This is a genomic window from Frigoribacterium sp. PhB107 (genome assembly GCF_003751515.1).
Classification (GTDB): Bacteria; Actinomycetota; Actinomycetes; order Actinomycetales; family Microbacteriaceae; genus Frigoribacterium.
The window spans coordinates 791569-847972 of the sequence record NZ_RJKU01000002.1; the positions used below are offsets into that span (position 1 = coordinate 791569).

Below are 56404 nucleotides of genomic sequence, written 5' to 3' on the forward strand. Positions count from 1 at the left end.
ACGTCGCCGTGAGGTACATCGCCGACCGTCAGTCCGTCTTCACGTACGGGACGGACTGGGGTGACGAGTCCAGTCACCAGCGGGACGCGGTCGTGGCGGTGCTCCCGACGGCCGTCGACGTCGTGTCCGACGGTTGGCTCGCGAGCAACATGACGTCAGGCGGCGTCCTGTTCTCCGACCCCTCGTCGGTGCAGCGGCAGCTCGACGCCGCCGGACTCGACCAGCAGATCGGGTCCATCGACCGCGCGCGCGACGTCGCGATGGTCCGGATCGCCGAGCAGTCGCGCGAGCTCCGTGACGTTCTGGCCGTCGCCGCCCTGGCCCTCGTCGCTGCCCTTCTCTCCGCCACGATGACCGGCGCCGCACTCGCCGAGCTCGGCCGTCGTCGGGACGTGGTCCTGCTGACCGCCGGCGCAGGTCCGTTGCGGACGGCCCTCCTGCCGGCAGCGTCGATGGGCGCCGTCGGGGTCGTCGTCATCGCCGCGGCGCAGACCCTCGGCCTCGTCGAGGGCCCGGGCGCCGTCGCCGCAGCCGCGGTCGTCGTGGTCGCCGACGTCGTCGTCATCTCCGCCGTCCTCGGAGTCCACCGCTCGCGCATCCGTGCCGACACCCTCAATCGACCCTGACGGCGCCGGCACATCGGCCGGCGGCCCCGAGAGGAACCACATGCTCCCCGTTCTCGACACCTCCGTCACCGACGGTCCCGACACGAGCAGCCTCGTGGACGCGACCCCGCTCGTGAGGGCGCGAGGCCTCACCCGCCGACGTGGTCCCCGGACGCTCTGGGACGACCTGACCTTCGACGTGGCACCCGGCACCTCCGTCGCGGTCACGGGCCCGAGCGGATCCGGCAAGACGAGCCTCCTGTCGTGCCTCGGCCTGCTCGAGCGGGTCGAAGCCGGCACGCTCGAGCTCGCGGGCGTCGACGTCACGCGCATCTCGCACGCGACACGACGATCGCTCTTCCGCGGCACCGTCGGCCACCTGTTCCAGAACTACGCCCTCGTCGAGGGCTGGACCGTGGCTGCCAACGTCGACGTCGCCTTCATCGGCACCCGGACGACGCACGGTGCCCGCGTCGAGCGTCGTGAGGCGGCCCTGGAACGGGTCGGGCTGGGCGGCTACGACCGCCGTCGTGCCCACTCTCTCAGCGGCGGGGAGCAGCAGCGGGTCGCCCTGGCCCGCTTGATCGTCCGCTCTCCCCGAGTCGTGATCGCCGACGAGCCCTCCGCAGCACTCGATCCCGACAACGTGGGCGTGGTGCTCGGGGTGCTCGACGACCTCCGCCTGGCAGGATCGGCCCTCGTCGTCGCCACCCACGACGACCGCGTGGTCGCGTGGTGCAGCGACACACTCGACCTCCGCCCTGTGGGCGGCTGAGCCGACGACGACCGGGGCCCGCGCGCGACGAGGGCCCGGGCGCACGTCGCGCCCGGACCCCCGTGCTGCACGGCTCAGGCCTTCGCGACCTCGAGCTCGACGACGGCCCACGACAGGGCCGGCAGGGTCAGGCGGACGCTGCCGCCGTCGACCGTGACGCCGTCGAGGGGCACGAGGCCGACCGCGTCCTGCGCCTGCTCGGTGTTGGCGGTGAAGCGGTCGCCGCCCTCCGGCACCGCCAGCACCTCGGAGCGGACGACCCGGGCGTCCGCGAAGCCGCGGAGGACGAGCTCGACGTCCGCCGCCTCTTCGAGTCCGCGGTTGGCGAGGAAGAACGCGATGCGTCCCGTCTCCTCGTCCCACGTCGAGCTGACGTCGACGAGGTCGGCGTCGCCGTACTTCGGGGTGTCGATCTTGTCGCTGGTGACCTGCGTGCGGAGGATCTCGCCCTGGGCCAGCGCCGCCATGCGGGCGAACGGCCAGAAGATCGTCTGGCGCCAGGCCGGCCCGCCCTGCTCGCTGCGGATCGGGGCGATCACGTTGACGAGCTGGGCCTGGTTGGCGATCTTGACCCTGTCGCCGTGGCGCAGCAGCGAGTTGAGGAACGTGCCGACGACGACCGCGTCGGTGACGTTGTACTGGTCCTCGATGAGGCGCGGGTGCTCGACCCAGCCCTTCGAGACGTTGTGCGGCTGGTCGTCGGTGTCGAGGCCCGTCTGGTACCAGACGTTCCACTCGTCGAACGAGATGTGCACCTGCTTGTCGTGCTTGCCCGCGGCCTTGACGCCGTCGATCGTCGAGACGACCTCCTCGATGAAGGCGTCCATGTCGACCGCCGTCGCGAGGAAGCTCGTCGCGTCGCCGTCGTGCTCCTGGTAGTAGGCGTGCATCGAGACGTAGTCGACCTCGTCGTAGGCGTGGGTGAGCACCTCGTGCTCCCACGTGCCGAAGGTCGGCATGCCGCGGCCCGAGCTGCCGACCGCGACGAGCTCGATGCTCGGGTCGACGAACTTCATCGCCTTGGCGGCCTCCTGGGCGAGGCGGCCGTACTCGGTGGCCGTCTTGTGCCCGATCTGCCAGGGGCCGTCGAGCTCGTTGCCGAGGCACCAGAGCTTGATGTCGAACGGGTCGGCCGCGCCGTTGGCGATGCGGCGGTCGCTGAGGGCCGTGCCGCCGGGGTGGTTGGCGTACTCGACGAGCTCGCGGGCCGCGTCGACGCCGCGGGTGCCGAGGTTGACGGCCTCCATCACCTCGACCTCGGCGAGCTTCGACCACTCGACGAACTCGTGCAGGCCGAACGCGTTCGACTCGACGGTGTGCCACGCGCCGTCGAGGCGGCGGGGGCGCTGGTCGACCGGCCCGACGCCGTCCTCCCAGTTGTAGCCGGAGACGAAGTTGCCGCCGGGGTAGCGGACGACGGTCGCGCCGAGCTCCTTGGTGAGGGCGAGGACGTCGCGACGGAAGCCCTTCTCGTCGGCGGTCTCGTGGCCGGGCTCGTAGATGCCGGTGTACACGCACCGGCCCATGTGCTCGACGAACGAGCCGAACAGGCGGCGCGGCACGGTGCCGATCGTGAACTCGCGGTCGACGGTGATGCGGGCGGTGGTCATGGTTCTCCTAGGTAGAGGGGGAGCGGCGTGCTGGCGGGTGGTCGGTCGGTCAGGAGGTGCGGATCGAGGAGGCGCGGCGTGCGCCCCGAGGAGGCGCCGCGTGCGCCCCGAGGAGGCGCCGGCCGAGCAGAGGAGGCGCTGGTCGCTACTGCCCCCCGAAGCCGGTGGTCGAGATGCCCTTGATGATCTGCCGCTGGAAGAACAGGAACACCAGGATGAGCGGGAGCGCCGCCAAGATCGCCGCGGCCATGTTCTGCGCGTACTGGATGCCGTACGCGCTCTTGATGGTCTGCAGCCCGACGGGCAGCGTGAGCAGCGACGCGTCGTTCGTCACGATGAAGGGCCAGAGGAAGTTGTTCCAGGCTCCGATGAACACGAAGATCGACACCGCGCCGAGGATGGGCCGCGACAGGGGCAGCAGGATCGTGAAGAAGACCCGGATGCGCCCGGCGCCGTCGACGCGGGCCGCGTCCTCGAGCTCGATCGGCACCTGGTCGAAGAACTTCTTGAGCACGAACACCATGGCGGGCGCGATGGCCTGCGGAAGGATGATGCCCCAGTACGTGTCGACCATGTCGAAGGCGAGCATCTGGTAGAACAGCGGCACGATCAGAACCTGCGGCGGGACGATGATCGACGCGATCGTCGCCACGTAGAGCCACTTCTTGCCGCGGAAGTCGAGCCGCGAGAACGCGTAGGCCACGAGGGCCGACGTCGCCACGACGATCAGCGTGATGGCGATCGACGTGAGCAGGCTGTTGAAGAGCCAGGTGGGGATGTTCCCCTGCTCGAGGATCGCCCGGTAGGCCTGCAGCGTGAAGCCGCCCGCGGGCAGCCAGGTCTGGGGCGTCGCCGCGGCGTCGGCCTCGCTCTTGAACGACGTGGCCAGCGACCAGAGGAACGGCAGCAGCCACAGCACGGCCAGCACGACGAGGACGACGATGCTGAGGACGCCCATGACGCCGAAGCGCTGCTTGCCGGGTGCGTGGCCGTGGCTGCCGCCTCCTCGGCTCGCGCCTCGGCCGCGCTCGGCGGTGGGGGCTCGGAGGTCGCCGCCGGGCGCTGCGGCGGGGGCGACGGCAGGTGCGGTCATCGCTGGGCTCCCTTGCGGTTGCGGGCCGTGATCGAGAACTGGGCGACCGAGATGACCACGATCACGGCGAAGAAGATGTACGAGATGGCGCTGGAGTAGCCGAAGCGGTAGCCGGTGAAGCCCGACTCGAAGATGTACTGGACGGTGGAGCGCGTGGTGCCCGCCGGCCCGCCGTTGGTCATCTGGTAGATCTGGTCGAAGACCTTGAGCGACGCGAGCACCTGCAGGATGACGATCAGGCCGGTGGTCGGGCCGAGCTGCGGGATCGTGATCGACCAGAGCGAGCGCCAGCGGCCGGCGCCGTCGAGCGAGGCCGCCTCGTACTGCTGGTCGGGGATGTTCTGCAGGGCCGCGAGGTACAGCAGGAAGTTGAAGCCGACCGTCCACCAGACCGTCGTGGCGACGACGGCGATCATGGCCGTGTCCGGGTCCTGCAGCCAGGCGGGCTGCGGCAGCCCGAGGGTGGCCAGCACGTTGTTGATCGGGCCGAGCGTCGGGCTGTACAGCTGGATCCAGAACAGCGACACGACGGTCGACGCCAGCAGGTACGGCAGGAAGAAGCTGAGCCGCCAGAGCCACTGGCCCGGCAGGCCCGTGTTGACCAGCAGCGCGAGCACGAGCGCCACCGCGACGAGCGGGATCGTGCTGAGGATCGTGAACCAGAACGTGTTGAGCATCGAGCGCCACATGGCGCCGTCGGCGAAGGCCTCGGCGTAGTTGGCGACGCCGATCAGCTCGCCGCCCTGGCCCGTGAGGCTCTGCCCGGTGAAGCTCAGGTACAGGCCGTGCAGGAGGGGCCACACGAGGAAGAGGGCGAACAGGATCGTGAACGGGGCGGCGAAGCCCCAGCCGATGCGGTTCTCCTTGTGGGCGCCGGGGCGCAGGCGGGTGGTCGTCCCGCCGCCGGTGCCGCCGGCGCGGGCGCGCCTGCCGGCGGTGGCAGGGCTCCGGTCGGCGGGGGCCGCCGGGGTCGTGACCGTCGTGGTCGTCACAGATCGACTCCTTCGTCGTCGTGCAGGGCTGGGTCGTCAGGGAGGGGGAGGAGGAGCTGCTCGGCTCACACCGGGGCGGGGCGGCCGAGCTGCGTGTTCACCCGGTCGACGAACCGCTTCATGCCCGTCGCGGCGTCGTCCTTCGCGAGGATGACCGACTGGATGCTGTCGAGGAAGTACGTCTGGAAGTCCGACCCCGAGCCGGTGAACCAGGCCGGCGGGTCGTAGTTCAGGTACTCGGCCGCCTCGGCGTAGTGCGCCTGGGGGATCAGGTCGGCGTACTCGCTGCTGTCGACCACGGGCCCGTACGCGGGGATGTGCCCGGCCTCGGCCCACGAGATCGAGTCCTTGAGGATCGTCGAGACCATCTTGTAGACGTCCTCGCGCTTGGTCTCGTCCACGGTGCTCTGCCGGGGCAGCACGAACGCGTGCGAGTCGGCGTAGACGGCGGGGGTGCCGAACAGAGTGGGGATGATGCTCGCGTCGTAGGGGATGCCCGACGCGGCGGCGCTCGGCACCTCCCACACGCCGGTGAAGAGCATGCCGCTCTCGCCCGAGACGAACTCGGCGATGCCCGACTGGATGTCGCTCGCCTCGGCCATCACGGTGCCGTCCGTCATCTGCTGCATGAACTCGAGGGCGGTGACGGCCGCTTCCTCGTCGTACTCGACGGTCCCGCCCTCGCGGAGCTCCATGTCGGCGCCCTGCTGCTTGTAGAACGTGTAGAACATGCGCCAGAGCTGGGCGCCGTCGTTGAGGTACCCCCACGAGGCGCCGTGCTTGCCGGTGACGGCCTGCATCGCGGTCGCGACCTCGAGGAACTGCGCGGGGCTCGTGATCTCGGCGAGCTGCCCGTCGGGGCCGAGGACGCCGGCCTGGGCGGCGATGTCGGTGTTGTACAGCAGGATGAACGGGTGCGAGTCGAGCGCGACCGAGTACAGCTGGTCGCCGCTGAAGCCGGCCTTCCAGACCGCCGGTGCGAAGTCCTCTTCTCGGAGGCCGTACGAGGCGAGCTTCTCGACGTCCCACGCGTCGAGCAGACCGCCGGGCGCGTAGCCGGGCACGCGCGACGCGTGCATGATCGCGACGTCCGGGGCGCGGCCGCCGGCCGACGCCATGGCGAGCTTCGTGTAGTACGGCGTGCCCCAGGCGAGCACGGTCTGCGTCGCGTGGAACTCGGGGTTCTGCTCGTTGGCCTGGTCGACGAGGGCGGACATCTTCACGCCGTCGCCCCCGCTCAGCAGGTGCCAGAACTTGAGCTGCTCGACCGTCGCGCCGGAGGCGGTGGTCGCGCCGGTCGCGCAGCCCGAGAGGGCGGTGGCCGCGAACGCGGTGCCGAGCAGGGCCGCGCCGCCGACGAGGACGCCGCGGCGGCTCAGGCCTGAGCCGATGCCGGCAGTGCCGGCAGTGCCGGCGGTGTCGGCGGTGTCGGCGCGGGTGCGGCTGTCGCGGGCGCCGTGGCGGCGGGTGGCGGGCGGGCCGGCCTCGGCGCCTGGACGGCTGCGAGCGGGGTGGTCGGGCAGGGTCATCTTCACTCCTTCGTGACGTGTGACTGCTCGCACTATTCCATCGTTGTAATCCAGGCGCAAGAGGCAGCCGGCAGGTCGTCGCGCATCGGCCCGGCACGGCCAGCGACTGCCGGGTGGACCTTGCCCGGAGGAGGCGTCCGCCGGGACAGTGGTGCGGTGACCGTTCCCCGCGTGCCGACGACCGCCTCCTCGACCGACGTGCTGCGGCTGACTGCGTTCGCCGACGGGCCGGGCGGGGGCAACCCTGCCGGTGTGGTGCTCGACGCGTCCAGGCTCGACGACCTGCAGATGCAGGTGATCGCCGCCGAGGTCGGCTACGCCGAGACCGCGTTCGTCGTCGACGGAGCCGTCGGCGGCGACGACCGAGTCGTGCGCACCCGCTACTTCTCACCGATCGCCGAGGTGCCGTTCTGCGGGCACGCGACCATCGCGACCGCCGTGGCGCTCGCCGACGAGCGCGGCCCCGGCCTGTTCCGCTTCGAGACAGCCGTCGGGCCGGTCGTCATCGAGACCACGCAGGTGGCGGTGTCCGGGGGAGAGAGCGAGCTGCGCGCCTCCTTCACGAGCGTCGAGCCGCGCACGCGTCCCCTGGGCGACGCCGTCGGCGACGAGCTGCGCGGCCTGATCGCGCTCGACCGCGACGACCTCGACCCGGCGTGGCCGCTCGCCGAGGCGTTCGCCGGCAACTGGCACCCGGTCGTCGCGGTGCGGTCGCTCGCGGTGTTCGACTCGTTCGGGTTCGACCCCGGTGCGGTGCGCGAGCTGATGGACCAGCAGGGCTGGTCGGGCACCGTCACGGTCGTCTGCACGGAGGGTGTCGACCTCGACCTCGACCTCGCCGCTGCCGTCGCGACCCGCGGAGCCGACGCCGGGCTGCCCGCGATCGAGGCTCGCAACCTGTTCCCCGTCGGCGACATCACCGAGGACCCGGCCACGGGATCGGCGGCCGCCGCCCTCGGGGCGTACCTGCGGGCTGGCGGCCTGCTCGCGCCTCCTGCGCGGTTCGCGGTGCGGCAGGGCCGGCACGTCGGACGTCCGAGCCTGCTCGCGGTCGACGTCCCCGTGGTCGGCGGCATCACGGTCAGCGGCACTGCGGCCCTGATCGTCGAGTGACGCGCCTGCCGTCCGCGGACACTTCGGTCGCGTGACACACCCCGGATGGTGCACCGCACCCCCGAATTCGGGGGTGCGGTGCCTTGGAGGGGGTGTGACTAGGGCAGTCCGAGCGTCAGCTCGAGCGCGCGGCGGCCGTGCTCTCGCGCCGCACGATCTCGTGCGGGATGATCGCGAGCTCGGGCGGCCGGTCGCGATCGGCGATGCGCGCCGCCAGCAGCTCGAGCGTGCGCTCGGCGAAGAGCCGCTTGTCGAGGCGCACGGTCGTGAGCGGCGGCAGCGTGAACCGTCCGTCGGCGATGTCGTCGAAGCCCGCGACCGAGACGTCGTCCGGCACCCGCAGGCCCGCCGCCCAGAGGGCGTGCACGGCGCCGATGGCGAGCGAGTCGGTGAAGCAGAAGAGCGCGTCCGGCGGGCCGTCGGCGGCGAGGCGCTCGCGCACGGCAGCGGCGCCCGCCTCGGGCGACCACGATCGACACGACCACCGGAGCGCGGGGTCGACGGGCAGCCCGGCCGCCTCGTGCGCCTGCTGCCAGCCGAGCGTGCGCGCGCGGGCCGTCGCGGTGTCGAAGCCGTCGCCCGAGCTGCCGAGCACGGCGATGCGCCGGTGTCCGAGCTCGATCAGGTGCCGGGTCATGTCGCGGGCGGCCGCGACGCTGTCGACCCTGACCTGGTCGACGAGGCTCTGCTCGACCTCTCCGATGACGACGACCGGCGGCAGCGACTCCGCGCCGACGATGGCGCTCTCGTCGAGGCTCACCGGGTTGAGAACGAGACCGTCGACGAGGTGCTCCTTGCCCCTCAGCAGCAGCTCGCGCTCGCGCTCGGGGCGCATTCCGGTCTGCTCGAGCTGCACCGACCAGCCGCGTTCGTGCGCGACCTCGACGAACCAGTGCGACATCTCGGCGCTGTAGGGCGTCGTGAGGTCGGGGAAGGCGAGCGCGATGGAGCCCGTGCGGCCGGTGCGGAGCCCGCGGGCGCTCAGGTTGGGCACGTAGGCCAGGGCGGCCACCGCCTCCTCGACGCGCGCCCTCGTCTCGGCGCTGACCCGGACCGCCCCCGTCACGACGTTCGAGACCGTCTTCGGAGAGACGCCCGCCCGGGCGGCCACGTCCTTGACCGTCGCTCGCATCCGTCCAGGCTAGCGCCGCGCCGCACGTCGGACGCGACCGGTCGCGGCGGCCGGCGGCTACGCCGAGGCGAGCACCTTCGCGATGCGCTGCAGCGACACGCTCTCGCTGGGCCGCAGGTCCTGTGCGAACAGGCTGAGGCGGAACTCCTCGAGCATCCAGCGGGCACGCACGAGCGGGGGAGGCGCCCCCTCGGCCGGCGGGAACGCCCCGCCCGCCGCCTCGTACCGCTCCGTCGCCTGCTGCACCTCGGTCAGCCACGCCCGGTCGCGCGACGGCGCCTCGAGCAGCTTCGCCGTGCGGCGGGTGATGCCGACGAGGTAGACGGGCACGCGCTGCAGCTGCTGCAGGCCGGTGGCCGAGACGAAGCCCGGGTACACCAGCCGGTCGCGCTGCTGCCGCATGTCGGTGAGCGCCGTGAGCAGCGACATGTTCGTCGCCGCCTTCATCGCCTTGTCCGCATCGCGGGCGGCAGTCAACGTGCGGGCCACGAGCGACACCGTCTGGAACATCTGGTCCATCACGGCGCCCGACACCCGGTCGCGCACGGTGAGGAACTCCTTCTTCGTGTACAGCTGCCCGTCGGGCTTCACCCGGTGCAGCACGTCGTCGACGACCGCGACGAGGCAGTCCGCGAAGAGGGCGGACGTGTTCTGGTACGGGCTCGTCGCGAGGATCAGCTTCTCGGGCGCGGTGAGGTGCTGCTGCACGTAGGCGACCGGGCTCGGCACGGCGAGCATGAGGAGGCGGCGCACCCCCCGGGGCGTCTCGCGCGCCTGGTCGGCAGGCGTCGCCATGAGGCGGATCGCCACGGAGGCGCCCTCGTCGACCAGCGCCGGGTACGCCCGGATCACGGTGTCGCCGTGCCGCGTGTCGACGACGGTCGGCAGCTCGTCGAAGTCCCACGAGGTGAGGCCGCCGCGCTCGATGGCGTTCGCGGGGGCGGCGGTCGCGGCGTCGGGGCGACCGCCCTCGGGGCCGCCGCGTCCTCGTCGTCCGCGACCCGCGCCTCCTGCGCCCTGCCCCTGGGTGACCCGCGCGACGCTCTCGCGCATGTCGTCGCTGAGCCGGTGCTGCAGCTCGTCGAGCGACTTGCCCGCGCCGACCGTGCGGCCGCGCTCGTCGACGACCGCCCACGTCACGCGCAGGTGCGCGGGCACGCGCTCCAGGTCGAAGTCGGCGGCGTCGACGGGCGTGTACGTCAGCTTCTTGATCACGGAGGCGAGGGTCGCGGTGAACGACTCGGCGACGTCGTGCGGCGGCTCGGCCGGCAGCTCGGCGGTGATCTTCGACGCCCAGTCGGCGGCGGGCACGACGTTCTTGCGGATCTGCTTCGGCAGCGACTTGATCAGCGACGTCACGAGCTCGTCGCGGAGGCCCGGCACCTGCCAGTCGAACCCGGCCGGCCGGAGGCGCGCCAGCAGCGGCAGGGGCACGACCACCGTCACGCCGTCGTCGTCGGCTCCCGGCTCGAACTTGTAGCGCAGGGTGAGCGTCTGGTCGCCCTGCCGCCACGTGCTCGGGAACCCGGCCTCGTCGACGTCGGGCTCATCGTCGCCGAGCAGGTCGGCGGCGGTCATCGTCAGGAGGTCGGGGGTCTCCTGCTTCGCCTTGCGCCACCAGCCCTCGAAGTCGCGGGTGCTCGTGACCTCGGCCGGCACGCGGCGCTGGAAGAACTCGAACGCGGCGTCGCCGTCGACGAGGATGTCGCGGCGACGGGTGCGCTCCTCCACCTCGGTGAGCTCGCGGATCAGCTGCTGGTTGGCCTTCTCGAACGACTGCCGGCTCTCCCAGTCGCCCTCGACGAGGGCGTGCCGGATGAAGAGCTCGCGGGCGTAGCCGGGGTCGATCCGCGAGAACTGGATGCGCCTCCGCGGCACGATCGGGACGCCGTAGAGCGTCACGCGCTCGTAGGCGACCACGGAGCCCTGCTTCTTCTCCCAGTGCGGCTCGCCGTAGCTGCGCTTCACGAGGTCGGGGGCGAGCGGCTCGGCCCAGGCCGGGTCGATGGCGCCGTTGACGCGCGCGAAGAGGCGGCTCGTCTCGACGAGCTCGGCGCTCATGATCGCGGCGGGCTGCTTCTTGGCGAGCGAGCTGCCGGGGAACACGAGGAACCGCGTCTGGCGGGCGCCGACGTAGTCCTTCTTCTGCGGGTCGAGCAGCCCGATCTGGCTGAGCAGGCCGGCGAGCAGGCTGCGGTGCACCCCGTCGGGGTTCGTGCTGCGCTCGCCGACGTGCAGCCCGAGGGGCTTCGCCGCCCGCAGCAGCTGCCGGTAGACGTCCTGCCACTCGCGCACGCGCAGGTAGTTGAGGTACTCCTCACGGCAGAGGCGCTTGAACGCGTTGCCGGTGAGCTCCTCCTTCTTGTCCTCCAGGTGGTTCCAGAGGTTGAGGAGCGTCATGAAGTCGCCCTGCGGGTCCTTGAAGCGCGCGTGCGCCTCGTCGGCCTGGGCGCGCCGCTCGAGGGGGCGCTCGCGCGGATCTTGGATGCTGAGCGCCGCGACGATCGCGAGCACCTCGCGGGTGGTGCCGTGCACCTTCGACTCGACGGCCATACGGGCCAGGCGGGGGTCGATCGGCAGGCGCGTCAGCTGTTTGCCGACGCGGGTGATCTGGCCGCCCTGGGTGACGGCGCCGAGCTCGCGAAGCAGGTCGAGGCCGTCCTTGATGCCGCGGCCGTCGGGCGGCTGGAGGAACGGGAACGCCGCGATGTCGCCGAGGCCCAGCGAGATCATCTGCAGGATGACGGCGGCGAGGTTCGTGCGGAGGATCTCGGGCTCGGTGAACTCGTCGCGCTTCTCGAAGTCGGTCTCGCTGTAGAGCCGGATCGCGATGCCGTCGCTCGTGCGGCCCGAGCGGCCGGAGCGCTGGTTCGCGCTCGCCTGCGAGATCGCCTCGATGGGCAGGCGCTGCACCTTGGCGCGGGTCGAGTAGCGGCTGATCCGTGCCGTGCCGGCGTCGATCACGTACTTGATGCCGGGCACGGTCAGGCTCGTCTCGGCGACGTTCGTCGCGAGGACGATGCGGCGCCTGGTCCCTGCCGTGCTGCTGGGCTGGAAGACGCGGTGCTGGTCGGCCGCGCTCAGGCGGCCGTAGAGCGGCAGCACCTCGGTCTGCGGCAGGTTCCGGGCCCGGATCGCGTCCTCGGCGTCGCGGATCTCGTTCTCGCCGCTGAGGAACACGAGCACGTCGCCCGAGCTCTCCCGGGCCAGCTCGTCGAGGGCCTCGTTGATGCCCTGCAGGTAGTCCTTGTCGTCGGTGCGCTGCCTCGGGTCGCCGGCCCGCGCCTCCTTGGCTCGCCGGGCGGCGGCGCCGGGGCGGCCGGGCTCGCCGCGGCGGCGCCCGTCGTCACGTCGGGAGTCGTCGCGTCGTGCGTTCGGCCGCGAGAGCGCGGGTGCCTCGTCGAGCTCGTCCAGGTCGTCGACGTCGCGGTCGTCGTCGGCCGTGGTGTCGTCGGCGACGAGGGGCCGGTAGCGGATCTCGACCGGGTAGGTGCGGCCCGAGACCTCGACGATGGGGGCGCCGTCGAAGTGCTGCGAGAACGACTCGGGGTCGATGGTGGCGCTCGTGATGATCAGCTTGAGGTCGGGCCGGCGCGGCAGCAGCTGCTTGAGGTAGCCGAGCAGGAAGTCGATGGTGAGGCTGCGCTCGTGCGCCTCGTCGATGATGATCGTGTCGTACCGCTTCAGCTCGCGGTCGAAGTGGATCTCGTTCAGCAGGATGCCGTCGGTCATCAGCTTGATCTGCGTGTCGGCGCCGACCTTGTCGGTGAACCGCACCTGGTAGCCGACGAGCCCGCCGACCTCCTCGCCGAGCTCCTCCGCGATGCGCTCGCTGATCGTCCGTGCGGCGATGCGGCGCGGCTGGGTGTGCCCGATGCTCGTGCGGCCGAGCTCGAGGCAGATCTTCGGCAGCTGCGTCGTCTTGCCCGAGCCCGTGGAGCCCGCGACGATGACGACCTGGTTGTCGCGGATCGCGGCGGCGATGTCGTCGCGTCTCTGGCTGACCGGCAGCTCGGGGGGATAGGTGATGGTGGGCGACATGAGCCCTCCATCGTAAGCCGCACCGGCGGGGGAGCGCTCCCCGCAGTGGTCCCTCCCCAGGGGCGCCGGTGCCCACGGCCGTCCCCGTCCCCGGGCGGGACGAGGAGGCGCGGGTCGGCAGGCAGGGCAACCTCGCTCCCATGCCCCCCACGAACCGTCTGCTCGCGGCCTCGCCCTCCGCCGCCTCCTCGTCCGCCGCCTCCCTCGGCCAGGCCTCCCCGCTCGCCGTCATGACCGACCCGCTCTGCGTCTGCGTGCTCGACGTGCTCGAGCACGGCGCGCGGGCGGCCTCGCAGCTCGTCGCCGAGGCGTCGCGACGGCTCGGGCCCTCGGCGGGCGGCCCCGCGTTCGTCGCCTCTCGCGTCGCGCTGTTGGTCGCGTCGGGCTTCGTGGAGGCCAGCGAGCCGCCGCCCGGCTCGGCCGCCGGGGCCGAGACCGACCTGTCCGTCGCCGAGCGGCGGTCGTGCGAGCTGCTCGACGCCCTGGCGGAGGCGGTGGCCGAGGTCCGCGAGGCCGGGGACGTGCAGCAGGAACAGGACCTCGTCGATGCTCTCGAGACCGCGTGGGCCGCCCGCGACGGCCGACGTTCGGGCCTCCGGGGCGTCGACGAGTTCGGCGCGTCCGAGGCAGGACGCCGCCACGCGCGTCGAGTCGCCGAGGGGACGCTCGGCCAGCCGGGCTCGCCCTTCGCCGCCGGGTGAGGCCGGGCGCGCTCGTCGTCGGCGTGCAGCCGCGTCGGGGCCTGTCGCAGGCCGAGAGCTGAGTCCTCCTCGCGGTGTCCGGGCCGATGTCCGCGGTCGGGACGATGATGAGCCGGTGTCAGCCGTTCACCCGACGCTCCCGTCACCGTCGTCGCAGCCGTCCCCCCTGCCTCCCGTGGCGCCGCCGTCCCTCGGCGCGTGGGGGCTCGACGTCGTCGACGAGCTGCTGATCATCGGCGGGCTCGACCCGGACGCCGCCGTCTGGCAGGTCCGCGACCGCTCCGGCGACGACTGGGCCGTGAAGGCGACACGGCGCGACTGCCGGTTCGGCCTCGCGCTCGCCGCCGCCCTCGGCCCCGACTCCGGCGTCGTCGCCCCGCTGCCCACCCGGACGGGCGACCACTGGTCCGAGCACGACGGGGTGCTCGTCTCGGTCTCTCCCTGGGTCCTCGGCGACGACGCCGCGGAGGACGGCCGGGGCCTCGACCTCGACCAGTGGGCCGAGCTGGGCGCCGTCGTCCGTCGGGTGCACGACCAGCCGCCTCCCTCGTCCGTCGCCCCGCTGCGGCACGGCGTCAAGCGGACCGGCCGTCGGGCTCGCGTGCGCCTGCGCGACCTCGACGCCCGCTTCGTCGGCGCGGGCCAGGCCCCCGGCGTCGACCCCGAGCTGGCCGAGCTGTGGCACGTCCACCGCGACCGGCTGCGTCGTCTCGAGACCACGGCGCTGCAGCTGAAGGAGGCGCGGGGCGCGACCGCACGGGTGTCCTGCCACGGCGACCCGCACCTCGGCAACGTCGTGGTCGACCCCGCCGGCCGCCCCTGGCTCATCGACCTCGACGAGGCCACCGTCGCTCCGCGCGAGGTCGACCTCGTGCTCGTCGAGCTCGGCGTGCTGCCCGGGCTGCCCGTCGAGCCAGGTCACCGCTCGGCTTTCCGCCGGGGCTACGGCGACGACGTGCGGCTCGACGACGACCGCGTCACGCGATTCGGCTGCGTCCGCGCCCTGGAGGACGTCACGGCGGTCTTCGCGGCGCTGGAGGGAGCACACTCTCCGCAGCACTCCGGCGACCTGGTCGGGGTACGCGCTGGTCTGGACGCCCTGCTCGGCCCGAGCGGGCTCGTGTCGCTGGTCGAGGAACGCCTGTCCCGCTCGTCGCCCCCGACCGGCCGGCCGAGACGCGACACCTGACTCACGGCACCGACCACCGCAGCACCGATCACCGCAGCACCGATCTCGACAGCACCGACGCCAGGAGAAACGACATGACGACCCGACGCACCACCCGACGCACGACCGCCGCGGCCGCGGCCACCCTCGCCCTCGCCGCCGGGCTCTCCGGCTGCAGCGGCTTCACGGGCGGCGGCGACGACGACGCCGACGGCGCCCTGACCTTCACGACCTGGGCCAGCGAGTCCGAGCAGGACAGCTTCGAGAAGCTGGTGGCCCAGTTCGAGAGCGAGCACGACGGCGCGACCGTCGACCTCAACGTCGTGCCCTACGACCAGATGTTCTCCAACATCGACGCGCAGCTGTCGACGGGCGACGCTCCCGACGTGTTCCGCGTCGACTACGGCAACCTCGGCGTCTACTCGAGCCAGGGCCAGCTGCTCGACCTCACTGGCCAGATCGACGACGAGGACTCGTTCCAGCCCGCGATGCTCGAGGCCGTCTCGTACGACGGCGCGCCCTACGGCGTCCCGCACCAGACCGACGTCTCCGCGCTGCTCGTCAACACCGAGCTGCTCGCCGCAGCCGGCATCACCGACCTGCCGACGAGCCAGGCGGACGCCTGGACGTGGGACGAGTTCGGCGAGGTGGCGACGAAGCTCCGCGCGACCCTCCCCGCCGACCAGTACCCGTTCGGGGTCAACTGGCAGCAGGGCGGCACGCCGCGCTGGCTCAGCTGGTTGTTCCAGGCCGGTGGCGCCCTGCTCGCCGACGACGGGACGACGAGCGAGATCGACTCGCCCGAGGCGGCAGAGGCTCTCGGCTTCACCCAGTCGTTCTTCGAGCAGGGGTGGGTGGCGCCGAGCAGCAGCGTGAAGTCGACGACGTACGCCGACACGGAGTTCAGCGAGCAGACGACGGCGATGGCGTTCGTGGGCTCGTTCCTCGTGCCCGAGCTGGCCTCGACCGACTTCGACTGGACGGCCGTGCCGATGCCGGTCGACGAGCGCGGGGCGACCGACCTCGGCGGCAACGCCCTCGTCGCGACGGCCGACACCGACCAGGGCGAGCTCGCCACGGAGTTCCTGAACTTCATGGCCTCCGCCGACGCGATGACCGAGTTCTGCGCCGCGACCAACGAGCTGCCCACCCGGACGGACATCGACGCCTCGTCCATCGACTTCGCCGTGCGGCCCGACGTGATGCCGGTCTTCGTCGACCAGGCCACGACGATCGAGCCGAGCGACGTCAAGCAGCTGACCTCGCCGTACCTGGCCGAGATCACCGTCGCCACGCAGGACCAGCTCGAGGCGGCGTTCACCCAGGGGCAGTCGGTCGACGACACCCTGAGCGCCCTGGACGAGGCCGTCGGCCAGGCTACCGACTGATGACGGTGCTGCCGGGTGCGCGCCGTCCCGGACGACGCGCCGCCCGCCTCCGGGAGAACCTGGTCGGCTGGGCCTTCATCGGGCCCAACCTGGTGCTGTTGTCGGTGTTCCTGCTCGTGCCCATCCTCTGGGCCGTGCAGCTGTCGTTCCAGGAGACCCGCGGCTTCGGCGACCCCGAGTGGGTGGGCGGGGCGAACTACGCCCGCATGGTCGCGGACCCCGTCTTCTGGCAGACGCTCGGCAACACGGTGCTCTTCACCGTGGTCACCGTGCCGGTCGAGATGGCGTTGGGACTGGGGCTGGCGGTCCTGCTCGACGGCGTACTGCCCGGGCGACGCACCTGGCGGACGATGCTCGTGCTGCCGATGGTCGTCTCGGGTGTCGCCAGCGCCATGATCGCCGTCATCCTGTTCACCGAGGCGAACGGCCTCGTCAACAAGGTGCTGCGCGCCCTCGGACTCGGGTCGGTGCCGTGGCAGTCGGACGGCGCGTTCGCGATGGTCTCGGTCATCGTCACGATGATCTGGCTTCGCGTCGGCCTCAACATGATCATCTACCTCGCGGGCCTCCAGTCCGTCTCGCCCGAGCTCTACGAGGCCGCGGAGCTCGACGGCGCCGGTGCTTGGCAGCGGTTCCGCTCGATCACCGTGCCGCTCGTCGGGCCGTCGACGTTCTTCCTGCTGGTGCTCAACGTGATCGCGTCGTTCCAGGTCTTCGACCTCGTCTTCGTGCTCACGGGCGGCGGCCCCGGCTACTCCACGTCGGTGCTCGGCACCTACGCCTACCGCAACGGCTTCCAGATCCGCGAGCAGGGCTACGGCGCCGCGCTCGGCGTCGTGATCCTCGTCGTGACGCTGGCCTTCACGGTCGTGCAGTGGCGCACCAACCGCACCCGCGACCTCACGGAATGACGAGGACCCGATCGTGACCACGCCCCAGTCCCTCGCCGACGCCCCCGCGGCCGGCGCACCCCGCAGCACCGTCCGCGGCGCCGATCGCGTCGCCGGCGTCCGTGCCCCACGCAGGCGACCACGTCGCCGCGGCGGCTTCGTCGCCCTCCGCACCGTCGTCGCCGTCGTGGCGTCCGTCGTCGTCGCGTTCCCGCTGGTGTGGATGCTCGTCGTGGCGTTCTCGCCGCGGGGCGAGGTCTTCGGACGCGGCCTCCGCCTCCTGCCCAGCGCCCTGACCCTCGAGAACTTCGACCGCGTGCTCGAGCGGTACCCCGTGGGTGCGTGGTTCGGCAACTCGATCGTCATCGGGGTCTTCGTCACCGTGCTGACGGTCGTCGTGAGCCTGCTCGCCGGGTACGCCTTCGCGCAGCTCCGCTTCGTCGGCCGCACGGCGGTGTTCCTCGTGTTCCTGGCGACCCTGATGATCCCGGTGCAGGCGATCATGGTGGCCCAGTTCCGGCTGGTGAACGGGCTCGAGATCTACGGCACCTACTGGGCGGTGATCCTCCCGTCGGCAGCCACGGCGTTCGGGGTGTTCCTCGCGCGACAGTTCATGCTCGGCATCCCGCAGGAGCTGATCGAGGCCGCCCGCCTCGACGGCGCCGGACCGATCAGGGTCTTCACCCTCATCGTCCTGCCGTTGAGCGGTCCGTTGGTCGCCGTGCTCGTGCTGCTCACCCTGCTGGGCAGCTGGAACGACTTCGCCTGGCCGTTGATCGCCCTCAAGGACCCTGACCTCTACACGCTGCCCGTCGGGCTGCTCTACCTGAAGGGCCAGACCAACCCGGACTACAACGGCATCATGGCGCTCGCCGTCATCTCGGTGCTGCCGATGGTGGCGCTCTTCCTGGCGTTCCAGCGGTTCTTCGTGCAGGGCTTCGTGCGCAGCGGGGTGCGGTAGCGGCGAGGTGCAGGGGCGGGCCGGGCTCCCGACCGGGGTCCCGGCCTGGCTCCCGGCGGTGCGCCGTATGATCCGACCAGGATCACCACTCGTCAACGGAGACGGAGCACACCCGGCATGACCTCGAAGACCACAGTCACGAACGAACCAGCCACCAGCCCTTCCACCCCCACCGGCCACGCGACGGCCTCGGTCGCTGCCATCCTCAGCGAGGCGGCCGCCCGGTACCCCGACGACGTCGCCGTCGTCGTCGGCCCGCAGCGCACCACCTACCGCGAGCTCTGGCAGCAGTCGCTCGCCTACGCCGGCGCCCTCCGGGCCCGCGGCGTGGGCGAGGGCGACCGCGTCGCGATGCTCGTCCCGAACGTCGCCGACTTCGCCCGCGTCTACTACGCGACCCTCGCGCTCGGTGCCGTGGTCGTGCCCGTGCACGCGTTGCTCAAGCGCCACGAGATCGAGTACGTGCTGGGCGACAGCGGGTCGTCGCTGCTCGTCTGCGCTGCCCCGCTCCTCGTCGAGGGCGCGGCCGGGGCCCAGCTGGCGGGAGTGGACGTCGTGACGGTGCTCGCGCCTCCGGCGACCGACGCCGGCACGGCCGTCGTGCCCCCGGCGCCCGACCGCCTCGAGTCGCTCGCCGCCGAGGCCGAGCCGCTGACGACCTACGTGCCGCGGCAGCCGTTCGACACGGCGACGATCCTCTACACGAGCGGCACCACCGGCCAGCCGAAGGGCGCCGAGGGCTCGCACTTCGCGCTGCTGCAGCAGGTCGACACGAACCTGATGAGCACTTTCGACATGCGCCGGGGCGACGTGCTGCTCGGCGCCCTGCCCCTGTTCCACACCTTCGGGCAGACCTGCACGATGAACACCGGGTTCCGGGCCGGCGCGACGATCGTCATGCTGCCGAAGTTCGACGGCGACGCGGCGCTCGCGGCCATGGTCGAGCACGGCTGCGAGGTGTTCATGGGCGTGCCGACGATGTACATGGCCCTGCTCGACGCCGCGACGCGGTCGGAAGCGCGACCGCCGTTCCGGTACGCGATCTCGGGCGGCGCCTCCCTGCCGCTCGCGGTCCTGGCGAAGTTCGAGCAGGTCTTCGGCGCCCCGGTGCACGAGGGCTACGGGCTGACCGAGACGTCGCCGGTGGCGACGTTCAACCACGTGGGACGGCCCCCGCGGCCCGGCACCATCGGCACCCCGATCTGGGGCGTCGACGTCGAGGTCGCCGACTCGTCCGTCGAGGACAGGATCGTCCTGCTGCCGCACGGCGAGATCGGCGAGATCGTCGTCCGCGGCCACAACCTGATGAACGGCTACCTCGACCGGCCCGAGGACACCGCGAAGGCGATCGTCGACGGCTGGTTCCGCACCGGCGACCTCGGCACCAAGGACGACGACGACTACCTCACCGTCGTCGACCGGACCAAGGACATGATCATCCGCAACGGCTACAACGTGTACCCGCGCCAGGTCGAGGAGGTGCTCGCCCAGCACCCCGACGTGACCATGGCCGCCGTCTTCGGCGTGCCGCACGAGACGCACGGGCAGGAGATCGAGGCGGCCGTCGTGCTGCGCGCGGGCGCGACCGTCGCGCCCGAGGAGCTGGTCGCCTTCGTCTCGGACGAGATCGCCGCGTACAAGTTCCCCCGCGTGGTGCACGTCGTCGACGCCCTGCCCCTCGGCCCGAGCGGCAAGGTGCTGAAGCGCGACCTCGTCGCGCGGTTCGGGGCGCAGGAGGCGGCCGTCACGCCGTCCTGACTGCTCGCGCCCCCGGCACGTCCCGTCCGAGGCCCTCGGCGGGGTCGGTACGATCGGCGTGTGATCGGCATCGTGCTCGCGGCACTGCTCTGGGGCACCACGGGCACGGCGGCGAGCCTGCTCCCGGCGTCGGTCAGTCCGCTCGCGACGGGTGCGGCGACGATGTGCGTCGGCGGCCTGCTCCTCGCGCTGACCGCACCGAAGCAGGCCGCGGCGGTGTTCCGAGGAGGCGGTGTCTCCTGGCGCTGGATCGTCCCGGGAGCGCTCGCGGTCGTCGCGTACCCGCTCGCGTTCTACTCGTCGATGTCGCTGGCCGGGGTCGCCGTCGGCAACGTGGTCTCGCTCGGGACGGCACCTCTCTTCGCGGCGCTGCTCGAGCGGCTGCTCGACCCGGCCGTGCGTCGGCGACGGCTCGACCGGCGCTGGGCGGCCTCGGCCGGCGCGGCCGTCGTCGGGGTCGCACTGCTCGCGGCGTTCGGGCACGACGAGCAGCCCCGCGACGTCGACTTCGGCTTCGTCGCCGGTCCCGGTCAGGCTGCGGCCGCCGGCCTGCAGCCGACGTCGACGTTCCTGGCTGGGGTCGCGCTCGGCCTGCTCGCCGGTCTCGCGTACGCGACCTACACGTACACGGCGGGCCGCCTCCTCGATCTCGGGCACAGCTCGCGCGGCTCGATGGCCGCGCAGTTCGGCGCCGGGGCCGTCGTCCTGCTGCCGGTGCTGCTGCTGACGGGCGCGCCGATCGTCGAGACGGGCAGCTCGGTCGGCGTGCACCTCTATCTCGCGCTCGGGCCGATGTTCGTCGCGTACCTGCTGTTCGGGGCGGGGCTCCGCACCGTGTCCAGCTCGCGGGCGACGACGGTCACGCTGCTCGAGCCCGTCGTCGCGACGCTGCTCGCGGTGCTCGTCGTGGGGGAGCGGCTGGCCCCGCCGGGGTGGCTCGGCCTCGCGCTCGTCCTCGCCGGCGTCGCGGCCGTCGTGACGTCACGGCCGACGCCGCCGGCGCCGCCGATGCCGCCGACGCCGCCGGAGCCCGATGCCCCTCGACGGTCGGTCGGCTCCGACGCCTAGGGTGGGTCGGGTGATGCTCATCGACGTGCACGTCCACCGTTCCGACGACCCGCTCGCGCGGCACGACGAGCTGGCCCACCGGCTGGCCTCGGTCGCGGTCGATCCCGTGGCGGTCGACGACGACGTGGCCGAGATGGTGGTCAACCGTGTCATCGACAACGCGGCCGTCGCCGTCGCGAGCCTCGGCCGGGCGCCCGTCGTCGCGGCCCGGGCGCAGGCCGCCGCGCGGCTGCAGCACCGCGCCCGGCACGCCGGGGCCGGACGGGGAGACAGCGGACACGGCGGCAGCGGACACGGCGACAGCCCCGCCGACACGGCCGACCGCCCGGAGAGCACCCTGCGTGCCGCGGGCCCGGCTGGCATCGCCAGCTCGGACGCCCGCAGCCCCCGTGCCGGCTCGACCGTCTTCGGCCTCGACCCCGAGCTGCGGGTGCAGCCCGAGTGGGCCGCCTGGGCGAACGGCGTGGCCGTCCGCGAGCTCGACTACCACGACACGTTCCTCGCCGCCGAGTACTCGCACCCCGGCGACAACATCCCGCCCGTGCTCGCCGTCGCGCAGCACGTCGGCGCCGACGGCGAGCAGCTGGTCCGCGGCATCGCGGCCGGCTACGAGCTGCAGATCGACCTCGCCCGCGCGATCAGCCTGCACGCGCACAAGATCGACCACGTGGCGCACCTCGGCCCGAGCGCGGCTGGCGGCATCGCGGCGCTGCTCGGCCTCGACGTCGAGCGCACCGCACAGGCGATCGCCCAGGCGCTGCACACGACCACGGCCACGCGGCAGTCGCGCAAGGGCCTCATCTCGACCTGGAAGGCCTACGCGCCCGCCTTCGCCGGCAAGCAGGCGATCGAGGCGATCGACCGGGCGCTGCGCGGCCAGACCAGCCCGAGCCCGATCTGGGAGGGGGAGGACGGCGTGGTCGCCCGCCTGCTCGACGGCCCCGACGCGCGCTACTCTGTGCCGCTGCCCGGCCCCGGCGAGGCGAAGCGGGCGATCCTCGACAGCTACACGAAGGAGCACAGCGCCGAGTACCAGGCCCAGGCCTGGATCGACCTCGCCCGCCGTCTCGGCCGCGAACGACCCGAGCTGCGCGACCCGGCCGCGGTGCGGAGCATCGTCCTGCACACCAGCCACCACACGCACGTGGTGATCGGCTCGGGCGCCGGCGACCCCCAGAAGTACGACCCGACCGCCAGCCGCGAGACGCTCGACCACTCGATCCCGTACATCGTCGCCGTCGCCCTGCAGGACGGCGAGTGGCACCACGAGCGCAGCTACGCGCCCGAGCGCGCGCAGCGCTCCGACACGGTCGAGCTCTGGAGGCGGATCACGACCGCCGAGGACGCCGAGTGGACCCGGCGCTACCACTCCGCCGACCCGGCCGAGAAGGCGTTCGGCGGGCGCATCGAGGTCGAGTTCACCGACGGCTCGCGTCTCGTCGACGAGATCGCCGTGGCCGACGCGCACCCGCTCGGTGCGCGGCCGTTCGCCCGCGAGGACTACGTGCGGAAGTTCCGCACGCTGGCCGAGGGGGTGCTGGCGCAGGAGGAGGTGGAGCGGTTCCTGGGGCTGGCGACGCGCCTCCGCACGCTCGAGCCGCACGAGCTCGCCGGGCTGACGCTCACGCCCCCGGCGGGCTCGCTCGACCAGGCCGACGCGGCCTCGCCCGACGGGCTGTTCTGATGCTGTACTCGACGACGACGCCGGCCGAGAAGCGGCGCCGGCTCCGCGAGGCGCTCGCCGGTGACCGGCTGGTGCGCCTGCCCGGCGCGTTCAACCCGCTCAGCGCGCGGCTGATCGAGCGGAAGGGCTTCGAGGGCGTCTACGTCTCGGGCGCGGTCGTCGCGGCCGACCTGGGGCTGCCCGACATCGGCCTCACGACGCTGACCGAGGTCGCGACCCGGGCCGGCCAGATCGCGCGGATGACCGACCTGCCGACGCTCGTCGACGCCGACACGGGCTTCGGCGAGCCGATGAACGTCGCCCGCACCGTGCAGACGATGGAGGACGCCGGGCTCGCCGGCCTGCACGTCGAGGACCAGGTGAACCCCAAGCGCTGCGGCCACCTCGACGGCAAGCAGGTCGTCGGCCTCGACACGGCCGTCAAGCGGGTCCGCGCCGCCGTCGAGGGCCGCCGCGACCCCGACTTCCTCGTGATGGCCCGCACCGACGTCCGCGCGGTCGAGGGCTTCGACGTCGCGGTCGACCGGGCGAAGGCGCTCGTGGACGCGGGCGCCGACGCGATCTTCCCGGAGGCGCTGACCGGCCTGGCCGAGTTCGAGGCCGTGGCCGAGGCGGTCGACGTGCCGGTCCTCGCGAACATGACCGAGTTCGGCAAGGGCGAGCTGCACACGACCGAGCAGCTGCGGAGCGCGGGGGTGCGGATGGTCATCTGGCCGGTGACGCTGCTGCGCCTCGCGATGGGCGAGGCCGGGCGCGGGCTCGACGAGCTCACCGCGACCGGCACCCAGGTGCGCCTCCTCGACCGCATGCAGCACCGCGCCGACCTCTACGACCTCGTCGACTACGAGGGCTACTCTGCCTTCGACGGCGGCGTTTTCGACTTCACGGTCGAGCGCTGAGCCGCAGCACGACCCGCACCACCTGCCGGCACCGCCGCCGGCGCACCTCGCCTCACCTCACGAAGGAGTGACCATGAGCGACACCCTCACCGCACCTCCCGCGCCCGAGCTGCACAAGGGGCTGGCCGGCGTCGTCGTCGACCGGACCGCGGTCTCGTCGGTCGACGCGGCCAGCAACTCCCTGCTCTACCGCGGCTACCCGGTGCAGCAGCTCGCCGCCTCGTGCGAGATCGAGGACGTCGCGTACCTCCTGCTGCACGGCGAGCTGCCGACGCCCGAGCAGCGGTCCGTGTTCGACGCCGAGCTGCGGGCGGCGCGTCCGCTCGCGCCGGGGCTGCAGCACGTCATCGACCTGATCCCCACGTCGGCGCACCCGATGGACGTCGTCCGCACGGCCATCAGCGCCCTCGGCGCCGCGGAGCCCGAGCCGAGCAGCGCCCCGGGCGAGCACGACCCCGCCGACACCCGGCGCCTCGCGACGCGGCTCTTCGGCGCCCTGCCCGCGGTCATCGCCTACGACCAGCGCAGGAGGCGCGACCTGCCTCCCGTGGCGCCCCGCGACGACCTGGGCTACAGCGCCGACTTCCTCCGGCAGGTGTTCGGGCGCGAGGCCGACGACCTCGACGTGCGGGCGTTCGACACGTCGATGGTGCTGTACGCCGAGCACTCGTTCAACGCGTCGACCTTCACGGCGCGGGTCGTCGCGTCGACGCTGAGCGACCTGCACTCGTCGATCGTGGCCGCGGTCGGCGCCCTCAAGGGCCCCCTGCACGGCGGCGCCAACGAGGCCGCGCTCGAGCTGCTCGTCCGGGTGGCCGACGACGGCGGTGCCGAGGGCGCCGCCGCCTGGCTCGACGGCGCATTCGCGCGTCGCGAGAAGATCATGGGCTTCGGGCACCGCGTCTACAAGAACGGCGACAGCCGCGTGCCGACCATGGAGGAGGCGCTGGCCGGCCTCGTCGACCGGGCCCGCGCCTCCGGCGACTCCCGGGTCGACCAGCTCGCCGCCGTCTACGACGCGCTGGCCGTGGACGTTCTCGAGCGCAAGGGGCTGAAACCGAACGTCGACTGGCCGTCGGGCTTCGCGTACCACCTGATGGGCTTCGACACGGCGGTGTTCACGCCGCTCTTCGTCGCGTCGCGGGTGCTCGGCTGGAGCGCCCACGTGATCGAGCAGCGCGAGGCGAACTCGCTGATCCGGCCGCTGTCGCACTACGACGGTCCGGCGCTGCGCGACGTGCCGTCGCGCGCGTAGCAGCACGCCGATAGCCGCACGCGGCCGCTGCCGCCGCACGCGGCCGCTGCCGCTACCGCCGCACGCTGCTGCTACCGCCGCACGCTGCTGCTACCGCCGCACGCTGCTGCTGCTGCGGCTGCGGCTGCTCCGGCGAACCGCGTTCCGAACCATGAACCGCGTTTTATCGCGGTTCATGGTTCGGAACACGGTTCATCGTGGAGGAAGACGGGCCCGCGCCGCACGGCCGGCACGCGCCTAGCGTGGAGGCATGACGAACCGACTCGCCGACGCCGTCAGCCCCTACCTGCGCTCGCACGCCGACAACCCCGTCGACTGGTGGCCGTGGGGCCCGGAGGCCTTCGCCGAGGCAGCCCGGCGCGACGTCCCCGTGCTCGTCTCGATCGGCTACTCGACCTGTCACTGGTGCCACGTCATGGCCCGTGAGAGCTTCAGCGCCCCCGAGCTCGCGGCGCACCTGAACGAGCGGTTCGTCGCGATCAAGGTCGACCGCGAGGAGCACCCCGACGTCGACTCCAGCTACCTGGCCGCCGCCTCGGCCTTCACCCCCCAGCTCGGCTGGCCGCTCACCGTCTTCACGACGCCTGCCGGCCAGGCGTTCTTCGCCGGCACGTACTTCCCGCCGCAGCCGGTCCAGGACCACCCGGCGTTCCGGCAGGTGCTCGACGCCGTCACCGAGGCGTGGACGAGCCGACGCGGCGAGGTGGACGCGACCGCCCGCGGAGTGGCGGCGGCGCTCGCGGCCCAGCCCACGCCTCCTGCGACCGGCTCGGTCGAGCTGCCCGCGGCCTCGGCACTGTCGCACGCGGCCGCCCGCGTCGCCGCCGCCGAGGACGTCGAGCACGGCGGCTTCGGAGGTGCGCCCAAGTTCCCCGTCGCGCCGGCCCAGCTGGCACTGCTCGGGCTCGGGGCCGGGGGAGACCGCGCCGCGCTCGCCCTCGCCTCCCGGACGCTGCGGCGCATGGCGTCGTCCCCGCTGCGCGACCCGGTCGAGGGCGGCTTCTTCCGCTACTCGACACGGCGCGACTGGGGTGACCCGCACTTCGAGCGGATGCTCTACGACAACGCGCTGCTGCTCACCGCGTACTCGCGGCTGGCCCTGCTCGAGCCGGACGAGCGCGCTGAGCCTGCGCGTCCCCGTTCGGGCGAGGGCGAAGGAGGCGGTGCCCCCGTCCCGGTGACCGGGCTCGCACCGCTCGAGGTCGCGGCGGGCATCGCGGGGTTCTTGCTCACGCGCCTCCGGACGCCGCGCGGCGCCTTCGGCTCGGCGCAGGACTCGGAGAGCACGATCGACGGACGTTGTGTGGAGGGCGGGTTCTACGCACTGGACGCCGCCGAGCGCGCTCGGCACGAGGCGCCGCCCGTCGACGACAAGGTGCTGACGGGCTGGAACGGCCTGGCGATCGCGGCGCTCGCCGAGGCCGGGGCTCGACACGACCGCCCGGACTGGGTGGCGGCCGCACGTGGGGCCGCGGACGTGCTGCTCGACGAGCACGTGACCTCCGACGGGCGGCTGCTGCGCGCCTCCTCGTCGACCGGGGTGTCGGAGGCGGTGGCCACGCTCGAGGACCACGGCATGTTCGCCGAGGGCCTGCTGCAGCTGACGCTGGCGACCGGGCTGCCCCGGTACGCCGTCGCCGCACGGTCGCTGATGGAGGCGTGCCTGACCGACGACGAGACGTCCGCGCCCTTCGCGGCGCCGGCGGGGCCGGATCCCGTGCTGCGGGCTCAGGGGACGGCGCTCTCCGCCGACCCGTCAGAGGGCGCCTACCCGTCAGGGGTCGCGGCGGCGGCCGCCGCCGCGCTCACGCTGCACCGGCTCACGGGAGACGCGCGGTGGCGTCGGGCCGCCGAGCGGGCCCTCGGCCCGGCCGCCGACGCGGCGCTCGACTCGCCCGTCGCGTACGGGGCGACGTTCTCGCTGCTCGCGGAGCTCGCCGCGCCGTCCACGCAGCTGCTCGTCGTCGAGCCGTCGGTGGTCACGCCGGCCGTCGCGGCCCAGGTCGAGGGTGAGCTCTCGGCTCTGTCTGCGTCTGCGCCCGTTGCTCCGGCCGTCCCTGCGGCCGTCGTCGACCTGGGAGCTCGAGCTCGTCGCACCCTGGGCCCCGGTGTCCTGGTGGGGGTCGTCGACGAGGACTCCGCCGTGGCGCTGGCGGACGCCGGGTTCGAGCTCTTCGCAGGTCGCACCGCCGTGCGGGGCCACGCGACCGCGTACCTCTGCCACGACTTCGTCTGCCGACTTCCCGTCACGGGCGTCGAGGAACTCGACCGCGCCCTCGCCGAGCAGGCCCGTTCGCAGGCCCTGGGCGGCTGATCTCGTCGAGGGCGGGTCGCCTGGCTCGAGGGCGGGTTCCGCGCGACCCGCCCTCGCCCCGGAAGACCCGCCCTCGACCGGCGGCGTCGGCGGCGGCGTCAGGGTCAGGCCGCGAGCGCCTCGAGCGGGGCGTCGTCGTCGCCCGTCCACTCGTCGAGCGAGCCGTCGTAGAGCGCGACGTCGTCGTGCCCCACGAGCACCAGCGCGAGGGCGTCGGCGCTGGCCGCGATGCCCTGGCCGCAGTAGACGACGACCTTCTCGGCCTCGAGCACCGGAGCGAACGCCGCCTCGAGCTGGTCGACCTCGGCGAAGTGCAGGGCGTCGTCGACGAGCTCGGTCGAGGGCACGTTAACGCTGCCGGGGATGTGGCCCAGCCGGGGACGCGCGCCCGCGACGCCGTCGAACTCGGCGCGGGGCGAGCCGCAGACGAGCGCCGCGCGCTCGTCGCCCCGGACCACGGCCTCGACGAAGGGCTTGTCGACCCACACCCCGGGACGCTCGTGCGCGACGAACACCGACGGCTCGGGCTCGACACCGCCGACGTCGACGGGGCGGCCCTCGGCGGCCCAGGCGGTGAAGCCGCCGTCGAGGACGGCCGCGTCGTCGTGGCCGGCCGCGCGCAGCAGCCACCAGAGCCGTGCAGCCCAGGGGCCGCCCGCCGAGTCGTACGCGACGACGGTGGTGCCGGTCGTGATGCCCAGCGCGCCGGCGGCCTCGGCGAAGCGCTCGACGTCGGGCCGGGTGAACGGGAGCGCCGCGCGGTCGTCGCTGAGGTCGCGGATCAGGTCGCCGAAGACGGCCCCGGGCACGTGCCCCTGCTCGAGGTAGTCGCCGCGGCCCGTCGTGAACCGCCCGGTCGCCGCCCCGTCGCGGTCGCGGACGGGCAGCACCGACACGTCGACCACGACCATGTCGTCGGCGCCGAGGTGGTCGGCCACCCACTGGCTGGAGACGAGCGGGGAGGTGATGACGGGGGACATGCGGGCCACCGTAGCGCCCGCCCCCGTCATCGAGCCTGCGACACGTTCACACCGCGTCATGAGCATCCGTCACGCGGCCGTGCGTCAGGCCGCGTCTGGCCAGGGTCGCTCCGGGCTCAGCGCCCTGATCGCCGCGACGAGATGACGCCGGTGTCGAAGCCCATCAGGTTGAGGCCTCCGTTGAACCGAGCGTGCTCGACCTTGATGCAGCGGTCCATGACTACGGTCAGGCCCTTCTCCTCGGCGTGGCGTGCCGCCTCCTCGTTCCAGATGCCGAGCTGGACCCAGATGGTGCGGGCCCCGCTCGCGAGCACGTCGTCGACGACCGACGGGATGTCGCTCGCCTTGCGGAACACGTCGACGATGTCGGGCACCTCGGGCAGCGAGGCCAGGTCGGGGTAGGCCTTCTCGCCGAGGATCACGTCGGCCCGCGGGTTCACGAAGTACACGCGCAGGTCGCTCGACTGCTGCAGGTAGGTGCCGACGAAATAGGAGGAGCGGGTCGAGTTCGGCGAGGCACCCACGATCGCGACGCTCTTCGCGGAACGGAGGATGGCCTGCCGCGCGCGGGCGTCCGGCCCGACCCAGGTGCGCTGCGACTTCAGCAGCTTGGCGAGAGGCGAGCTCGACGGCAGCTCGCAGGTGCGCCCGTTGGCCAGCTGGGTGGTGACCGTGTCGCTGGTGCTCACGTCACGCCTCCTTCGTCGCGGCGCGGAGCGCCTGGTCGAGGTCGTCGATGATGTCGGCGGCGTCCTCGATGCCGACGCTGATGCGGACCGAGCCCGGCAGCACTCCGGCGTCGACGAGCTGCTGCTCGCTGAGCTGGGCGTGCGTCGTCGAGCCCGGGTGGATGACGAGCGTCTTCGCGTCGCCGATGTTGGCCAGGTGGCTCGCGAGCTCGACCGACTCGATGAACGTCTTGCCTGCGGCGCGGCCGCCGGCCAGCTCGAAGGTGAAGACCGACCCGGGGCCCTCCGGCAGGTACTTCTGTGCGCGCTCGTGGTGCGGGTGGCCGGGCAGCCCGGCCCAGCGCACACGGTCGATCCGCGGGTCGGCGTCGAGCCACTCGGCGACCTCGCGCGCGTTCTCGACGTGCGCGCGCATCCGGAACGGCAGGGTCTCGACGCCCTGCGCGAGCAGGAACGCCGAGTGCGGCGCCAGCGCGGGCCCGATGTCGCGCAGCTGCTCGGCCCGCAGGCGGGTGAGGAACGCGTACTCGCCGAAGTTGCCCGACCAGTTGAGCCCGCCGTAGCTCGGCACGGGCTGGTCGAAGAGCGGGAAGCGCTCGCTGTCCCAGCCGAAGCGGCCCGACTCGACGACCACGCCGCCGAGGGTCGTGCCGTGCCCGCCGAGGAACTTCGTCGCCGAGTGGATCACGACGTCGGCGCCCCACTCGATCGGCCGGTTCAGGTACGGGGTCGCGATGGTCGAGTCGACGATCAAGGGGATGCCGGCGGCGTGCGCGACCTCGGCCAGGCCCTCGAGGTCGGCGATCTCGCCGGAGGGGTTCGCGACGGTCTCGACGAAGAGCAGCTTGGTCGCGGGGGTGATCGCCGCGGCGTAGTCGGCGGGATCGCTCGACTGCACGAAGGTCGTCTCGACGCCGAAGCGCCGCAGGGTCACGTCGAGCTGCGTGACCGACCCGCCGTAGAGGGCGGCGCTCGCGACGATGTGGTCGCCCGCGCCGGCCAGCGAGGCGAAGGTGATGAACTGCGCGCTCAGCCCGCTCGACGTCGCGACCGCGCCGAGGCCGCCCTCGAGGCTCGCCACGCGTTCCTCGAAGGAGGCGGTGGTCGGGTTGGCCAGGCGGCTGTAGATGTTCCCGTACTTGTGCAACGCGAACCGCGCCGCCGCGTCTTCCGTGTCGTCGAACACGAAGGCGCTCGACTGGTAGATCGGGAGCGCACGCGCCCCGGTCGCCGAGTCGGGGACGTTGCCCGCGTGGATCGCACGCGTGCGGAAGCCGTAGTCACGATCTGCCATGCGGGCCACGCTAGCCGCTGGGCGTCACAGGACGCCTCGGTGCGTAACGCAGCTACACAGAACGAGCCGCGCCTCCTCGGCGGGGAGGGACGACCGAGGGCGACGCTACTTCCAGCTGGGGATCCAGTAGTGCAGCCGGATGAACTCCCAGTCCTCGAGCTGCGCCGTCCAGAGCGGGTAGAAGAACACGGTGACGGCGATCGAGACGACGACCACGATGCCCGTCACGACGATCCCGCTCAGCCGTCGGTCGGGGTGGTCCGTCCGTCGGCCGAGGACGATGCCGAGCACCCCGGCCAGCCCGAGCAGCAGGTAGGGCTCGAAGGCGATCGTGTAGAACTGGAAGACCGTCCGGCCCGAGAACGCCAGCCAGGGCAGGTAGCCCGCGGCGATGCCGACCAGCACGGCCCCGACCTGCCACTCGCGGCGGCGCACGAGGCGGTACACGAGGTACGCGCAGGCCGCGACGGCCGCGTACCAGATGAACGGGTTCGCGATCGAGGTGATCGCCATGCCGCAGCGGGCGACCTCGCAGGCCCCCTGGCCCTGGTCGAGACCCTGGTAGTACATGCTCGTGGGCCGCAGCATGAGCAGCCAGCCGAACGGGTTCGCCGCGTACGAGTGCGGTGTGTGCAGCCCCACGTTGAACGCGTAGACGCCGGCCTCGTAGTGCCACCAGTTCTGCACCGTGTCGGGGACCCAGGCGAGCACCCCCGACCAGCGCTCGCCTCCTTCGGAGACCCAGGCGCGGTAGTAGCCGCCGCCGGTGACGAACCAGCCCGTCCAGCTCGCGACGTAGGCGACGACGGCGATCGGCACCGTCAGCAGGAAGCTCACCGGCGCCTGGCGGAACAGCGTGCCCGAGAGCCAGAACTCGACGCCCGCCCGGCGACGCGCGAGCACGTCGACGACGACCGTGTAGACGGCGAACACGGCCAGGAAGTAGAGGCCGTTCCACTTCACGCCCGTCGCCAGGCCGCACAGCAGCCCGGCCGACACCAGCCAGGGGCGGCCCCAGAGCGACGGGCCCCAGGCGGTGTCGCGACCGGCGGCCCGCCTCCTCGCGAGCCAGGCGTCGAGCGCCCTCGCGCTCTGCCTCCGGTCGAGCAGCACGGCACCGAAGGCGAGCAGGCCGAACAGCATCACGAAGTTGTCGAGCAGCGCCACCCGCGACATGACTATCGCGTGCCCGTCGATCGCCATGAAGAAGCCGGCCAGCGTGCCGACCAGCGTCGAGCGCGACAGGTACGTGCCGATCACGGCGACGAGCGCCACGGCGACGATGCCCGCGACCGCCGTGCTGATCCGCCAGCCGGCCGGGTCGTCGGGCCCGAAGGCCCACATGCCGAGGCCGATCAGCCACTTGCCGAGGGGAGGGTGGGCCACGAAGGAGGGGGCGGCCAGGTAGCCGTCCGCCCCGCCGGCCGCGAAGGCGGCGTCGTAGTCGCTCGGCCACGAGCCCTCATAGCCCAGGTTCCAGAGGCTCCAGGCGTCCTTGACGTAGTAGGTCTCGTCGAACACGAGGGTGCCGGGCCGGCCGAGGTCCCAGAGGCGCAGCGCGGCGGCGAGCAGGGTGACGACCAGCGGCCCGCCCCAGGCCCAGGCCCGGCGTCGGGCCGGCGTCGAGAGGAGGCGGCCCCACCACGCGTCGATCCGGAGCAGCGGGCGGGGGGCGACCGGAGCTGCGGCCGCGTCGCTCGTCGCGCCTCCGGTGGCAGCATCGAGGTCGACCCGCTCGTCGGGCTCATCCGGGGCGACGCGCCCTGCGGCCGTCCCGGTGTCGAGCAGGGCGTCGAACTCCCGATCGCCCTGGCTGCTCATCCGGCCATCGTATTCGGCCCGCATCGGGCTCGTCGGCGGCGGCGGCCCGGTCAGGGGACAATGGGCGGGTGATCGTCCTCGCCGCCACCCCCATCGGAAACCTCGGCGACGCCTCCCGGCGGCTGGTCGAGGCCCTGACGAACGCCGAGGTCGTCGCAGCGGAGGACACCCGCACCGCCATCCACCTCATGCGCGCCCTGGGGGTCGAGAACCGTCCCCGCCTGATCGCCCTGCACGAGCACAACGAGCGCGAGAAGGCGGCGGAGCTCGTCGAGCTGGCCCGGACGGCCGACCTGATCGTCCTCACGGACGCGGGCATGCCCGCGATCAGCGACCCGGGGTTCCCCCTCGTCGAGGCGGCCGCGGCCGCGGGCGTCACCGTCACGGCGATCCCCGGTCCGTCCGCCGTGCTCACCGCGCTCGCCGTCTCCGGCCTGCCCACCGACCGGTTCAGCTTCGAGGGGTTCCTGCCGCGCAAGCAGGGCGACCGCCTCCGGGTGCTCGGGGCCCTCGCCGACGAGCGCCGCACGATGGTCTTCTTCGAGTCGCCGCACCGTCTCGGCGACTCGCTCGGCGACGTGGTCACGGCGCTCGGCGCAGACCGTCGCGTCGTCGTGTGCCGCGAGCTGACCAAGCTGCACGAGGAGGTGCGGCGCGGCTCCGCCTCCGAGCTCGCCTCCTGGGCGGCCGAGGGCGTGCGCGGCGAGATCTGCGTCGTGGTCGAGGGCGCCCCCGAGCGCGAGTTCGACCTCGCGGCGGGCCTCGCGCAGGTCCAGGCCCTCGTCGCCGACGGGGCCCGGCTGAAGGAGGCCTCGACCGACGTGGCCGCCGCCACCGGCCTCTCCCGCCGCGACCTCTACCAGGCGGCCCTCGCGGCCAAGGCGCCCCGCCCCTCCTGAGCCCCCGGCCCCCGCTGCCCTTGCTGCTTGGTGCCCCTGCTGCCATGTCGGCAGGTTCTCGTAGCCCGCGGCAGGTCAGCGCCCACCCGCCGCCGGCGACAGGAACCCGCCGACCCCGACTGTGACCCGCCGCCAGCCACGCGAACCCGCCCCGCTTCGAGCCCGGCAAGCCCTACCGCATGGATCGAAGTCGGCGGGTTGCTGCAGTTCGCGGCGGGTCACCGCCCACCCGCCGCCGGTGACAGGAACCCGCCGACCCCGACTGTGACCCGCCGCCGACCACGGGAACCCGCCGGCTCGGACTGGGATCCGCAGCACGCGACGGGAACCCGCCGACTACCTGCGTGCACGCACCGCTCCCGGGACCGGCCCGGGGCGGCTCCTGATCAGCACGTGCGGCGCACTCCGGTTCCGCGCATCATGGCCTCGAACTGTGTGCGGCTCCAGGCCCGGTCCCACGTGGGACGGCGGAACTCGAAACCCTGCTCGCGGAGGTCGTCCTCGCGGACCTTCTCCTTCCAGTGCTCCTCACCGGTCATGAGCTGAGCGACGGGCCCGTACTTGTACCGGCCGTCTGCCTCGACGATGAGGCCGGGCCCTGCTCTCCGCGCCCGCCAGCGCCGCAAGCAGTCCACGAACGCTCGCCTCCCGCTGAGGAGCGGGAGACGGGCCTGCTGCTCGGGTCGTTCCCACCCGCCCTCGAAGCACCGCACCTGCACCAGCGACTCCAGCGGAGACTGCGACGCGGCGGTGGCGAGACCGAGCGCGGCGAGGGCCCTCTTCGAGCCCGGGTGCCGCCTCCTCGGCTCGAGCTCGGCCTCGACCGCATCGAGCGTCGTCGTCCTGCGGAACAACGCGTGGTCGAGCATGGGGACCGAGACAACGAGCGGGTGCGCGAGCGCGACGTCGGCGAGGGTCCGCTCGAGCGAGGTGAGGTAGAAGTCGCCGAGCTCGACGGGCTCGCACGGCACAGTCGAGCGGTGCGCGCTGATGCTTGCCTCCGACCGGCCGCCGCCGACGTCCGACCGCAGCGAGTCGAGCCGCCTGGGCAGGCCGCCGACGACGGGGAGTCCGTGCAGCACGGCCGCCGACCGGTGGCTGATGAGCAGCTCGCCCGGCCTCGTCGCGACGATGCCCCGCGCTGCGGCGACGAACCGCTGCCTGTCGTCCAGTTCGTCCCAGGCGCGGCGTTCGGCGTAGGCACCGGGATACACGCGGACCACGTCGCCGCGAGCGGCCAGCCGTGAGAGTGCGGAACGGTCGACCCCGCGCCGGGCGAGCTGGCGCGAGGTCGAGACGAGGAGTTCGGAAGGGTCCACGGAGCGATCGTCGCGGCCCTCAGGTGCGACGTGGGCCGTCGGCGGCGCAGCTGTGGAGGATCCGTGCGCGAACGGACGTGGGGTGGAGCGACGAGGACAGAGGTTCGGTGGGTCGCCGTCGCCCTAGGCGGGTGGCCGCGGACCCGCCGCGGGCGACAGGAACCCGCCGAACCCAGAGCAGGGAGCGACGGGGCCCTGAGCCCGGCAGACGGGCGTCAGCCGAGGAGGCGCGGGCCGCGTCACGGCGTCGGCGGCCGCACCTAAGATGGTCCCCATGCCCGCCGGCGACTCCTTCTTCATCGCAACGCCCATCTTCTACGTCAACGACGTGCCGCACATCGGCCACGCCTACACCGAGGTCGCGGCCGACGTGCTCGCCCGCTGGCACCGCCAGCGCGGCGACGACACGTGGCTGCTCACCGGCACGGACGAGCACGGCCAGAAGATCCTCCGCACCGCGACCAGCCACGACGTGACGCCGCAGGCGTGGGCCGACAAGCTGGTCACCGAGTCCTGGAAGCCGCTGCTCGAGACCGTCGACATCAGCAACGACGACTTCATCCGCACCACCGACGAGCGCCATGAGAAGGGCGTGCAGCGGTTCCTGCAGAAGCTCCACGACGACGGCTACATCTACCAGGGCGAGTTCGAGGGCTACTACTGCGTCGGCTGCGAAGAATACAAGCAGCCGGGCGATCTCGTCGACGGCACCGGGGCGTTCGAGGGCGAGCAGGTCTGCGCGATCCACTCGAAGCCCGTCGAGCTGCTGAAGGAGAGCAACTACTTCTTCCGCATGAGCGACTTCGAGCAGCGTCTGCTCGACCTGTACGAGTCGCAGCCCGACTTCGTCCAGCCCGAGAACGTCCGCAACGAGATCGTGCAGTTCGTCAAGCAGGGCCTCCGCGACCTGTCGATCTCGCGTCAGACGTTCGACTGGGGCGTCAAGGTCCCGTGGGACGAGAAGCACGTCGTCTACGTCTGGTTCGACGCGCTGCTCAACTACGTCACGGCCATCGGCTACGGCGTCGACGACGAGCAGTTCGACCGTCGCTGGCCGGCCGTGCAGCTCGTCGGCAAGGACATCGCGCGGTTCCACGCCGTCATCTGGCCCGCCATGCTGATGGCCGCCGGCCTGCCCGTCCCGAAGGCCGTCTTCGGACACGGCTGGCTGCTCGTCGGCGGCGAGAAGATGTCGAAGTCGAAGCTGACCGGCATCGCGCCGCAGCAGATCACCGACGTCTTCGGCGCCGACGCGTTCCGCTACTACTTCATGCGCGCCATCACCTTCGGCCAGGACGGCAACTTCTCGTGGGAGGACATCTCGGCCCGCTATCAGGCCGAGCTCGCGAACGGCTTCGGCAACCTGGCCTCGCGCGTCATCGCCATGATCACCCGCTACTTCGACGGCACCGTCCCCGTCGCGGGCGAGCTGACCTCTGCCGACCTCGCCGTCCGCGAGACCGAGCTGCGCGTCACGGCCGCCGCCGACGGCGCGATGGACCGCTTCGCCATCAACGAGGCGCTCTCGTCGATCTGGGAGCTCGTCGACGTCCTCAACGGCTACATCACCGAGCAGGAGCCCTGGGCCCTCGCCAAGAAGGACGACCAGCGCGAGCGCCTCGCGGCCGTGCTCGCCACCGCCCTCCGCGGCCTCGGCACGCTCACCGTGCTGCTGTCGCCGTTCATGCCCACGGCGACCCGCACCCTGTGGGATGCGATCGGCCAGGGCGAGCTCACCAGCCAGCCCGTCGACCGTGCCGCCGAGTGGTCGAGCGCCCCGACGGTCCAGCCGCTCGCGGCCGGGCTCTTCCCCCGCATCGAGCAGCCCGAGCCGGCCGCATGACCGACGAGCGCAGCACCGACGAGCGCAGCAGCGACGAGCGCAGCACCAGCGGCGACGGGCGCAGCGGCGACGCGACGCCGACGCACGTCCGGCACCGCTCGTCCACCGAGTCGGGCGGGCAGGCCCGCGACCTGACCTACCCGCCGAGCCCGCAGGCGCTCGTCGTGCCCGTGTACGACAACCACACGCACCTCGAGATCGCCGACGGGCACGGTACCGACCAACATCCCAGCCTCGACTACCGAGACCACCTCGACCGCGCGTCGAGCGTCGGCGTCCGCGGCGTCGTGCAGGTCGGCACCGACCTCGAGACGTCGCGCTGGTCGGCCGACATCGCCGCCCGCGAGCCGCGTGTGCTCGCCGCCGTCGCGATCCACCCGAACGAGGCACCGCTGCTGGCGGCCCGCGGCGAGCTGGCCGACGCCCTCGACGAGATCGACGAGCTGGCCGCCCGCTCCCGCGTCCGCGCCGTCGGCGAGACGGGCCTCGACTTCTTCCGCACGGGGGCCGAGGGCCGCGACGCGCAGCTCGAGTCGTTCGCCCGGCACGTCGAGATCGCGAAGAAGCACGACCTGGCCCTGCAGATCCACGACCGCGATGCGCACGACGAGGTCGTCGACCTGCTGCTCGAGGTCGGCGCCCCGGCGCGCACGGTCTTCCACTGCTTCAGCGGCGGTCCCGAGCTGGCGAGCATCCTGGCCGAGAACGGCTGGTACGCCTCCTTCGCCGGCACCGTCACCTTCAAGAACGCCGCGCCGCTGCGCGAGGCGCTCGTGCAGCTGCCCCGCCACCTGGTCATGGTCGAGACGGATGCGCCCTACCTCACGCCGACGCCGTTCCGCGGCCGGCCGAACGCGCCGTACCTCATCCCGCACACGCTCCGGTCGATGGCCGAGACCATCGGCACCGACGTCTCGATGCTCGCGGCGCAGATCTCGTCGAACACCGAGCTGGTCTACGGCTCGTGGACCGACGAGCCCGTGACGGTCGAGGGCTGATGTCGCGCTCGACCCTGCTCGGCCCCGCCGAGATCCGCGACCTCGCCGACCTGCTGGGCATCCAGCCGACGAAGAAGCTCGGCCAGAACTTCGTCCACGACGCCAACACGGTGCGGCGCATCGTCGCCGCGTCTGGCGTGTCGGCCGGCACCTCCGTCGTCGAGATCGGGCCCGGCCTCGGCTCGCTCACGCTCGGCCTGCTCGAGGCGGGCGCGGACGTCGTCGCCGTCGAGATCGACAAGCGCCTCGCCGCGCAGCTGCCGACGACCGTGTCGCTGTTGCAGCCCGCGGCCGACCTCTCCGTGGTCGTCGACGACGCCATGCGCGTCGTCGAGCTCCCCTCGGCGCCGACGCACCTCGTCGCCAACCTGCCCTACAACATCAGCGTGCCGGTGCTGCTGCACTTCCTCGAGCACTTCCCGACGCTGACGCGCGGCCTCGTCATGGTCCAGGCCGAGGTCGGCCTGCGGCTCGCCGCCGAGCCCGGCTCCAAGATCTACGGCTCGCCGAGCATCAAGGCGGCCTGGTACGGCGAGTTCTCCACGGCAGGCCAGGTCAGCCGCCAGGTCTTCTGGCCCGTGCCGAACGTCGACAGCATCCTCGTCGCCTTCGACCGCAAGGAGGCGCGGGGCACCGAAGAAGAACGCCTCGCCGTCTTCGAGCTGGTCGACGCCGCGTTCCAGCAGCGCCGCAAGATGCTGCGGCAGTCGTTGTCGGGCGTCTACGGCTCGTCGGCCGCCGCCTCCGACGCCCTCGTCGCCGCCGGCCTGCCGCCGACCGAGCGCGGCGAGCAGCTGACCGTCGACGACTTCTTGGCGCTGGCACGGGCGACGCGCTGACCGGACAGGGGAGGCGGATGGACGGGCAGGGCGGCGACGACCGACGGCGACGTCCTGTCATCAGCGACGCCCGGTTGGCGTCGGGGACCGGACGCAGCAGCGAGCAGTGGTTCGCGTTGCTCGACGGGGCGGGCGCGACGCGCCTGTCCCATGCACAGATCGCGCGCCTCCTCGTCGACGAGCACGAGGTGCCCGGGTGGTGGGCTCAGTCGATCACCGTCCGTTACGAGCAGGCACGGGGCATGCGACTGCCCGGGCAACAGCCCGACGGCACCTTCACGGTGGCCGTGAGCCGCAGCCTCCGCGGCGAGCCCCTCGAGCTGCTCGACCTCAGCGTCGAACGGTTCGCAGAGTTCGCGGGGGGAGCACCCCACTCGACCAGTCGTGCCGCGGCGCACCCGACCGCCCGGTGGCGCCTCGACGGCGACGTACGCCTGCAGTTGATGGTCTCGCCCGGCGCGGGCGGCAAGTGCAGCGTCAGCCTCACCCAGAGCCGTCTCCGGCTGCCCGAGCGGGTCGAGCCCGCTCGCGAAGCCATGACCCGTGCATTCCGGGTCATGGGGGACCGACAGAACTGACTAGGTTGGGACCATGAGCTCCGTGGCCGGCCCGACCGTGGTCCACACCCGTGCCCCGGGCAAGATCAACGTGTTCCTCGCCGTCGGCGACCTGCAGGACGACGGCTACCACGAGCTCGCGACGGCCTACCAGGCGGTGTCCCTCTACGAGGACGTGCGGGCACGCAAGGCGGACGACTTCACCGTCCGGGTGACCGCGGGCCCCGGCGTCGACGTCTCGGGGGTGCCCACCGACGAGAGCAACCTCGCGGTCCGTGCCGCCCGCCTCCTCGCGACGACCACCGGCTACCGGGGCGGCGTCGACCTCAGCATCGAGAAGGCCGTGCCCGTCGCGGGCGGCATGGGCGGCGGCTCGGCCGACGCGGCCGCGACGCTGCTGGCCTGCGACGCCCTCTGGGGCACGGGCCTCGGCCGGGACGACCTGCTCAAGCTGTCGGCCGAGCTGGGGGCCGACGTGCCCTTCGCCTTCGCGGGCGGCACCGCCGTCGGCACCGGCCGCGGCGACGAGCTCAGCCCCGCGCTCGCGAAGGGGCAGTTCCAGTGGGTGCTGGCACTGGCCGACTTCGGGCTGTCGACGCCGACCGTCTACCGCGAGCTGGACGAGCACCGGCTGCGCCACTCGAGCGACATCTCGCCCGTGCGCCAGCCCGTCGTCGACACCGGCGTGCTGCAGGCGCTGCGGGCCGGCGACGCCGAGCTGCTCGCCGACGTGATGCACAACGACCTCCAGGCGCCCGCCCTGCACCTCGAGCCAGGGCTCGGCCGCGTGCTCGAGCTCGGCGAGGGCAACGGCGCCCTCGCCGGGATCGTCTCGGGCTCCGGGCCGACCGTCGCCTTCCTCGCACCCGACCTCGACGGCGCCCTCGAGCTGCAGATCGCGCTCAGCGCCGCCCGCCTCACCGTCGTGCGGGCGACGGGGCCCGTGCACGGCGCCCGCGTCATCACCGACTAGGAGGCGCGGGCGGGGCACCGCACGACGCTCGCGCCCTCGGAGGGCCGGCCTGGTCCGGAAGGCCGACCCGCGCCTCCTCGGCTCGCGTCGGCTCAGCGCGTGAACTTGAGCACGTTGGTGCGGGTGAGGCCCCATTCCTCGTCGAGCGTGAAGCCGACCGAGCCGAGCTGCTCGGTGACGCGCGGCCGCCAGTCCTGCTTGTCGCTCGTGATCAGCCAGACGACGTCGAGGTCGTCGGTGCGGTCGAGCACGTCGCCGAGCGGGTACTGGGTCTCCCAGAGGCCGTCGGTCTCGTAGCCGGGAGTCTCGAGCGTGAAGTCGGACATCCCGCGGAAGGCCTCGGGGTAGGTGTCCTGGATGATGCGCGACGTCGCCTTGGGGTGGCGTCGCACGGGCCCGAAGACGACTCCCTCGCGGGTGCCGGGGGCCTCGGCCGCCCGCTCGCCGGCGACGAGGTCGGCGACCTGGTCCCACGCGGACGAGTCCTTCGCCTCGGGCTGTCGCTGCTCGACGTACGTGGGCGAGGTCAGCACGACGGCGACGAGCAGCACCAGCGCGATCACGCGACGCCACGGGATCGCCGCGATCGCGACGGCCATCGTCATCGCGATGGCGGGCGTGCCGAAGGTCAGGTAGCGCGGCGAGTAGAGCGGGTCGACGACGAGGGAGACGCCCACGAGGCCGACGGTCGGCACGACCATCCACGGCAGCACCACCTCGGCGAAGCCGCGGGCGGCGGGCACGAGGCGGAGCGACAGCACGACGAGGGTCGCGCCGGCGCAGACGAGGGCGAAGACCGCGAAGTTCTCGTTGCCCTGGAACCACTGCGTCACGAGCACGCCGCGGAGCGTGCTGAAGCTCGGCCGTTCGATCCAGCTGACCTGGCTGTTCTGCGAGGCGATGAACCAGGCGAGCGGCAGGCTCGCCAGGCCGGCGACCCCCGCCCCGGCGAACCAGCCGAGCAGCGCCCGGCGCGAGGACCGTACGGAGGTGGCGCCCGAGGCGGGCACGACGGCGACGGCGCCCGTGCGTGCCCACTCGTCGACGGCCGAGCGCTCGGCGGCGTGGTCGCGCCGGTCGCGCAGCACGCGGACGAGCATGGTCAGGGCGTGCCCCACGACGAGCAGCGCGATGTAGAGGAAGAAGGCGCAGGCGACGACGGCGAGCAGGGCGTAGCCGACCCACCAGAGCGTGATCGACCGGCGGGTGCGGGCGTGGCCGTCCTCGGCGGTGCGCCGGGCGGCCACGACGAGCACGAGCGTGAGCGCGACGGCGAAGAGCGCCGAGAGGGCGTACGAGCGACCTTCGCCGCCCATCCAGGTCACGCGCGGCAGCAGGACGAAGAGCAGGCCCGCGACGACGGCGGTGCGCCGGTTGACGAGGATGCGGGTCAACGACACCGTGAGGCCGGCCGCGACGCCGGTGGCGAGGGCGCTCGGCACCCGGAGCGACGTGGGCGAGTACGGGAACACGTCGAACCACAGGTGCATGAACGCGTAGTAGGCGGCGTGCACGAGATCGACGGTGTGGATCATGGCCCAGAGCTGGCCCCAGGTGCGGGTGGCCGAGACGACCGTCGCGGCCTCGTCGTACCAGACCGACGGGACCCACAGGAAGGCGCCGGAGACCAGCGTCGCGAGCACGCCGATCAGCACCGCGTCGGTGTGGCGACGGCCCAGGAGGCGCGCGGGCGACGAGCGCGTCGGCGGCTGCTCGGGCTCCGCGCCGCGGGTTACTGTGGGCGGGGTCGTGTCGTCCGCGGCCGTTATCCGGAGGTCTGCCATGTCGTCACTGCCCCCTCTCGTCTCGGTCGCGTCGGGCTCGTCGGGGCCGGTGGCCGGGGACGAGACCGACGAGCGCTGGTCGCGCACCGTGCGGCTGCCGGGCTTCGGCCTCGAGGCCCAGGCCCGACTGCGCGCGGCTCGCGTGCTGGTCGTCGGCGCCGGCGGTCTGGGATCTCCGGCTGTCCAATATCTCGCAGCCTCGGGTGTGGGGACGCTGGGAGTGGTCGACGACGACGTCGTCGACCGGTCGAACCTACAGCGTCAGGTGCTCTTCGGACCTGGGGACGTGGGCCTGCCGAAGGCGCGGATCGCCGCCGAGCGCGTGCGGGCGACCGCCCCCGACACGCACGTCGTCGTGCACCCCGTCCGACTCTCGGCCGACACCGCTTCGATCTTGGACGGGTACGACGTCGTCGTCGACGGCAGCGACTCGTTCGACACCTGCTACGTCGTGGCAGACGAGGCCGCGGCCCGGGGGCTGCCCGTCGTCTGGGGCAGCGTCGCCCGGCTCGACGGCCAGGTCAGCGTCTTCTGGGACGCCGCGCCCGACGGTCGCGACGTCGACTACCGCGACCTGCACCCGTCGCCGCCGTCGGGCGGCTGGGACGAGTCCTGCGCCGACGTCGGGGTGCTCGGACCGCTCTGCGGCACCGTCGGCGCGGTCATGGCCAGCGAGGTCGTCAAGCTCGTCACGGGCGTCGGCGAGCCCCTGCTCGGCCGCGTCGTGACGATCGACGCGGGCTCCGCCTCGTGGCGCGAGAGCCGCCTCCGGCGCGCTCCGCACCGGGCCCGGGAGCGGGCGGCGGCGAACGAGGTGCGGACGGCCGGGGTCGCCGGGGCATCGCACGGCGGACTCGAGGAGGCGCGGGCCGGCTCGCCGACACCGGTCGCCGACCAGCCCCGCGGCACCCGCAGCCCCGACGTGTCCGCCGACGAGCTCGCCGAGCTGCTCGCCGCGCGGGACGTCGGCGAGGCGGCGTTCACCCTGCTCGACGTGCGCGAGCCCGACGAGCACGACTTCGCGCACCTGCCGGGCGACGTGCTCGCGGCGGGCCTCGGGGTCCGCACCCGTCAGAGGCCCGAGCTCGACCCGGAGCGCCCCGTCATCGCGTACTGCGCCCGCGGCCCGCGCGCCCGGGCGGCCGCGGAGCTGCTCGTCGCCGACGGGTTCGACGTGGCCGTGCTCGACGGGGGCATGCTCGGCTGGCAGCTGCGCGCCTCCTCGACCGCCCGCCCCTGACCGCGCCGTTTCGCCGGGTGAGGCCCGTAATTTGAGAGTGATCCGCCTCACACGAGTGCCGAGGCGCGGCAGAGCGGCGCCATGATCGTGGATCTGTCTCGGACTGCGGGTTCAGCCGCCGGCGAAGGGCGGCATGACGTCGACCACGTCGCCGTCGCCCACGACCTGCTCGCGGTCGCGCGTCGTCAGCCCGTCGACGAGGAACGAGCAGCGCAGCAGCACGTCGCGCCAGTCGGCCGCCGACGTGCCCTCGACGGGCCGCACCTCGGTGAGCAGCCGCCCGATCGTCGCGCTCTCGCCGTCCGGCACGTCGACGACCTGCTCGTCCCGGCCGACGGCGGCGCGCGCGGCGGCGAAGAACCTCAGGGTCGTGCGGGTCACGGTCAGCCTCCGATGGCGCTCATGGTGCGGACGGGCTGGACGAAGTCGTCGCGGTCGATGCCGTGCGAGGCCGGCTTCGCCCACATCGCGCCGCGCCACAGGTCGGCGAGCTCGGCGTCGCTCGCCCCGGCCCGCAGCGGGTCGCGCAGGCCGGTCTCGGCGTCGCCGAACAGGCAGCTGCGCACGCCTCCCTCGGCGGTGAGGCGGGTGCGACGGCAGTCGCCGCAGAAGGGCTCGCTGACCGACGCGATGATGCCGACGGTGCCGACGAGGTGGGCCTCCGCGCCGAGGCCGACCGCGTCGAACCTCTCGGCGGGCGCACCGTCGCGGGGAGCCGCATGCGGGCTCAGCACGAAGCGCTCGGCGAGTCGGCCCCGGATGTCGTCGGCCGTCACGAAGGAGGCGCGGTGCCAGGTCCGGTCCGCGTCGAGCGGCATCTGCTCGATGAAGCGCAGCTCGTGCCCCCGGTCGAGGGACCAGGCCAGCAGGTCGGCCGCCTCGTGGTCGTTGACCCCGGGCAGCAGCACCGCGTTGATCTTGATCGGGGTGAGCCCCGCGGCCGCCGCGGCGTCGACTCCGGCCAGCACCTTGTCGAGGAACGGGCGGCGGGTGAGCGTCTCGAACGTCTCGGCGTGCAGCGAGTCGAGCGACACGTTGATGCGGTCGAGGCCGGCGTCGGCGAGTGCGCGCGCACGCTGCGCGAGGCCGATGGCGTTGGTCGTCAGCGAGATGTCGGGTCGCGGCTCGAGGGCGGCGACCCGCCGCACGATGTCGACGAGATCGGCGCGCAGCAGCGGCTCTCCGCCGGTGAACCGCACCTGGCGGACGCCGAGGTCACGGACGCCGATGCTCACCAGGCGGACGATCTCGTCGGCGCTGAGGGCCTGGTCCTTGGGCAGCCAGGGCAGGCCGTCGGCCGGCATGCAGTAGGTGCAGCGGAGGTTGCAGCGGTCGGTGAGCGACACGCGCAGGTCGGTCGCCGTCCGGCCGAAGCGGTCGAGCAGGCCGGGGGCCGAGTCCGGCCCGGGACGCGACGGCAACGCGGCGCCCGTCTCGCCCGCCGCGAGACGGCGGGGGATCGTGGGCAGACCGAGCGAGACCGTCATCCCCTGAGAGTAGGCGACGCCGCCGTGCGCCGCAGGTCGGCGCCGCGCATCGCGCCCCGCCGCCGCGCGTCGCGCCCCGACGCGCTGTCGGTCGGCATGAACCGCGAACCGAACGATGAACTGAGAAAGTACGCGGTTCATGGTGCGGTCCGCGGTTCATCACGGAGTCCGCCCCAGCGCCACCAGCACTCACGCACTCACGCACTCACGCGATCGTGACGCGCTCCGGTTCGAGCAGCAGCCCGACCCGGTCGCCGCGCCGGAGCCGGGCCCCGTCGGCGGTCGCGAGGGGCAGCTCGGCGACGGCCGAGAGCGACCCCTGGTCGGTGACGACGGTCACCGCCAGCCGCGAGAGGCGTTGCTCGACGCTCACGACGCGTGCCGGGATCGGGACGTGCAGGGCGCCTCCTGCCGGCTCGCCAGGTCCGTCGTCCCAGGCCTGGCCGGACTGCCCGGCCCGCCCGGCGTCCCCTGCCTCATCGCCGGGCCCGCCGAGCCCCACCAGCGTCACGGCCTCGACCGGCACCGACACCCGCGCGGGCCCGTCCGCCGGCGGCCGTGTCGACGACACGGTGAGCCCGCCCGGCAGCAGGGCGCGAGCTCCGAGGCTCGTCGCCGACGACTCCGTCGGCGTCCACACGGTGGCCCCGGTCAGCGAGGCGACGTACGAGGTGTGCGGGTCGGTGAGCACCTCGGTCGGGGTCCCGCGCTGGACGACGACCCCTCCCTCGAGCACGACGACGCGGTCGGCGAGCGCGACGGCGTCCACGGGGTCGTGCGTGACGAGCAGCGTCGCGACCCGCACCTCCTGCAGCACGTCGGCGAGCGCCGTGCGCACGGCCGGGCGCTGCTCGGCGTCGAGGGCCGCGAGCGGCTCGTCGAGCAGCAGGAGGCGCGGGTCGGCCGCCAGCGCCCGCGCCACCGCCACGCGCTGCGACTGGCCGCCGGAGAGCTCCGAGGGCCGGCGACCGGCGAGCGACGCGAGGCCGACCCTGCGGAGCTCGACCTGGGCCAGCTCGCGGGCCGCACGGGCGGGGACGCCGCGGCTGCGGGGACCGAAGGCGACGTTCTCGAGGGCGGTGAGATGCGGGAACAGGCGGTGGTCCTGGAAGACGGTGCCGACGCGGCGGTCGCGGGCAGGGACCCGGGCGGCCGGCCCGTCGTCGGCACCGGGCCCGTCCAGGCCGGGCCCGTCGAGGCCGTACCCGTCGCGGCCGTACCCGTCCAGGACGTGTCCGTCGACGACCACCCGCGACCCGTCGGCGGGCAGCAGGCCCGCGAGCGCCCCGAGCGCGGACGACTTGCCCGCGCCGTTCGGGCCGAGCAGGGCGACGACCTCGCCGGGGGCCACGTCGAGGTCGAGCTCGAGCGCGAACGAGCCGCGGGCCACCCGCAGCCGAGCGCTCAGCCCGCCCTCGCTCACCGCGCCCCCGTCGTCAGCCACCGGTCGCGCAGCAGCAACAGGACCCCGACCCCGACCGCCAGCAGCAGCAGCGAGATCGCGACCGCCGTCTCGGGATCGCTCTGCTGGGCCAGGTAGACGCTCGTCGGGAGGGTCTGGGTGCGTCCGGGGAACGTCCCCGCGAAGGTGATGGTCGCGCCGAACTCGCCGAGGGCCCGGGCGAAGCAGAGCACGGCTCCCGCGGTGACGCCGGGGGCGACCAGGGGCACCGTCACCCGCCGGAACGCGTACCAGCGCGACGCCCCGAGCGAGGCGGCCGCGTCGTCGAGCCCGCGGTCGACGCCGCGCAGCGCCCCCTCGACGCTGAGCACGAGGAACGGCATCGCGACGAACGTCTGCGCGATCACGACGGCGGCGAGCGTGAACGGGATCGTGATGCCGAGGGCCGCGTCGAGCGGGCGGCCGAGCAGGCCGTTGCGCCCGAGCAGGTAGAGCAGCGCGATGCCGCCGACGACCGGCGGCAGCACGAGCGGCACCGTGACGACCGCTCGCAGGAGCCGCCGCCAGACGACCGGCCAGGTGTCGCTGGCCGTGAGCAGCCACGCCAGCGGGACGCCCAGCAGCAGGCTGATCGCGGTCGCGAGCAGCGCGCTCGTGACCGACACCCGCAGGGCGTCGAGCACGGTCTCGCTCGCGAGCCGCTGACCGAGGGTCGACCACGGGGCACGCACGAGCAGCGCCACGGCCGGCAGCACGAGAAGCGCCAGCCCGACGAGCGCCGGCACGAGCACGGCGACGGGCAGGCGCCGGTCGCGCAGCGCGTCGCGGCCCTGCGGTCGACGCGCACCGCGGGGCGGGCGCGGATCACGGGGGAGGCGGCGGTCGCGTCGACCGGTACGGTCGCGCCGGTCGGGGAGCAGCTGCACGGCGACCGGGTCAGCCGACCCGGAAGCCGGCGTCGGCGAGCGCGTCCTGACCGGTCGACGACAGCACGAAGGCGAGGAACGCCTCCGCGAGGTCGGGGTCCGGGGCGTCGGCGAGGCGAGCGGCGAGGTACGAGGTGGTCGGGGTCGACGCGTCGCCCACCGCGATCCCCTCGACCGAGTCGCCGGCTGCCGCGACGTCGGTCTCGTAGACGAGCGCCGCGTCGACCTCGCCGAGCTCGACCTTCGTGAGGGTGCTCTTCACGTCGGGCTCGAGCGTCGCCGGGGTCACGCTGACGCCCTCGGCCTCGAGCACCGTCGTGGCCAGCGCGCCGCAGGGCACCTCGGCGGCGCACAGGGCGACCTTCACGTCGGGCGAGGCGAGGTCGGCCAGCGACGTCACGTCGCCGGGGTTGCCCACGGGGACGGCGATCTGCAGGGCGTTGCGCGCGAACGTGGCGGGCTCGCCCTCGGCGAGGCCCGCGTCGGTCACGGTCTGCATGGTCGCGGCGCTGGCGCTGAAGAAGTCGTCGACGGGCGACCCGGCGACGATCTGCTGGGCGAGTGCCGAGCTGCCGCCGTAGCTGATCGTGACGGTGGTGCCGGGGTTCGCGGCCTCGAAGTCGGCGGCGAGGGCGTCGAAGGTCTCCGTCAGGGAGGCGGCGGCGAGCACCGTGATCTCGCCGGTCGGCGCGGCGGCGGGGCTCGCGACGGGGGTGCCCGAGGCGGTCGGGTCGTCGGCCGCGCTCCCGGAGGAGCACGCGCTCAGCAGGAGCAGAGCGGCAGCGCCGGCGGCGAGGGCGAGGGGCACGCGGGCGGAGGGCGTGCGGGCAGAGGGCGTGCCTGCGGAGGAGGCGCGGGTGCGGCATGCACTCCTCATCGAGCGGTCTCGCCCTCGGTCTCGGCGGGCGCGGGCGCCGTCTCGCCCAGCCGCCCGAGCGTCACGCTCACGTTCGTCGCCTTCGCGCTCGCGACCACGGGGCTGCCGACCTCCAGCCCCAGCTCGTCGGCCGCCTCCCTGCTGATCAGCGACACGACCCGGAACGGTCCGGCCTGGACGTCGACCTGCGCCATGACCGTGTCCCGGACGATCGCCGTGACGATGCCCGTGAACCGGTTGCGCTCGCTGACGACCACGCCCGAGGCGTCGCTCCCGGAACCGCCGCGAGGAGGCGCGGCGTGCGCCGCCTGCTCGCTCGCGACGCGGGCCAGCTCCGAGCCGACGACCGCGAGGCGTCCGCCGGGGCCGGGGACGAGCACGAGGCGTCCGGCCTCGGCCCAGCGGCGGACGGTGTCGTCCGAGACGCCGACCAGCGCGGCGGCCTCGCTGACGCGGTACAGGGTCTCTGGCATGCGTCGAGCCTAGCGTCCCCGTACCGCACGTGCGGCCTCAGTCGGCAGTTGCCGCCGCACGTGCGGGTTCACGGCTGACGAGGCGTCGCAGTCGACGGGCGTCGGAGACGACGACGTCCCCCAGCCGCTCGGACCAGCCCGGCCCGGCCCGCCAGATCGACACGAGCAGGATGACGAGCACCGCCGTCGCCAGCGACGCCCGCTGCAGGGCCATGTACGGCTCGAGCTGCCGCACGAGCAGGGCGAGCGGGATCGCGAGCCACTCCCATCGCCCGGTCAGCGCGACGAACGGCACGAGCAGCAGCGCGTACCAGGGGTAGCGCGGGCTGACGGCCACGAGCACGACGCCGATCATCACGAGCTGGCCGAGCCAGGGGCTGTCGACCGGGGTCTTCACCCAGACGAGGGCGGCCGTCACGGCCAGCAGCAGGGCGACGACGGGCGTCGTCCACGCCTCGGGCAGGAACGCCGACATGAAGACGAACCGAGAGCCGTCCTCGTAGCCCTCCTCCGTGAGGTAGCCGGGCAGGTAGCCGAGCACCTGCCAGCCGGTCGTGGCGACGTACGGCACGTAGAGCAGGGCGAAGGTGACGATCGAGGCGACGACGACCTTCGCCGGCTGGCGGCGCAGCAGGGCAGGGGCGGCGATCGCCGGGATGAGCTTCGTCGCGACGGCGGCGCCGAGCGCGATGCCGCCCCGCCAGCGCCGGCCGGTCGCGATGAGCAGGGTGGCGGCGACGACGAGCACGGCCCCCAGCAGGTCGACGTGCGAGTTGGTGATCCCCTCGCCGACGACGAGCGGGCACCAGCCCCAGAGGGCCGCCCAGCGCGGGTCGAGGCCGCGGCGGCGGAGGGTGACGACGAGCGCGACGGTCGTTCCGAACACGAGCAGCGCCCCGGTGAGCTGCAGGGGGAAGAACCCGACCTCGGGGCCGACGAGGGCCCGTACGCCCGCGAAGTACAGCTCGGCGGCGGGCGGGTAGATCGTCGGGACCTCCGGCCGGTTGATCGCCGTGCAGACGACGTCGCCGGTCTCGGTGTCGTAGGCGCGGTGGATCTGCCGGTCGGGCTGGCTGCACCGCTCGCCGATCGTGCCGTCGTCTCGGGTGAAGGGCGCCGCCTCCGGGAAGATCCAGTCGGGGCGCAGGTCACGCAGCTCGCCAGAGTCCGGGGTGTGCGCGTAGGGCGAGATGCCGTTCACCTGCACGATGCCGTCCCAGGCGTACCGGGCGGGGTCCGTGCTCGTGTTCGGGTCGCCCGTCAGGGCCGCGCCGCCGACGAGGGCCGTGCCCGCGAGCACGAGGGCCGTGACCGCCCGGGCGGGCACCCGGCGCAGCAGCAGCAGGGCCACGACGAAGAAGGCCCAGCACACCGCCGTCCACACGACGTAGGAGGCGCGGAGCTCCTCCCGCAGGAATCCCAGCTCGAGAACGCCCCACGCCACGGACGCCGCCAATCCGGTGACGGCGACGGCCGCGAATAGAGTACGCACCTGTCCAGTCTGGTCGACACCGGCCTGGGAGTCCGCGACCACGCACGGCCGAGCCGAGATGAAGCCCATGAGACGCCTGCTCCTCACCCTCCGCACCGCGGCGTCGTCGCCGGTGCGGAACGCGCGCTCGGCGACCGTCCTCGGCCGGCTGCTCGCCGCCGCGTTCCTGGTCTGCCTGCTGACCGGCCTCTACAGCCACTTCCTGCAGGAGCCCGCATCGTGGATGCGGTTCCCCACCTCGCCCGTCTGGCTCTACCAGGTGACGCAGGGCATCCACATCACGGCCGGCATCGCCTCGATCCCGCTGCTGCTCGGCAAGCTGCACGCCGTGTTCCCGCAGCTGTTCCAGCACCCCCCGGTGCGGCACCCGGTGCAGGTGCTCGAGCGCGCCTCCATCGCCTTGTTCATCTCGACGTCGGTGCTGCAGCTCGTCACGGGCCTGCTCAACACGTACCAGTGGTACCCGTGGCCGTTCCCGTTCAAGCAGGTGCACTTCGCCCTGTCGTTCGTGATCATCGGCTCGCTCGCCGTCCACATCGCGGTGAAGCTCCCGCTGATCACCCGGTACTGGCGGGCCCGCGACAGCTACGACGCCGACGGCCGGTTCGTCGAGCCGTCCGGCGAGCTCGACCCCGCGCGGGCCGAGCACGAGGCCGTGCGCGAGCTCGCCCGCATGCGCCGCGACGACGCTCCGACCTCGACCTCGCAGCCCGCCGCGGCCGTGCCCTCGGCCTCGCAGCCCCGCGGGCTGGTCGGCCGCGTCACGCGCTGGATCGACGACGCCCGCGAGCCCGAGCGCGACCCGGCCCGCAGCCGCGTGTCGCGCCGAGGCTTCTTCGGCGCGGTCGGCGCCTCGACCGTCGGCGTCGTCGCGCTCACCGCCGGCCAGTCCTTCACGCCGCTCGAGCCGCTCAACGCCTTCGGCCCCCGGCAGCGCGGCATCGGGCCGAACGACCTGCCGGTTAACCGGACGGCCTCGGCCGCCAAGGTGCTCGAGACCGCGATGGACCCCGACTGGACCCTCACGATCGCCCACGGCGAGCGGACGATGGCCTTCACGGCCTCGGACCTGGAGGCGATGGCCCAGGGCGACGAGCGCCTCCCGATCTCGTGCGTCGAGGGCTGGAGCCAGACCGCGCACTGGCGCGGCCCTCGGCTCGTCGAGCTCATGGCGCTCGTGGGGGCGCCGTCCGACCGATCGCTGCGCGTCACGAGCCTCGAGGAGAAGGGCGGCTACCGCGTCATGCTCATGGGCCCCGAGTACGCGAACGACCCCACCACGCTCGTTGCCCTCGAGGTGAACGGCGGCCGGCTCGACATCGAGCACGGCTACCCTGCCCGGATGATCGCCCCCGGGCGTCCCGGCGTCCTGCAGACCAAGTGGCTCAGCCTGATCGAGGTGATCTGATGACGCGCTCGTCGGCCGTCCCCGCCGTCCCTTCCTCCGCCGCCTCCGGGTCCGGCGCCTCCGGGCGCGGCGTCCGCGTCGCCCGGGCCGTGCTGGTCGTCCTCGGCGTCGCCCTGATCGGCCTCGGCGGCTGGGTGCTCACCGAGACCGTCTCGCCCACCCGCTACGGCGGGCTGCTCGTCTGGCTGATCGGCGCCGTGATCGCGCACGACGCGATCATCGCCCCGGTCGTCGCCGGGATCGCCCTGCTCGTCGGGCGGACGGGGCGGCGCATCAGCCCAGCGGTGCTCGCGATCGTGCAGGTCGGGATCGTCGTCGGGGTCGTGCTGACGCTGGTCGTCGTGCCCGAGATCATCGCGAAGGCACGCGGGCCGAAGAACGACACCGTGCTGCCGTTCGACTACGGCGCGCGGCTCGGAGTGGCCTGGCTGGTCGTCGTCGTGCTCACGGCGCTCGCCGTGGTCGCGTGGACCGTGCTCGCGCGCCGACGCGAGGCGCGCCGCGCGGCCTGACCCGGCCCGCGACTGCGGCCTCCGCCTCCGCCTGCGCTTCGCTCAGGTGACGCCGAAGCGACGAACCGACGTGATCTCGCGCGTAGGTTCGTCGCTCCCGGGTCGGTTCCTGGCCTAGGAGGCGCGGACGAGCCGGCAGAACGTGCGGCGGCCGACCGACCAGGTCTGCGACACGCGCAGCCCCGCGGCGGCCGCGTGCCGGCCGAGCGCCTCGCGGCCGACCTCGGCCCACGGGAACGTCGCGCTCGCGCGGCCCTGCTCGTCGATGACCTGGGCGTCGTAGGCGACGTCGACAGCCGGGTCGGTCGCGGTCTCGACGACCACGGACCCCGAGGGGGCGACCACCGAGGAGGCGCGGGCTACGAGCGCGGTCGGGTCGCCGCCGATCCCGATGTTGCCGTCGAGCAGGAGGGCGACGTCCCACGTCCCCTCGCCGGGCAGCGCGTCGAAGACCGAGCCGGCCACGACGGGGAGCCCGGCGTCGACCGCCATGGCGACCGCGGTGACGGAGACGTCGACGCCGAGGGCGCCGAGCCCGCGGTCGACGGCGGCGCGCACCATCCGGGCGGGGCCGCAGCCGATGTCGAGCACGGAGGACGCGTCGATGATGGTGCTGAGGTCGGCGACGTCCGCGCCGCGGCTCCACCGGGCGACGTCGAACGCGTCGAGATCCGCTGCGGCGAGATCGGCGACGTCGGGGGCGTCCGAGCGGACGAGCTGGAGCCGCCCCTCGCGGCGGAGGGCGCGGGCGTACGGCTCCGCGCCTCCGGAGCCGAAGGTGGGCTGGGGGTCGGCGGTCATGGTCACGAGAGGGTCTCCTCGGGGGTGGGCCGGGAGGCGTCGGGGCCGCCTGCGGTGATGGGGTCGAGTCGGCGCAGGGCCTGCGCGAAGAGGGTGTCGGGGCCGGCGGCCGCGGCGAGGCGCGCGTCGTCGATCGTGTCGACGTCGACGAGCTCGGTCAGGGTGCGGACACGCAGCCCGGCCTCGGCTAGGCGGCGCAGCTGGTGGGCTCCGGTGTCGTCCTGCGACATCGGGACGCCGCGGAGCAGGTCGCCGGTGGGCCGCTCGAGGCCGAGCGCCCAGAAGCCGCCGTCGTTCGCCGGGCCGAACCAGGCGTCGACGTCGTCGGCTGGCTCGTCGAAGGCAGGGGCGAGATCCGCCACCGTGAGCTGCGGGGTGTCCATGCCGACGAGCACGGTACGGCCGTCGACCTCGTCGAAGAGGGCTCCGAGCCGTGCGTCGAGGCCGCCGCCGATCTGGTGGATCACATCGAAGTCTTCGGAGCCGGGGGGCGTTCGGTTGCCGTCGAAGAGCAGGACGCGTCGGCTCGCGGGCAGCCGGCGCACCACCGCGAGGGTGTCCTGGATCGCCGCGGCCGCCACCTCGGCGGCCTGCTCGAGGGTCAGGGGAGGGTGCAGGCGCGTCTTGACCTTGCCCGGCAGGGTCTCCTTGCAGATCACCACGACGGTCGTCATCGGCCTGCCTCCCTCAGGAGCCGCGACATGTCCTCGACGGCCCGTGCGGTGCCGCGGATGGTGCCGGTCACCTTGCTGCGGCCGACGCGCGGCGAGTACGGCACGTCGAGCTCGTGGATGCGCCAGCCCGCCTCGGAGGCGCGCAGCACCATCTCGAGCGGGTAGCCGCTCCGGCGGTCGAGCAGCCCGAGGCCGAGCAGCCCCTCGCGGCTGGCGACGCGCATCGGGCCGAGGTCGTGCAGGGCGACGCCGGAGGCGCGGCGCATCAGGTGGGCCAGCACCCGGTTCGCGACGCGGGCGTGGAACGGCCAGGCGCCGCGGGTGGTCGGACGGCGTCGGCCGAGCACGAGCTCGGCCTCGCCCGCCAGCACCGGGGCGGCGAGCGTCGGCAGGTCGGCGGGGTCCATCGACGCGTCCGCGTCGCAGAAGGCCACGAACGGGGCCGTGGCGGCCTCGAGACCGGCGTGGGCGGCCGCGCCGAAGCCGCGACGCGCCTCCTCGACGACGAGGGCGCCGTGCTCGCGCGCGACGTCGGCCGAGCCGTCGGTCGAGCCGTTGTCGACGACGATCGCGCGCCAGCCCTCGGGCAGGCGTCCGAGCACCCACGGCAGAGCCCCCGCCTCGTCGAGACAGGGGAGCACGACGTCGACCTGGGGACTGCTCATCCTGTCGACGATACGGACACCGCCTTGGGAGGGGCCGTGCCCGCCCCGGACGGGGGGTCGCCGGCCCTGCTCGGTCCGCCCGACCGGCCCGGGAACACGGGCGGGTCCGTCGGGCTCGGTCCGTGTCGACGGACCGTCGGTGACGAACTCGCCCGTGCTGCCTCTGGACGTGAAGGCGCGGTGCGGTGCGGCGTCAGCCGCCGACGGCCGCCCGCAGCGGCGCCGTGGCGAACTCGCGCATGCCCTCCTCGAACGAGACCCCCGGGCTCCAGCCGAGCTCGTCCCGGAGGCGGGCTGACGACGCGGTGACGTGCCGCACGTCGCCCGCGCGGTACTGGCCGGTGACCACGGGGGCGGGCCCGCCGGCCTCACGGGCCAGCGCCTCCGCCATCTCGCCGATCGTGTGCACGGTGCCGCTGCCGACGTTGAACGCCCGGAACGAGTCGGGCTGCTGCGTGCCCGTCCAGTCGAGGGCCGCGAGGTTGGCCGAGGCGATGTCGCGCACGTGCACGAAGTCGCGCCGCTGGGCACCGTCCTCGTAGACGCGGGGCGCCTCGCCGCGCTCGAGCGCCGAGCGGAACAACGACGCCACCCCGGCGTAGGGGGTGTTCTGCGGCATGCCCGGCCCGTAGACGTTGTGGTAGCGCAGGGCGGCGGCGCGACCACCGGTGCTGCGGGCCCACGAGGTCGACAGGTGCTCCTGCGTCAGCTTCGTGATCGCGTAGACGTTGCGCGGGTCGAGCGGGGCGTCCTCCGCGATGAGCTGCGGCTCGAGCAGTTCGCCCTCGGCGTCGCGCGGGTCGAAGACGCCGGCGTCGAGGTCGGCGACGCGACGGGGGGCCGGTCGCTCGGTCTCGCCCGCGCCCGTGCGGTAGCTGCCCTCGCCGTAGACGACCATCGACGAGGCGACGACGAGCCGGTCGACGCCCGCCCGGTCCATCGCGGCGAGCAGCACGGCCGTGCCGTGCTCGTTGCTGTCGACGTAGTCCGGCGCGTCCTGGAAGTCGACGCCGAGGCCGACCTTGGCCGCCTGGTGGCAGACCGCGTCGACGCCCACGAGCGCCGCGTCGACGACCGCCGCGTCGCGCACGTCGCCGTGGACGAAGTCGACCCGGGGGTCGAGCGTCGGGGGACCACCGTGCACGTCGGGCCGCAGCGAGTCGAGCACCCGCACGGACCAGCCGCGGCCCAGCGCCTGCTCGACGACGGCCGAGCCGATGAAGCCGGCGCCGCCCGTCACGAGCAGCAGCCCGGGCGACGAGGAGGCGCTCGTCGGCTCGGAGGGAATCGTCGCCCCGGAGGCGCCCGTCGCGTCGCTCACGACGTCGCCGACCGCACGGGGCGCGCGAGCACCGCCGCGGTCGCGGCCGCCGGGACGAGCTCGCGCGGCGCGTAGTCGGCCGGCAGCCCCGCGACGATCGCCTCGATGGCGGCGACGATTCGCGGCTGGGCCGCGGCGAGGCGGTCCATCACGAGCTGGTGGCTGACCGCGTCGTCGTCGGTGCCCTCCTCGCCCTCCTCGGGCGCGAGGCCGGCGTCACTGTCGGTGACGAACGAGATGTTGACGGCGCCCATGCCGAGCTCGAGCGTGAGGGGCACCTCCGGGTACATCGTCATGTTGATCGTGTGCGCCCCGGCCGCGCGGAACCAGAGCGACTCGGCCCGGGTCGAGAAGCGCGGGCCCTGGATGACGACGCAGGTACCGGTCGGGGCGAACGGCTCGCCCTGTGCTTCGAGGGCCGAGACGGCGGCGGCCCGCAGCACCGGGTCGAACGGGTCGGCGGCGACGAGGTGCTGCACCCCGCCCTCGACGTCGAAGAAGGTGTCGGGACGCCCCCACGTGCGGTCGATGAACTGGTCGGTGACGACCATGGTGCCCGGCGGGTACTCGGGGCTGACCCCGCCCACCGCGGACGACGAGACGACCGCCTTCGCGCCGAGCGAGGCGAGGGCCCAGACGTTCGCGCGGAAGTCGATGCGGTGCGGCGGCACGGAGTGGCCCTTGCCGTGCCGGGTGAGGAACGCGACGGTCTTGCCGCCCATCTCGCCGATCGTCACCTCGCTCGACGTCGGCCCGTAGGGCGTCTCGACGACGTGGCTCGTCGCCGTGCCGGGCGCGAAGAGCGAGTACAGGCCGGAGCCGCCGATGACGGCGACGTCGACGCGGGGGAGGCCGGGGGACGAGGAGGAGGAGGAGGTGTCGGTCACGCTCGCTACGCTATCGACGACCGCCGTGAGAGGAACCCGTGCGCACAGTCGAGCAGCACCAGATCGCCGTCCGGGCGCTGGTGGAGGAGGCGTTGGCGCGGCGTCCTGGGGAGGCCCTCCTCGTCGACCCGGTCCGCATCGCGGCCGAGCCCGACCGGCACCGCCGCCGGGTGCTCACGGCCGACGTCGTCGCCCCGCTCGACCTGCCCCCCTTCGCCAACTCGCAGGTGGACGGCTACGCCCTCGCCGCCCCCGACGCCGCCCGCTCCGGCGACCTCGACCTGGTGGTGGTCGACCCGATCCCGGCCGGCCGCACCGGTCCGGCGCTCCGCCCCGGCACCGCCGCGCCGATCATGACCGGCGCCGCCGTCCCCGAGGGCGCCGTCGCGGTGGTCCCGATCGAGCGGGCCGACCCGCCCGCGTTCCCCGCCGCCGGGAGCACGGCCCGCGTCGGCCTCCAGGGCCCCGTGGCCGAGGGGACCTTCGTCCGCGCCGCCGGCAGCGACGTCTCCGTCGGCAGCGTCCTGCTGCGCGCCGGCACGGTGCTGACCCCGGCGCGCTGGGGGGTGCTGGCCGCCTCCGGGCTGGTGACCGTCGAGGTCGTCCGCCGCCCGCGCGTCCTGCTGGTCTCGACCGGCGAAGAGCTGAGCGCGCCCGGTGCCGCGCTCGCCCCCGGCACGATCCACGACGCCAACGGCGCGGGCCTCGCCGCGGCCCTCGTCGACGTCGGCGCCGACGTCGTCGTCGAGCGCGTCTCCGACGACGCGGACGCCCTGCTCGCCGTGGTGGCCCGGCACGGTGGGTCCGTCGACCTCGTGCTCACGACCGGAGGCGTCAGCGCAGGCGCCTACGAGGTGGTCCGCGACGCCTTCGAGCCGGCCGGCGTCGTCTTCGGGCACGTGGCGATGCAGCCCGGCGGCCCGCAGGGCTGGGGCACGCTCGCCCTCCGCGACCACGACCTGCCCGCCGTCTGCTTCCCGGGGAACCCGGTCAGCGCGCTCGTCTCGTTCGAGGCGTTCCTGCGGCCGGTGCTGCACGACGCGACGGGGGTCGGCGCGGCACGGCTGCACCGCACGGCGCCGATGGGCGAGGCGGCCGACTCGCCCGTCGGCAAGCACCAGCTGCGGCGGGGGCGCCTCGACGTCGACGGCCGGGTCGTGCTCGTCGGCGGGCCGAGCTCGCACCTCCTGGCCGCGCACGCCGAGGCGACGGTGCTCGTGCACGTGCCGGTCGGCGTCGACCGCCTCGACGAGGGCGACGAGGTCGT

At 73.4% G+C, this 56404-nt stretch carries 48 protein-coding genes (2 of these 48 running past the window's edge); 24 read left to right on the forward strand and 24 right to left on the reverse strand.

The genetic code is table 11. From position 1 onward, the window contains the following. Positions 1 to 626, forward strand: the end of a protein-coding gene (locus EDF18_RS11970) for a hypothetical protein (RefSeq protein ID WP_123548003.1). 1375 nt of this gene lie to the left of the window's left edge; 626 of the gene's 2001 nt are visible here — the last part of the coding sequence; its start codon lies beyond the left edge, outside the window; the stop codon is at positions 624 to 626. A gap of 40 nt (positions 627 to 666) precedes the next feature. After that, positions 667 to 1380 (forward strand): ABC transporter ATP-binding protein, encoded by a 714-nt coding sequence (locus EDF18_RS11975; protein ID WP_123548004.1) that lies wholly within the window; start codon positions 667 to 669, stop codon positions 1378 to 1380. Between the two features lie 74 nt (positions 1381 to 1454). Here the strand turns inward: EDF18_RS11975 and EDF18_RS11980 are convergent, their stop codons facing one another. From EDF18_RS11980 to EDF18_RS11995, 4 genes are all read right to left on the reverse strand, one after another. Continuing rightward, on the reverse strand, positions 1455 to 2990 hold the full coding sequence (locus EDF18_RS11980; protein ID WP_123548005.1) for an alpha-N-arabinofuranosidase: 1536 nt from the start codon (positions 2988 to 2990) through the stop codon (positions 1455 to 1457). A gap of 145 nt (positions 2991 to 3135) precedes the next feature. Beyond that, on the reverse strand, positions 3136 to 4083 hold the full coding sequence (locus EDF18_RS11985; protein ID WP_233569113.1) for a carbohydrate ABC transporter permease: 948 nt from the start codon (positions 4081 to 4083) through the stop codon (positions 3136 to 3138). Next, positions 4080 to 4967 carry a carbohydrate ABC transporter permease gene (locus EDF18_RS11990; RefSeq protein WP_123548321.1) on the reverse strand — a complete coding sequence of 296 codons (888 nt, stop codon included), beginning with the start codon at positions 4965 to 4967 and terminating at the stop codon, positions 4080 to 4082. The genes EDF18_RS11985 and EDF18_RS11990 overlap by 4 nt, the downstream gene beginning before the upstream one ends. A 173-nt stretch (positions 4968 to 5140) precedes the next feature. Continuing rightward, entirely contained in the window at positions 5141 to 6604 is a 1464-nt protein-coding gene (locus tag EDF18_RS11995; RefSeq protein WP_123548322.1) for an extracellular solute-binding protein, read from the reverse strand. 156 nt (positions 6605 to 6760) lie between these two features. Here EDF18_RS11995 and EDF18_RS12000 point away from each other — a divergent pair, with 156 nt between their 5' ends. Next, positions 6761 to 7717 (forward strand): PhzF family phenazine biosynthesis protein, encoded by a 957-nt coding sequence (locus EDF18_RS12000; RefSeq protein ID WP_233569114.1) that lies wholly within the window; start codon positions 6761 to 6763, stop codon positions 7715 to 7717. Positions 7718 to 7832: 115 nt separating this feature from the next. Here EDF18_RS12000 and EDF18_RS12005 read toward each other — a convergent pair whose 3' ends face one another. Then, the gene (locus EDF18_RS12005) at positions 7833 to 8849 is read right to left on the reverse strand and encodes a LacI family DNA-binding transcriptional regulator (RefSeq protein ID WP_123548006.1); all 1017 of its coding nucleotides are present in this window, start codon (positions 8847 to 8849) and stop codon (positions 7833 to 7835) included. A 57-nt stretch (positions 8850 to 8906) separates the two neighbouring features. Beyond that, the gene (gene hrpA / locus EDF18_RS12010) at positions 8907 to 12890 is read right to left on the reverse strand and encodes an ATP-dependent RNA helicase HrpA (protein ID WP_233569115.1); all 3984 of its coding nucleotides are present in this window, start codon (positions 12888 to 12890) and stop codon (positions 8907 to 8909) included. A gap of 140 nt (positions 12891 to 13030) precedes the next feature. On the opposite strand from hrpA, the gene EDF18_RS16365 reads away from it, so the two are divergent. The 11 genes from EDF18_RS16365 (at position 13031) to EDF18_RS12060 (ending at position 26976) form a co-directional block, all read left to right on the forward strand. Then, complete coding sequence (locus EDF18_RS16365; protein ID WP_158614670.1) at positions 13031 to 13591, forward strand: hypothetical protein; 561 nt, start codon at positions 13031 to 13033, stop codon at positions 13589 to 13591. A 175-nt stretch (positions 13592 to 13766) separates the two neighbouring features. Next, entirely contained in the window at positions 13767 to 14780 is a 1014-nt protein-coding gene (locus EDF18_RS12015; protein WP_158614671.1) for a phosphotransferase enzyme family protein, read from the forward strand. 74 nt (positions 14781 to 14854) lie between these two features. Then, entirely contained in the window at positions 14855 to 16147 is a 1293-nt protein-coding gene (locus EDF18_RS12020) for a sugar ABC transporter substrate-binding protein (RefSeq protein ID WP_123548008.1), read from the forward strand. Next, a complete protein-coding gene (locus tag EDF18_RS12025; RefSeq protein WP_123548009.1) occupies positions 16147 to 17058 on the forward strand; it encodes a carbohydrate ABC transporter permease in 912 nt (303 codons plus the stop codon). The genes EDF18_RS12020 and EDF18_RS12025 overlap by 1 nt, the downstream gene beginning before the upstream one ends. A gap of 13 nt (positions 17059 to 17071) precedes the next feature. After that, positions 17072 to 17998, forward strand: coding sequence for a carbohydrate ABC transporter permease (locus EDF18_RS12030; protein ID WP_233569116.1), 927 nt, complete (start codon positions 17072 to 17074; stop codon positions 17996 to 17998). A 117-nt stretch (positions 17999 to 18115) separates the two neighbouring features. Next, positions 18116 to 19756, forward strand: coding sequence for a long-chain fatty acid--CoA ligase (locus EDF18_RS12035; protein WP_123548010.1), 1641 nt, complete (start codon positions 18116 to 18118; stop codon positions 19754 to 19756). A gap of 60 nt (positions 19757 to 19816) precedes the next feature. After that, positions 19817 to 20824, forward strand: a complete 1008-nt coding sequence (locus EDF18_RS12040) for a DMT family transporter (protein ID WP_233569117.1) — start codon at positions 19817 to 19819, stop codon at positions 20822 to 20824. A gap of 13 nt (positions 20825 to 20837) precedes the next feature. Beyond that, entirely contained in the window at positions 20838 to 22508 is a 1671-nt protein-coding gene (locus EDF18_RS12045; RefSeq protein WP_233569165.1) for an MmgE/PrpD family protein, read from the forward strand. Continuing rightward, positions 22508 to 23407 (forward strand): methylisocitrate lyase, encoded by a 900-nt coding sequence (prpB, locus tag EDF18_RS12050; RefSeq protein ID WP_123548012.1) that lies wholly within the window; start codon positions 22508 to 22510, stop codon positions 23405 to 23407. Before EDF18_RS12045 ends, prpB begins: the two co-directional genes overlap by 1 nt. Positions 23408 to 23480: 73 nt before the next feature. Continuing rightward, positions 23481 to 24662 carry a bifunctional 2-methylcitrate synthase/citrate synthase gene (locus tag EDF18_RS12055; RefSeq protein ID WP_123548327.1) on the forward strand — a complete coding sequence of 394 codons (1182 nt, stop codon included), beginning with the start codon at positions 23481 to 23483 and terminating at the stop codon, positions 24660 to 24662. Between the two features lie 250 nt (positions 24663 to 24912). After that, the gene (locus EDF18_RS12060) at positions 24913 to 26976 is read left to right on the forward strand and encodes a thioredoxin domain-containing protein (RefSeq protein ID WP_123548013.1); all 2064 of its coding nucleotides are present in this window, start codon (positions 24913 to 24915) and stop codon (positions 26974 to 26976) included. Positions 26977 to 27080: 104 nt separating this feature from the next. On the opposite strand, the gene EDF18_RS12065 is transcribed toward EDF18_RS12060, so the two are convergent. The 4 genes from EDF18_RS12065 to EDF18_RS12080 form a co-directional block, all read right to left on the reverse strand. After that, positions 27081 to 27956: a sulfurtransferase gene (locus EDF18_RS12065; RefSeq protein ID WP_158614672.1), complete on the reverse strand. Its 876-nt coding sequence runs from the start codon at positions 27954 to 27956 to the stop codon at positions 27081 to 27083. A 116-nt stretch (positions 27957 to 28072) separates the two neighbouring features. Beyond that, positions 28073 to 28645, reverse strand: coding sequence for a CoA-binding protein (locus EDF18_RS12070; RefSeq protein ID WP_123548015.1), 573 nt, complete (start codon positions 28643 to 28645; stop codon positions 28073 to 28075). A 1-nt stretch (position 28646) separates the two neighbouring features. After that, positions 28647 to 29939 carry an O-acetylhomoserine aminocarboxypropyltransferase/cysteine synthase family protein gene (locus EDF18_RS12075; protein WP_123548016.1) on the reverse strand — a complete coding sequence of 431 codons (1293 nt, stop codon included), beginning with the start codon at positions 29937 to 29939 and terminating at the stop codon, positions 28647 to 28649. 105 nt (positions 29940 to 30044) lie between these two features. After that, positions 30045 to 31760 carry a dolichyl-phosphate-mannose--protein mannosyltransferase gene (locus EDF18_RS12080; RefSeq protein ID WP_123548017.1) on the reverse strand — a complete coding sequence of 572 codons (1716 nt, stop codon included), beginning with the start codon at positions 31758 to 31760 and terminating at the stop codon, positions 30045 to 30047. A gap of 68 nt (positions 31761 to 31828) precedes the next feature. Here EDF18_RS12080 and rsmI point away from each other — a divergent pair, with 68 nt between their 5' ends. Beyond that, entirely contained in the window at positions 31829 to 32659 is an 831-nt protein-coding gene (rsmI, locus tag EDF18_RS12085) for a 16S rRNA (cytidine(1402)-2'-O)-methyltransferase (RefSeq protein WP_123548018.1), read from the forward strand. A gap of 386 nt (positions 32660 to 33045) precedes the next feature. Here rsmI and EDF18_RS12090 read toward each other — a convergent pair whose 3' ends face one another. After that, a complete protein-coding gene (locus EDF18_RS12090; protein WP_123548019.1) occupies positions 33046 to 33978 on the reverse strand; it encodes a type IV toxin-antitoxin system AbiEi family antitoxin domain-containing protein in 933 nt (310 codons plus the stop codon). Between the two features lie 274 nt (positions 33979 to 34252). On the opposite strand from EDF18_RS12090, the gene metG reads away from it, so the two are divergent. Genes metG through EDF18_RS12115 form a run of 5 tightly spaced genes read left to right on the forward strand, consistent with a single transcriptional unit; the run spans position 34253 to position 39188 of the window. Next, positions 34253 to 35821 carry a methionine--tRNA ligase gene (gene metG / locus EDF18_RS12095; protein WP_123548020.1) on the forward strand — a complete coding sequence of 523 codons (1569 nt, stop codon included), beginning with the start codon at positions 34253 to 34255 and terminating at the stop codon, positions 35819 to 35821. Continuing rightward, positions 35818 to 36819 (forward strand): TatD family hydrolase, encoded by a 1002-nt coding sequence (locus tag EDF18_RS12100; RefSeq protein ID WP_123548021.1) that lies wholly within the window; start codon positions 35818 to 35820, stop codon positions 36817 to 36819. The genes metG and EDF18_RS12100 overlap by 4 nt, the downstream gene beginning before the upstream one ends. Continuing rightward, positions 36819 to 37658: a 16S rRNA (adenine(1518)-N(6)/adenine(1519)-N(6))-dimethyltransferase RsmA gene (gene rsmA / locus EDF18_RS12105; RefSeq protein WP_123548022.1), complete on the forward strand. Its 840-nt coding sequence runs from the start codon at positions 36819 to 36821 to the stop codon at positions 37656 to 37658. The genes EDF18_RS12100 and rsmA overlap by 1 nt, the downstream gene beginning before the upstream one ends. A gap of 17 nt (positions 37659 to 37675) precedes the next feature. Then, positions 37676 to 38236: a hypothetical protein gene (locus EDF18_RS12110; protein ID WP_123548023.1), complete on the forward strand. Its 561-nt coding sequence runs from the start codon at positions 37676 to 37678 to the stop codon at positions 38234 to 38236. A gap of 13 nt (positions 38237 to 38249) precedes the next feature. Next, a complete protein-coding gene (locus EDF18_RS12115; RefSeq protein ID WP_123548024.1) occupies positions 38250 to 39188 on the forward strand; it encodes a 4-(cytidine 5'-diphospho)-2-C-methyl-D-erythritol kinase in 939 nt (312 codons plus the stop codon). 92 nt (positions 39189 to 39280) lie between these two features. Here the strand turns inward: EDF18_RS12115 and EDF18_RS12120 are convergent, their stop codons facing one another. Then, positions 39281 to 40972 (reverse strand): glycosyltransferase family 39 protein, encoded by a 1692-nt coding sequence (locus EDF18_RS12120; protein ID WP_148050094.1) that lies wholly within the window; start codon positions 40970 to 40972, stop codon positions 39281 to 39283. Between EDF18_RS12120 and EDF18_RS12125 the strand changes: the two genes are divergently transcribed. Next, the gene (locus tag EDF18_RS12125; protein ID WP_123548026.1) at positions 40971 to 42212 is read left to right on the forward strand and encodes a ThiF family adenylyltransferase; all 1242 of its coding nucleotides are present in this window, start codon (positions 40971 to 40973) and stop codon (positions 42210 to 42212) included. The genes EDF18_RS12120 and EDF18_RS12125 overlap by 2 nt on opposite strands. A 111-nt stretch (positions 42213 to 42323) precedes the next feature. Here EDF18_RS12125 and EDF18_RS12130 read toward each other — a convergent pair whose 3' ends face one another. The 7 genes from EDF18_RS12130 to EDF18_RS12160 form a co-directional block, all read right to left on the reverse strand. Then, complete coding sequence (locus tag EDF18_RS12130; protein WP_233569118.1) at positions 42324 to 42593, reverse strand: MoaD/ThiS family protein; 270 nt, start codon at positions 42591 to 42593, stop codon at positions 42324 to 42326. A gap of 2 nt (positions 42594 to 42595) precedes the next feature. Beyond that, on the reverse strand, positions 42596 to 43699 hold the full coding sequence (moaA, locus tag EDF18_RS12135) for a GTP 3',8-cyclase MoaA (protein ID WP_123548027.1): 1104 nt from the start codon (positions 43697 to 43699) through the stop codon (positions 42596 to 42598). 205 nt (positions 43700 to 43904) lie between these two features. Further along, the gene (locus EDF18_RS16495; RefSeq protein ID WP_199732428.1) at positions 43905 to 45143 is read right to left on the reverse strand and encodes a sulfate/molybdate ABC transporter ATP-binding protein; all 1239 of its coding nucleotides are present in this window, start codon (positions 45141 to 45143) and stop codon (positions 43905 to 43907) included. Continuing rightward, the gene (locus EDF18_RS12145; protein ID WP_369878356.1) at positions 45119 to 46021 is read right to left on the reverse strand and encodes an ABC transporter permease; all 903 of its coding nucleotides are present in this window, start codon (positions 46019 to 46021) and stop codon (positions 45119 to 45121) included. The genes EDF18_RS16495 and EDF18_RS12145 overlap by 25 nt, the downstream gene beginning before the upstream one ends. A gap of 16 nt (positions 46022 to 46037) precedes the next feature. Further along, positions 46038 to 46904: a molybdate ABC transporter substrate-binding protein gene (gene modA / locus EDF18_RS12150; RefSeq protein WP_123548029.1), complete on the reverse strand. Its 867-nt coding sequence runs from the start codon at positions 46902 to 46904 to the stop codon at positions 46038 to 46040. Beyond that, positions 46901 to 47377, reverse strand: coding sequence for a molybdopterin-binding protein (locus EDF18_RS12155; protein ID WP_123548030.1), 477 nt, complete (start codon positions 47375 to 47377; stop codon positions 46901 to 46903). Before EDF18_RS12155 ends, modA begins: the two co-directional genes overlap by 4 nt. A 37-nt stretch (positions 47378 to 47414) precedes the next feature. Then, positions 47415 to 48869, reverse strand: a complete 1455-nt coding sequence (locus tag EDF18_RS12160) for a glycosyltransferase 87 family protein (RefSeq protein ID WP_158614673.1) — start codon at positions 48867 to 48869, stop codon at positions 47415 to 47417. A gap of 67 nt (positions 48870 to 48936) precedes the next feature. Here EDF18_RS12160 and EDF18_RS12165 point away from each other — a divergent pair, with 67 nt between their 5' ends. Together EDF18_RS12165 and EDF18_RS12170 are read left to right on the forward strand one after the other, a co-directional pair. Beyond that, complete coding sequence (locus EDF18_RS12165) at positions 48937 to 50277, forward strand: molybdopterin-dependent oxidoreductase (RefSeq protein ID WP_123548032.1); 1341 nt, start codon at positions 48937 to 48939, stop codon at positions 50275 to 50277. Next, on the forward strand, positions 50277 to 50789 hold the full coding sequence (locus EDF18_RS12170; protein ID WP_123548033.1) for a hypothetical protein: 513 nt from the start codon (positions 50277 to 50279) through the stop codon (positions 50787 to 50789). Before EDF18_RS12165 ends, EDF18_RS12170 begins: the two co-directional genes overlap by 1 nt. 114 nt (positions 50790 to 50903) lie before the next feature. On the opposite strand, the gene EDF18_RS12175 is transcribed toward EDF18_RS12170, so the two are convergent. The 5 genes from EDF18_RS12175 to EDF18_RS12195 all read right to left on the reverse strand — a co-directional run bounded on the left by EDF18_RS12175 (position 50904) and on the right by EDF18_RS12195 (position 55137). Continuing rightward, positions 50904 to 51590 (reverse strand): bifunctional 2-polyprenyl-6-hydroxyphenol methylase/3-demethylubiquinol 3-O-methyltransferase UbiG, encoded by a 687-nt coding sequence (locus EDF18_RS12175; protein WP_123548034.1) that lies wholly within the window; start codon positions 51588 to 51590, stop codon positions 50904 to 50906. Positions 51591 to 51592: 2 nt separating this feature from the next. Continuing rightward, on the reverse strand, positions 51593 to 52264 hold the full coding sequence (locus EDF18_RS12180; RefSeq protein ID WP_123548035.1) for a DUF2064 domain-containing protein: 672 nt from the start codon (positions 52262 to 52264) through the stop codon (positions 51593 to 51595). Further along, positions 52261 to 52929, reverse strand: coding sequence for a glycosyltransferase family 2 protein (locus EDF18_RS12185; RefSeq protein WP_123548036.1), 669 nt, complete (start codon positions 52927 to 52929; stop codon positions 52261 to 52263). Before EDF18_RS12185 ends, EDF18_RS12180 begins: the two co-directional genes overlap by 4 nt. A 193-nt stretch (positions 52930 to 53122) precedes the next feature. Further along, positions 53123 to 54178: an NAD-dependent epimerase/dehydratase family protein gene (locus EDF18_RS12190; RefSeq protein WP_123548329.1), complete on the reverse strand. Its 1056-nt coding sequence runs from the start codon at positions 54176 to 54178 to the stop codon at positions 53123 to 53125. 68 nt (positions 54179 to 54246) lie between these two features. After that, the gene (locus EDF18_RS12195) at positions 54247 to 55137 is read right to left on the reverse strand and encodes an MTAP family purine nucleoside phosphorylase (RefSeq protein ID WP_123548037.1); all 891 of its coding nucleotides are present in this window, start codon (positions 55135 to 55137) and stop codon (positions 54247 to 54249) included. 38 nt (positions 55138 to 55175) lie between these two features. On the opposite strand from EDF18_RS12195, the gene glp reads away from it, so the two are divergent. Further along, on the forward strand, positions 55176 to 56404 hold the 5' portion of the coding sequence (gene glp, locus EDF18_RS12200) for a gephyrin-like molybdotransferase Glp (protein ID WP_123548038.1). The gene runs 22 nt beyond the window's last position; only the first 1229 of its 1251 coding nucleotides appear in the window; its start codon is at positions 55176 to 55178; its stop codon lies off the right edge, out of view.

What these genes read in the sequence shown, in the direction of transcription:
- EDF18_RS12120 (WP_148050094.1), bottom strand. Translation starts at nt 40,972, where the DNA reads ATGGCAGACCTCCGGATAACGGCCGCGGACGACACGACCCCGCCCACA.
- EDF18_RS16365 (WP_158614670.1), top strand. Translation starts at nt 13,031, where the DNA reads ATGCCCCCCACGAACCGTCTGCTCGCGGCCTCGCCCTCCGCCGCCTCC.
- EDF18_RS12165 (WP_123548032.1), top strand. Translation starts at nt 48,937, where the DNA reads ATGAGACGCCTGCTCCTCACCCTCCGCACCGCGGCGTCGTCGCCGGTG.
- hrpA (WP_233569115.1), bottom strand. Translation starts at nt 12,890, where the DNA reads ATGTCGCCCACCATCACCTATCCCCCCGAGCTGCCGGTCAGCCAGAGA.
- EDF18_RS11985 (WP_233569113.1), bottom strand. Translation starts at nt 4,083, where the DNA reads ATGACCGCACCTGCCGTCGCCCCCGCCGCAGCGCCCGGCGGCGACCTC.
- EDF18_RS12115 (WP_123548024.1), top strand. Translation starts at nt 38,250, where the DNA reads ATGAGCTCCGTGGCCGGCCCGACCGTGGTCCACACCCGTGCCCCGGGC.
- EDF18_RS12185 (WP_123548036.1), bottom strand. Translation starts at nt 52,929, where the DNA reads ATGAGCAGTCCCCAGGTCGACGTCGTGCTCCCCTGTCTCGACGAGGCG.
- EDF18_RS12065 (WP_158614672.1), bottom strand. Translation starts at nt 27,956, where the DNA reads ATGTCCCCCGTCATCACCTCCCCGCTCGTCTCCAGCCAGTGGGTGGCC.
- EDF18_RS11995 (WP_123548322.1), bottom strand. Translation starts at nt 6,604, where the DNA reads ATGACCCTGCCCGACCACCCCGCTCGCAGCCGTCCAGGCGCCGAGGCC.
- EDF18_RS12060 (WP_123548013.1), top strand. Translation starts at nt 24,913, where the DNA reads ATGACGAACCGACTCGCCGACGCCGTCAGCCCCTACCTGCGCTCGCAC.
- EDF18_RS11980 (WP_123548005.1), bottom strand. Translation starts at nt 2,990, where the DNA reads ATGACCACCGCCCGCATCACCGTCGACCGCGAGTTCACGATCGGCACC.
- EDF18_RS11975 (WP_123548004.1), top strand. Translation starts at nt 667, where the DNA reads ATGCTCCCCGTTCTCGACACCTCCGTCACCGACGGTCCCGACACGAGC.
- EDF18_RS12125 (WP_123548026.1), top strand. Translation starts at nt 40,971, where the DNA reads ATGTCGTCACTGCCCCCTCTCGTCTCGGTCGCGTCGGGCTCGTCGGGG.
- EDF18_RS12100 (WP_123548021.1), top strand. Translation starts at nt 35,818, where the DNA reads ATGACCGACGAGCGCAGCACCGACGAGCGCAGCAGCGACGAGCGCAGC.
- EDF18_RS12020 (WP_123548008.1), top strand. Translation starts at nt 14,855, where the DNA reads ATGACGACCCGACGCACCACCCGACGCACGACCGCCGCGGCCGCGGCC.
- EDF18_RS12025 (WP_123548009.1), top strand. Translation starts at nt 16,147, where the DNA reads ATGACGGTGCTGCCGGGTGCGCGCCGTCCCGGACGACGCGCCGCCCGC.
- EDF18_RS12035 (WP_123548010.1), top strand. Translation starts at nt 18,116, where the DNA reads ATGACCTCGAAGACCACAGTCACGAACGAACCAGCCACCAGCCCTTCC.
- modA (WP_123548029.1), bottom strand. Translation starts at nt 46,904, where the DNA reads ATGAGGAGTGCATGCCGCACCCGCGCCTCCTCCGCAGGCACGCCCTCT.
- EDF18_RS12155 (WP_123548030.1), bottom strand. Translation starts at nt 47,377, where the DNA reads ATGCCAGAGACCCTGTACCGCGTCAGCGAGGCCGCCGCGCTGGTCGGC.
- EDF18_RS12110 (WP_123548023.1), top strand. Translation starts at nt 37,676, where the DNA reads ATGGACGGGCAGGGCGGCGACGACCGACGGCGACGTCCTGTCATCAGC.
- EDF18_RS12170 (WP_123548033.1), top strand. Translation starts at nt 50,277, where the DNA reads ATGACGCGCTCGTCGGCCGTCCCCGCCGTCCCTTCCTCCGCCGCCTCC.
- rsmA (WP_123548022.1), top strand. Translation starts at nt 36,819, where the DNA reads ATGTCGCGCTCGACCCTGCTCGGCCCCGCCGAGATCCGCGACCTCGCC.
- EDF18_RS12005 (WP_123548006.1), bottom strand. Translation starts at nt 8,849, where the DNA reads ATGCGAGCGACGGTCAAGGACGTGGCCGCCCGGGCGGGCGTCTCTCCG.
- EDF18_RS12075 (WP_123548016.1), bottom strand. Translation starts at nt 29,939, where the DNA reads ATGGCAGATCGTGACTACGGCTTCCGCACGCGTGCGATCCACGCGGGC.
- EDF18_RS12175 (WP_123548034.1), bottom strand. Translation starts at nt 51,590, where the DNA reads ATGACCGCCGACCCCCAGCCCACCTTCGGCTCCGGAGGCGCGGAGCCG.
- moaA (WP_123548027.1), bottom strand. Translation starts at nt 43,699, where the DNA reads ATGACGGTCTCGCTCGGTCTGCCCACGATCCCCCGCCGTCTCGCGGCG.
- EDF18_RS12045 (WP_233569165.1), top strand. Translation starts at nt 20,838, where the DNA reads ATGCTCATCGACGTGCACGTCCACCGTTCCGACGACCCGCTCGCGCGG.
- EDF18_RS12080 (WP_123548017.1), bottom strand. Translation starts at nt 31,760, where the DNA reads ATGAGCAGCCAGGGCGATCGGGAGTTCGACGCCCTGCTCGACACCGGG.
- EDF18_RS12180 (WP_123548035.1), bottom strand. Translation starts at nt 52,264, where the DNA reads ATGACGACCGTCGTGGTGATCTGCAAGGAGACCCTGCCGGGCAAGGTC.
- EDF18_RS12055 (WP_123548327.1), top strand. Translation starts at nt 23,481, where the DNA reads ATGAGCGACACCCTCACCGCACCTCCCGCGCCCGAGCTGCACAAGGGG.
- prpB (WP_123548012.1), top strand. Translation starts at nt 22,508, where the DNA reads ATGCTGTACTCGACGACGACGCCGGCCGAGAAGCGGCGCCGGCTCCGC.
- metG (WP_123548020.1), top strand. Translation starts at nt 34,253, where the DNA reads ATGCCCGCCGGCGACTCCTTCTTCATCGCAACGCCCATCTTCTACGTC.